Origin of the sequence: Microbacterium sp. MPKO10 (genome assembly GCF_026107415.2) — a bacterium.
Lineage (GTDB): Bacteria > Actinomycetota > Actinomycetes > Actinomycetales > Microbacteriaceae > Paramicrobacterium.
On sequence record NZ_JAPCHX010000004.1, the window covers coordinates 1 to 56,305 of the forward strand.

The following is a 56,305-nucleotide window of genomic DNA, read 5'->3' on the forward strand; positions in this document are numbered from 1 at the left end:
CTGACATTCGCTATCAATCAATCAAAGGAATCCCAACCCAGACAAAAAGCCCAGGCCGAGGTTCAAAAATTGGCATTTGACATGTGCACGCTATTGAGTTCTCAAGGACCAGACGCATCCAGATTCGGCAGCATCTTCCGATACTGATTCACTCTGGAGCAACCTTGCAATCATACCACCTCATCATGACCGCTACCGACGTAGCGTCGGCGCCATGTGAGGGGAAGATGTTTACCTATTGAGGCCCGTGAGCTTCTCGCTCTCCGGCGCCTTTGTGGCAACGAATGAATACTTTACGCAGAATTCACTAGAGCGGCAAATCCCGGCGAGCCCCCGGGCGTGTCGTGAGCGCCCGTCGCTTTTCACACGTCAATTGTGACGCCGGCGAGCGTCTTCTTTCCACGACGGAGGACGTGGAAGCGACCGTGGAGGGGCTGCGCTGGAACAGCATCCGCATCTGTCACTTTTTCGTTGTTGAGGTACACGCCGCCCTGGTCGACGGCGCGCCGTCCCTCCCCCAGACTCGTCGTGAGTCCCGTCTCGACGAGAAGCTGTGCCACCGTCGCATCGCCGCCAGCTGTGGCATTCGGGAGCTCGGCGACAGCAGCTTCGAGCGTCGCAGCATCAAGAGCCGACAGATCGCCGCGACCAAACAGGGCACTGGACGCGTCAATCGCTGCCTGCGTCGCGGCTTCCCCGTGCACGAGCGTGGTAACTTCCCAGGCCAAACGCTTCTGAGCTTCACGACGGAAGGGCTCGTTCGCAACCTTCTCGGCGTATTCATCGATTTCTGCGCGGCTGAGGAACGTAAATACCTTGAGGCGATCGATCACGTCGGCATCGGCCGCATTGAGCCAGAACTGGTAGAACGCGTACGGGGTCGTCATCTCAGGATTGAGCCAAATTGCGTTGCCCTCACTCTTGCCGAATTTGGTGCCATCCGAGTTGACGATGAGGGGGGTTCCGAATGCGTGGACGTTTGCCCCCTCAACACGGTGCACAAGATCGGTTCCGCCGACAAGGTTTCCCCATTGGTCGCTCCCGCCCGTCTGCAGCACGCAATCGTGTCGCCGGTACAGCTCGAGGAAGTCGAGGGCCTGGAGGAGCTGGTAGCTGAACTCAGTGAAGCTGATCCCGGCATCCGAGTTAAGGCGTGCCGAAACAGCATCCTTCTTGAGCATTGCACCGACTCTGAAGTGCTTGCCGATGTCGCGGAGGAAATCGATGGCCGAGAGGTCCGCCGTCCAATCGAGATTGTTCACCATGCGGGCGCGATTCTCGCCCTCGAAGCTCAGGTAGTTGGAGATCTGGTCGCCGAGGCTCCGCACCCACTCGGACACCGTTTCTTTGGTCTGGAGCGTCCGTTCGGCCGTGGGACGAGGATCCCCCACCAAACCGGTCGACCCTCCGACCAGGCCCAGTGGCTTATGTCCGGCAAGCTGCAGTCGCCGCAGCGTCAAAAGCTGAACGAGGTGGCCCAGGTGCAAACTCGCTGCCGTCGGATCGAAACCGCAGTAATAGGTGATCGGCTCCCCCGCGAGGAGTTCTTTCAGTGCCGCCTGGTCTGTGGACACGTGGACGAGACCTCGCCACACAAGTTCGTCCCAGACATCATCGAAGGCAGCATCGTTTTTTTGGTTGCTCAGTACGGGGTTCGACACCTTCATTACAGTACCAGCGTGCTCGCACCTCTCAGTTTACTGGTTTAGTGAATTCCCTCATGATCGCTAGCTTTTGTCTTTTACCTAAAGTATGCTGAGTTGACGATTCCCCCTGAACGGAGCCCCATGTACGTCATCACCGCGGACCAAGTCGACAGTCGGCATACCAGTGACGCGGTCGACGACACCCTGGCGTCCCTCAACGCTGCGCACACCAGCGCTCTGGAGCTGCCCGCCGAGCGGACGGCGGGAGACGAGATCCAGCTGCTGACAAGCGATCCGGCATCAGCATTATCGATCGTCCTCGAGCTCTTCCGCGAAGGACGCTGGAGCATCGGCCTCGGAATCGGCGACGTCGCTCTCCCCCTCGGGCAATCCACACGATCATCGACGGGAGAAGCGTACTTCTCGGCACGGACGGCCGTCGATCGCGCGAAGCCGCGGCCCGTCCGATTCGCGTGCGCGTCCGCAGAGTCGATCGATCAGACCCTGACCGAGGACTTCGACGCCCTCATCAGCATCCTCCTCCTTGTTCTCGACAGGCGCACGGACGGCGGCTGGGAAGTCTACGATCTGCTCGCCACGGGCATGACACAAGCGGACGCAGCAGACAGACTGGGAATCACCCCCGGTGCCGTAAGCCTTCGAGTACGCGCCGCGGGCATTCGGCAGGAAATGGCCGCAGTTCAGGCACTCGTGCGAATGCTGACAACGTTGGATGCGCCCGCGAACAGAAAGGCATGAACGCCATGGAATTACTCAGCACATTGTCGTGGGTGACGATTCTCATCTTCATGATCGCATCGACGGTGCTGGCCAGCGTCGCGCTGAGACGCCCCCGCCTCGCGCCGGTAATCATCGCGGGCGGATTCCTCGCGGCGGCCCTCGCACTCGCGGCCCTGCCGTTCGACTCGCCCCCGTTGCCGGTTGCCCTCGCTCTCGGATTGCTCGGGCTCGTACTGGCTGTCATTGGTGGCGGGCCCGCAGCGACCGTCGTCCTTGAGGCAGCTACACGCGGGAGCGTCCGCCAGGGAACGCATGGCGGGATCCTGCTGGCCCGCTCGGATGCACGTGTTCCCGATACCGGGTATCTCGCACCGCCGAAGACGGAGGAAGTGATGCGGGGCGGGCTCGTGATCGGACTTCTCGAGCGGCTCGCCGTTGCCGCAGCGCTGATGGCCGGCTACCTGGGCGCTTTCGCCGTCGTCGTCGCGGTGAAGGGCGTCGGCCGATTCACCGAGCTAGCCGAATCCGAGTCGCGAGAGCGCTTCATCATCGGAACGCTGACAAGCCTGGTCTGGGCCACGGCTGCTGCCGGCGTCTGGGTGCTCTCGGTCGGCTGAGGCGCACTCGCCTGAGCCTCAGTCAGAACGCGGATGCCGCTTGTACGGCGAGACCGTGCGGTCACCGTCGATCCAAAACCGCCAGGGGTACGCATCGCTGCCTCCTGCCCCGCTGATTCCGGTGCGCGGGCCGGACTTCACGGCATTCACCGGCTCGCCCCGCTGCAGCGAAAACGGCTCAGCGAGCAGATCTGCTCCGTTGTCGGCCAGCTGGATGCCCAGCGCTACGGCCAGACGCCCCGGGCCGCGCGCCAGATCGCGGTCCGACTTCGATGTGGTTCGACGTCGCCTCGCCAGGTCGAGGCCCTCGACGACTTCGCCCCCGCGCATCAACAGCCCGGATGGCTGATTCTCGGGCGCGCACACGATATTGCCGCACACGTGCATGCCGTAGGTGAAGTAGGCATACAGGTGCCCAGGTTCCCCAAACATCGCGGCATTGCGCTTTGTCTTGCCTCGATGAGCATGCGAACCAGGATCGACACCGTTCCCGACATAGGCTTCTAGCTCGGTCAGCCGGATGGATACGGTACCCTCAGCTGTCGTATGCGAGACCACGGCTCCGAGAAGCCGCGGACCAACATCCACAGCCGACGGCATCAGGAACTCACGGTCGAGCATCATCGAGCGTCGGGCTGCTCCAACTCGCGCCGAAGCACTGTGACTCTCTCGACCAGCTCTGCCCGCTGCTCCGCTACACGCTCGGGTGCCGTACCACCGGCTCCGAGACGACGACCAATGGATCCTTCCACCGTCAGCACCGAGCGGACCTCCGGGGTGAGAGACGGCGAAATGCTCGCGAGCGCGGCGTCGTCGGGCTCGTGCAGGTCGATGCCGCGCTGCTCGCAGTACTGCACCAACTGCCCACTGATCTCATGCGCATCACGGAACGCCACTCCCTGTGTGACGAGCCACTCGGCAACATCCGTCGCCAGGGAGAAGCCCTGGGGCGCCTGCTCAGCCATACGTTCCGTGTTGAAACGCAGCGTGGCCACCATTCCGGTGAAAGCTGGGAGAAGCACTTCAAGCGTGTCAACGGTATCGAAGACCGGCTCTTTGTCCTCCTGCAAGTCACGGTTGTAGGCCAGGGGCATCCCCTTGAGCGTGGTGAGGAGGCCCGTGAGGTTCCCCACGAGACGCCCGGACTTACCCCGGGCGAGCTCCGCGATGTCTGGGTTCTTCTTCTGCGGCATGATGCTGGAGCCCGTCGAGTAGCCATCATCGAGCGTGACGTAGTCGAACTCCCGTGAGTTCCAGAGAATGATCTCTTCCGAGAATCGCGACAGATTGATGCCGATCATCGCGGAGATGAATGAGAATTCGGCGACCACGTCTCTGCTCGCCGTGGCATCGAGCGAGTTCTCACTCGGCCGCGCAAGACCCAGCTCGCGCGCGACGAGACCAGCGTCGAGGCCGAGCGTGCTCCCTGCCAGGGCACCGGCGCCATACGGCGACACGGATGCTCGAACAAGCCAGTCCCTGAGACGCTCTAGGTCGCGCAGCAGCGGCCACGCGTGTGCCAGCAGGTGGTGAGCCAGCAGCACCGGCTGCGCATGCTGCAGGTGCGTCCGACCGGGCAGAGCGGCGTCGGGGTGAGCCTCGGCCTGCGCGACGAGCGCGTCAATCAGTTGCACAAGCTCGGTGCCGATCACTCGTGCATGGTCCCGGAGGTAGAGCCGCACGAGAGTCGCAATCTGATCGTTGCGGCTCCGGCCGGCCCGGAGCTTGCCTCCCAGCTCCTGCCCGGCGACGAGGATCAATCCGCGTTCCAGCGCACTGTGCACGTCTTCATCTGATTCCGCGGCGACAAACCGACCATCGGCAACCTGCTCGTCGAGCTCGGTGAGAGCCGAGAGCATCGCCGTCAGCTCATCGTCGGTGAGATAGCCGGCGTCTGCCAGAGCGCGCGCGTGCGCTTTCGATCCCTGGATGTCGTAATGCGCGAGCGCCCAGTCGAACTGTGTGGATCTACTGAGCCTGGCCAACTCAGGCGACGGTCCGCTCGCAAAGCGACCGCCCCACAGTGCTCCGGCTTCGCCGGCACGATTCGTCGTCATCTCGTCCTTTCGGTCACGCACGCGCGAGCAGCCAGACCATGAGGGCCTTCTGCGCATGGAGTCGGTTCTCGGCTTCGTCCCAGATGATGCTCTGCGGCCCGTCGATCACATCGGCCGAGACCTCGAACCCACGGTCAGCGGGCAGGCAGTGCATGAAGACAGCATCCGGCTTCGCCTGGCTCATCAAACGCTGGTCGACACGATACGACGACAGCGAGGCGAGACGAGCTGACTTCTCCTCTTCCTTCCCCATCGACACCCAGGTGTCGGTCACGAGGACGTCGGCTCCCGTGGCCGCATCGACCGGGTCGGTCAGGATGCTGATGGAGCCACCAGTCTGCGCAGCGCGTGCACGCGCGTCATCCACCACTGTGTCGGTGGGTGCGTAGCCCTCGGGAGAGGCAATGGTCACGTGCATCCCGGCTGTGGCACCCGCGAGAAGGTAGGACTGGGCCATGTTGCAGGCGCCGTCGCCGATGAAAGTCAGTCGGAGACCCGCGAGATCTCCCTTATGCTCGCGAATGGTCAGCAGATCAGCAAGCAGCTGGCACGGGTGGAAGTCATCGGAGAGCGCGTTGATCACGGGCACCGTGGTCTTCTCGGCCATCTCTTCGAGACCCGCCTGACCGTATGTGCGCCACACGATCGCGGACACCATGCGTTCAAGCACACGCGCGGTGTCAGCGGGCGTCTCTTTCCCACCGAGCTGACTGTTGGCCGTCGAGATAATCAGCGGCGCACCACCGAGATCCGCGATCCCGACGGCGAAAGATACGCGTGTGCGCGTCGACGACTTGTCGAAGATGACGGCGACCGTCTGCGGCCCCTCGAGCGGCTTCTGCGACCAGCGATCACGCTTGAGGTCGAGCGCGAGATTGAGAATCTCCGTCTGCTCGGCAGGCGTGATGTCGTCGTCACGAAGGAAGTGTCGGGTCATTGTGCTCTTTCGGGTATGTCGTCAGTTGATGGAGGTCAAGGCGCTGCGGAATCGTGTCTCGAAATCGGAGATCTCGGCATCGCCGATGATGAGCGGCGGCGCCAGTCTGATGGTGTCGGGGTTGGGGGCGTTCACGATGAGCCCCGCCGAGAGCGCTGCAGCGTGCAACTGAGAGGCGACGGGCCGGGCCAGTTCGATGCCGAGGAGGAGCCCCCTGCCTCGAACGCCAGCGATCAGCTGGGGATCCATCGTGCCGATCACCTCGCGGAGCTGCTCGCCGCGCCGCGCCGCATTCTCGACGAGCCTTGCCGTCTCGATCTCACCAAGCACCGCATTGGCCGTGGCCGTCGCGAGAGGATTACCGCCGAACGTGGTGCCATGCTGGCCGGGGTGAAAGAGGTCGCTCGCACGCCCGAAGGTGATGATCGCGCCCATCGGCACGCCGCCGGCGATGCCTTTGGCAACGGTCACGACATCGGGGGTGATGCCGTGTGCCTGGTACCCGAACCAGGTGCCTGTGCGTCCCACACCGGTCTGGATCTCGTCCATGATCAGCAGGGCGCCGACGTCGGCGGTGAGCTCGCGTGCGCGTTCGAGAAAGCCATTGGGAACCTCAACGACACCTGCTTCACCCTTGATGGGTTCGATGATCACCGCGGCGACACTGTCGTCCATGGCGTCTTCGAGGGCGTCGATCGTGGTGTCGATGTACTCGACTCCACCCGGCAGCGGTGCAAAGTCTGTGTGCATCGCCGGCTTCCCCGTCAACGCGAGCGCCCCCATCGTGCGGCCGTGGAAGGAGTTCTTCATGGACAGGATGCGTGTGCGCTTCCCGTCTGGACCGGCGTTGAGACGGGCGAGTTTGAAAGCGCCCTCGTTCGCCTCTGTCCCGGAATTCGAGAAGAAGACGCGACCGGAGTCCCCGGCGCCGCTGAGGCGTTTCAGGCGAGCGGCGAGTTCAAGCTGAGGTGGGGTCGAGAAGTAATTGGACACGTGGATGAGCATCGCAGCCTGCTGCGAAACAGCTTCGACGACGACGGGGTGCGCATGCCCAAGGACGTTCACGGCGATGCCGCCGAGAAAGTCAAGATACCGTGTGCCATCAACGTCCTCGACATAGCAGCCATCGCCGCGCACGAGCAGCGCCTGGGTGGGCCCGAACGTGTTCATCATGTCGCGCTCAACGCGCTCCTGCCAGGTGGTCATCTGGTCTCCTTCACAACTTCGGTTCCCACTCCCGGGCCGGTGAACAGCTCCAGAAGAATGGAGTGGTGGACGCGGCCATCGATAATCGACGCAGCGTCAACGCCTCCGTCGATCGCGGTCAGGCACGCTTCCATCTTCGGGATCATGCCGGCCTCAAGTTTGGGCATCAGCACACGAAGCTCGTCAGCGGTGATGCTTGTGACCAGTGAGCTGGTGTCGGGCCAATCGCTGTAGAGTCCCGCGACGTCCGTGAGCACGATGAGCTTCGAGGCTGTCATCGCCGCGGCGAGGGCACCCGCAGCGGCATCCGCGTTGACGTTCAGGGGGCGCGACAAGTCCCCATCTTCCGGCGCGATCGACGACACCACGGGGATCCGGCCGGCATCGATCGCGCTCTGGACAACAGACGGGTCGACGGCGGCGATATCGCCCACGCGACCGAGGTCCACGGCTTGACCATCGATCACCGTCGTACGTGTGGCGCCTGTGAAGAGGGCGGCGTCCTCCCCCGACAGCCCGATCGCGAGATCGCCGTGCACGTTGAGAGAATCGACGATCGCGCTGTTCACCTCGTCGCGGAGAACCTGGCGGACGACGTTCATGGCCTCGGGGGTCGTGACGCGATATCCGCCGCGGAACTCGCTGTGGATCCCGGCCTCAGCGAGAGCGCGGGAGATTTGTGGGCCGCCGCCGTGGACGACGGCTGGATGGAGGCCGACGTGGTGAAGGTAGGCAATGTCCTCGGCGAATGCTGCCGTGAGATCTTCCGAGACCATGGCGTTGCCACCGAACTTCACGACGACGACGGCACCGCGATACCGCGTCAGCCACGGAAGCGTGTCGATGAGTGTCGCGGCGCGCTCTTGTGCGACGTCACGAGAAAGCTGAGTTGCGTGTGTGGACATGATCAGCTCGAATACGCGCTGTTCTCATGCACGTAGTCGTGCGTGAGATCGTTGGTCAAGATTGTGGCCGATTCGGCACCCGCGTGCAGCTCGATGAGTACGGTGCAGTCCCTTCCCGTGAGGTCGACGCGCTCACGTGGCTCATCCGGGCCGCCCGCGTGGCACACCCGCACTCCGTTCATCGAGACATCGACACGGTATGGGTCGAAGTCCGCCGATGTCGTTCCGATCGCCGCCAGAACGCGGCCCCAATTGGGGTCGTTGCCGAAGATCGCAGCTTTGAAGAGGTTGTTGCGTGCGACTGATCGTGCAATCTCCAAGGCGTCGTCCTCGCTTGCCGCCTCCGTGACTTCGATTGCAATGTCATGACTCGCGCCCTCGGCATCGCGTTGCAGCTGACGGGCGAGATCGTGGCACAGATCGGTGAGCAGTGCCGTGAACGACGTTTCGTCTGGAGTCACGCCGGATGCGCCCGACGCGAGAAGCGTCACCTGATCGTTCGTCGACATGCACCCGTCGGAATCCACCCGATCGAATGTGACACGTGTCGCTGCGCGCAGTGCACGGTCAAGCGCACGAGATTCCAGGTCGGCATCTGTCGTGATCACCACAAGCATCGTGGCAAGCCCGGGAGCGAGCATGCCCGCGCCCTTCGCCATTCCGCCGATGGCGTATCCGTCTGCTGTGCGCACTGCGGTCTTCTGATGCGTGTCCGTCGTGAGAATTGCTTCAGCAGCGTGCGATCCGCCGTCCGGGTCCAGCTGGGATGCTGCTTCCGCAACGCCCGCCGCCACCGCTGAGACGTCGAGCTGTTCACCGATGAGCCCCGTCGAACAGACAAGAACGTCTCCCGATGACACTCCGAGTGCCTCGCCGACGGCCTCGGCCGTTGCGTGAGTTGTCTGGAAACCCTGCTCTCCCGTGAAGCAGTTCGCTCCGCCCGAGTTGAGGACAATCGCCGAGGCCGTGCCGTCGCGAATAACCTGTCGTGACCAGATAATTGGGTTTGCGACGGCGCGATTGCTCGTGAACACCGCTGCCGCAGACGATCTCGGGCCGGTGTTGACGATGAGCGCAAGGTCGCGCCCGCCGGAATCCTTCAGCCCCGCAGACACGCCAGCCGCTGAAAATCCTTGTGGTGTGGTGACGCTCACGGCGCTACTCCGTTCACTGTCAGGCCCGTCGTTTCGGGCAGTCCGAGTGCAATGTTGGCTGACTGGATCGCGGCGCCCGCGGTGCCCTTCGCCAGGTTGTCGACGGCGGTGACGACGACCACGCGGCCGGCGGCGGTGTCGATGGCGAGGCCCATCAGCGCCGTGTTCGCCCCGAGAACGTCCGCCGTGCGCGGCACCTCTCCCTCGGGCAGCAGCTGCACGAACGGTTCATCGGCGTAGGCGGACTCCCAGGCCTCACGAATCTGTGCTGCCGTGGCACCGGGTGCGATCCGCGCCGTCGACGTCGCGAGGATGCCGCGAGACATGGGGACGATCACCGGGGTGAACGAGAGGCTGACATCAGCAGCTCCCGCCCAGCGCAGCCCCTGGGTGATCTCGGGGATGTGCCGGTGCGTTCCACCGACGGCGTACGGGTTCGCCGTGCCGAGCACCTCTGCGGCCAACAGGTGCGGTTTCAGACTCTTGCCGGCTCCCGACGGCCCGACGGCGAGGACCGACACGATGTCGAGCGGCTCGATCACCCCGGCAGCGATTCCCGGCGCGAGCGAGAGCTCGACAGTGCTCGCGTTGCATCCCGGTGCGGCGATTCGGCGAGCGCCCGCAAGCGCCTCACGCTGTTTGTGCGAGCCGACGATGAGTTCGGGAACACCGTAGGACCATGCCCCGAAGTGCTCTCCCCCGTAAAACGCATCCCAGTCGTCCGGAGATGCCAGGCGATGATCGGCACCGCAGTCCACAACGAGGGTGCTTTCGGGAAGATGCGCTGTGAGCTCGCCTGACTTTCCGTGCGGAAGCGCGACGAAGACAATGTCGTGGCCCGACAGCTGTTCCGGTGTCGTCTCGGCGAGGGACAGGTGTCGGAGGGAGCGAAGATGCGGCTGCAGGGCAACGAGCGGCGCTCCTGCATTGGAGTGCGCTGTCACTGTGGTGATGTCGAACTCGGGATGATCGGCGAGCAGCCGGAGCAGCTCTCCCCCGGCATACCCTGAGGCGCCGGCGACGGCGACGGTGAATGTCATGCTTCTACCTTATTGAGTGGGCGGTCTGCACTGGTGGCGGCGGCGCCCACTCGTGCCCAGATCACAGGTGCACGACAGGCGTCGCCGAGGTTCGCACGGCACGCCGGCGTCGACGCAGTCCGCGCACCGCAATGGGGCGGGCGACAGGATGAGCGGCGGACGTCATGCGTCGAGAATACCCCGGAGACGCATGCGTTCGCCACTTGATGTCACAGCCTGCTGACGGAGTCAACGGTGACCTGTGCCTGCCCGGCCTCGTCTGATGCTGCGCAGTCGACGATCGCGTGGATCCGCCAGTCGTGGTGGCCGGCGGGGTCGTCGATCGTCTGCGTGACGCTCCACGTGGCCGAGCCTTCCTCAATGATCAGCAGCGCTGGCCCTCGAGCATTCGCCCCCGTCAGGATCTCGTCGTGCTCGTCGAAATAGGCATCGAGGCTGGCTCGCCAGTCGTCGGCGCTGAGCCCTTCGCCTGCGTCGAGAGCACGGAGCCCGTCGTAGTCTTCTCGAGCGGCGAGCTGCACCCGCCGGAACATCTCGTTCCGGACGAGGATGCGGAACGCCCGCGTCTGCGCGGTGAGTCGCGCTGGTGCTGGCGGGGCGACGTCTGCCTCATGCGCGCGGTGCGCAGCAGCATCCGGATTCACGAGCTCGTCCCACTCGTCGAACAGGCTGGAGTCGACCTGGCGCACAAGCTCGCCGAGCCACTCCACGATGTCCGTGAGCTCCTCGATCATGAGCGACTCGGGAACAAGCTGTCTGATGGTCCGGTAAGCGTCGCTGAGGTAGCGCAGCACCACACCCTCGGAGCGCATGAGCTGGTAGAACCGCACGAACTCTGCGAAGTTCATCGCGCGCTCGAACATGTCGCGTACAACGGACTTCGGGGCGAGTTCAAAATCGGCGATCCACGGCTGCGAGGCACGGAACGTCTCGAACGACTGCTCGAGCAGTTCAGCCAGCGGCTTCGGCCAGGTGATCTGCTCGAGACGCTCCATGCGCTCCTCGTACTCGATGCCGTCCGCCTTCATCGCTGCGACGGCTTCGCCCTTGGCCAGGAACTCCTGCTGATTCAGAACGGCGCGGGGGTTGTCGAGCGTGGCCTCGATGATCGAGATGATGTCGAGGGCGAACGCGGGCGACTCGGGGTCGAGCAGCTCGAATGCGGCGAGCGCGAACGGTGAGAGCGGCTGGTTCAGGGCGAAGTTCGCCGGCAGGTCGACGGTCAGGCGGATGCTGTCGTCGTGCACCTCGACGATCTCGGCGTCCTTCAGCGTGCGGAAGATGTTCAGCGCACGCCGGGCCAGGTCTCGCTGTCGCGCGAGCGGCTCGTGGTTGCCGAAGATAAGGTGACGGACGTGTGAGAACACATCACCTCCGCGGGCGATCACGTTGATGAGCATCGCGCTGGTCATCTGCATGTGACTGGTGAGCGTCTCGGGCTCGGCGGCGATCAGCCGGTCGAATGAGCCTCGCCCCCACGACACGAATCCATCCGGTGCTTTCTTGCGGATGATCTTGCGGCGTTTCTTGGGGTCGTCTCCCGCCTTTTCGAGCGCTTTGATGTTCTGTGTCTCGTGGTCCGGCGCTTGGGCGATCACGGTGCCCGCTGTATCGAATCCGGCGCGTCCGGCACGGCCGGCGATCTGGTGGAATTCGCGCGCGTTGAGCTGCCGCATGCGTGTGCCGTCGTATTTCGTGAGCGCGGTGAACAGCACGGTGCGAATCGGCACGTTGATGCCGACGCCGAGTGTGTCGGTTCCGCAGATCACCGGAAGGAGCCCGGCCTGCGCGAGCTGCTCGACGAGGCGGCGATACTTGGGCAGCATCCCGGCATGATGCACGCCGATTCCCGCGCGGACGAGTCGTGAGAGGGTCTTGCCGAACGCTGTCGTGAAGCGGAAGTCGCCGATGCGGTCGGCGATGCGCGCCTTCTGCTCTTTCGACACGATCTTCTGACTGGTCAGTGCCTGCGCGCGTTCCATCGCCTGCGCCTGCGAAAAGTGCACGATGTAGATCGGGGCGCGATCCGTGTGCAGCAGCTCATCGACGGTCTCGTGAATCGGGGACGTCTCGTAGTGGTAGCTGAGCGGAACGGGACGCTCGACTCCGGTCACTTGCCCGGTTCCGCGCCCGGTGCGGCGTGTGAGGTCGGCGGCCAACTCGGTGACGTCGCCGAGGGTCGCGGACATGAGCACGAACTGCACGTTGTGAAGGGTGAGGAGGGGAACCTGCCATGCCCAGCCGCGCTCTGGGTCGCCGTAGTAGTGGAATTCGTCCATCACGACCTGGTGGACGTCGATGTCGTCTCCCTGCCGCAGCGCGAGGTTCGCGAGGATCTCCGCGGTGCAGCAGAGAATCGGAGCATCAGCATTCACACTCGAGTCGCCCGTCATCATGCCGACGTTCGCGGCCCCGAAGATTTCGACAAGCGCGAAGAACTTCTCGCTCACGAGCGCCTTGATCGGTGCCGTGTAGACAGTGCGCTCCCCGCGTGCAAGGGCGAGCAGGTGCGCGCCGACTGCCACGAGAGACTTTCCCGTTCCCGTCGGTGTCGACAGAATCAGGTGCTGCCCGCCCATCACCTCAAGCAGGGCGTCTTCCTGCGCCGGATACAGCGTCATCCCCTGTTGTGAGCTCCACGCTGTAAATGCGTCAAGAACCTTCTCGGGGTCAGCCGATTCCGGCACGGTGATTCTCTGCGCGCCCGCCGCCGCCTCCTCTGTGCCGTCTGCCGGCCCGCTGTGCACGCTCAGTCCCGGATCGCCGCCCCGAAGAGCTCTCCCGCGCGTGCGGCACCGGCCAGCTTCGCCTCGGACGCCTCAGCGGCGGTGAGGGTGCGGTCGGGCGCGCGGAAACGCAGGGCAAACGTGAGGCTCTTCTCGCTGTCTCCGACACCGCTGCCGCGATAATCGTCGACGAGCCGGATCTCCTCGAGCAGGTCGCCCGCTCCCTCGCGCACGGCATCGAGCACGTCGCCCGCGGCGACGAACTCCGACACGATCAGCGACAGGTCCTGCGTCGCTGCGGGCTGGGTCAGGATGCTGTGAGTCGCGACGACCTCGGGAGCGGCGCTCAGCACCGTGTCGAGGTCGATCTCCGCGACGGCGACGACGCGCGGCAGGTCGTGCTCGTCCGCGATGTCCGGCAACAGCTCTCCCGCGAATCCGACGGGGGTGCCGTTGACTCTCAGCTCGGCAGTGCGGCCCGGATGCAACGCCTTGTGCGCGCCTTGCACGACGTCGATGTGTACTCCGACGGCGAGCCCAATCTGCGCAACGCTCGCGAGAACGTCGCCGATGCCGGCCGGAACAGCGGGTTGACCTGGCTGCTTCGCAATGGCGTTGCCCAAAGCGAGCACGGCCACATGCCGCGGCTGCGGTGGAATTCCCGCGTCTAGCGACGCGATGGTCTCGTCAGAGGGACGCTGCGTTCCGCTCGGCAGTTCGATCGTGCCGTAAACGGTGCCCGGCTCGGGCCGGAAGACCAGACCCATCTCGCTGAGAGCCTGATCGGTGATGCCGCGCGAGAGGTTGCGGTGCGCGATATCGATCAGCCCGGGCAGCAGCGAAGTGCGAAGCTGTGCGGCACGCGCGTCGAGCGCGTTGGCGAGCGTCACGGCGGGAACTGGCTCATCGGAAGGGCTGCCGAACAGCGCATTCGATTCGGCCGCGACGAACGGGTACGCCAACACCTCGGTGCTGCCGGCCGAGGCCAGCGCATCGGCGACGGCGCGACGCGCACGCTGCGCGCGTGTCAGCCCGCGACCGGGTGGGGCGACGGGGAGGATGCTCGGAATGCGGTCAAAGCCCACGATCCGCGCGATCTCCTCCACCAGGTCCGCCTTGTCGGTCAGATCCGGACGCCACGTCGGCGGCGTTACGGTGAGGCCACCGGTCGATGACTCCACACGACAGCCGATCTCTTCCAGGGCACTGCGCTCTTCAGCATCCGTGTAGTCGACCCCGATCAGCGACGACGAGAATCCGCTCGGCAGCGGGATGGACGGCACCTCTGTGCTCGTGTCGAGCTGCGAGCCACGGTCGTCGGCGGTTCCGCCGGCGAAGCGCACCATGAGCTCGACCACACGGTCCGCTGCGGCGGCGGCGATCGCCGGATCCACCCCGCGCTCGAACCGCTTTGACGCCTCGCTGGGGAGCTTGTGCCTGCGCGCGGTGCGGGCAATGGAGACCGGGTCGAAGTTCGCCGCCTCGACGAGAACGTTCGCCGTCGACTCCCCCATCTCGGTCGTGTCGCCGCCCATCACGCCAGCGAGGCCGATCGGCCCGCTGTCATCGGTGATGAGCAGGTCTTCCGGATTCAGCGTTCGCGTCGCATCGTCAAGTGTTGTAAGTGTCTCGCCGTCCCGCGCGCGGCGCACCACGATGCCCCCGGCCAGCGCATCGAGGTCGTACCCGTGAATGGGCTGCCCCAGCTCGAGCATCACATAGTTCGTGATGTCGACGAGGATCGACAGAGATCGGATGCCGGCGAGCCGCAGTCTCGAGGCCATCCACGTCGGCGTGGGGGCGTTCGCATCGACGTCGCGCACCACGCGCGTTGTGAAGACGGAGCATCCGATGCGGCCCCTGATCGGCGCCGCGTCGTCAACCCGGACATCCACACCGCTGAGACCGGACGGTACGTCGCGGATGGCCGGGTCGCGGAAGGCGGCTCCCGTGGAATGCGAGAACTCACGTGCGACACCGCGGATCGAGAAGGCATAGCCGCGATCGGGCGTCACGTTGATCTCAATCGCCGTGTCGTCAAGACCGAGCAGGGCAATGGCGTCCGTGCCGACCTCGGCGTCCAACCCCAACGACCCGAGGGTCAGGATGCCGTCATGGTCGTCGCCCAGCCCCAGCTCACGTGCGGACGCGATCATGCCGTCAGAGATGTGACCGTACGTCTTGCGCGCCGCGATCGGGAAGGGCCCGGGAAGGACGGCCCCGGGAAGCGTCACGATGACCTTGTCTCCGGGCGCAAAGTTGTGCGCGCCGCAGACGATGCCGTGCACAGCATCCCCGCCATCAGCGGCGGTCGCACCCTCTGGCGCCACCTGCACCTGGCACCAGCGGATGACTTTGCCGTTCTTCTGAGGCTCCTCGTCGAACGAGAGCACCTGCCCGACAACGAGGGGGCCGGTCACATCGACTCGGTGGACGTCCTCTTCCTCGAGGCCCACGCGGACGAGTGCCTCCTGAACGCTTTCGGGCGTCGACCCTTCCGGAAGATCAACGTACTCGGCGAGCCAGCTCAGTGGGACACGCATCACTACACCACCATTCCGAACTGCTGAGAGAAACGGATGTCTCCCTCGACGATCTCGCGCATGTCATGAATATCGTTGCGGAACATGAGTGTGCGCTCGATCCCCATGCCGAACGCGAAGCCGCTGTACTCGTCGGGGTCGATGCCCGCGGCGCGCAGCACGTTGGGGTTGACCATGCCGCAGCCGCCCCATTCGATCCAGCGCGCTCCCCCCGTGAATGTAGGGTGCCAGAGATCGAGCTCGGCGCTGGGCTCGGTGAAGGGGAAGTAGCTCGGGCGCAGGCGAATCTGCGCCTCGGGTCCGAACATCGTGCGGGCGAAGTGTTCGAGCGTGCCGCGCAGGTGAGCCATGGTGAGGTTCTTATCCACGGCGAGGCCCTCGAATTGGCTGAACACGGGCGTGTGCGTCGCGTCGATTTCATCCGTCCGGTAGGTGCGGCCAGGGGCAAGCACGTAGACGGGGAGGTCGCGCTCAAGGAGGGACCGGATCTGCACCGGTGAGGTGTGTGTGCGCAGCACCAGGTGGGCATCAACAGGGTCGACGAAGAAGGTGTCCTGCATCGCTCGGGCCGGGTGGTCGGCGTCGAAGTTCAGGGCATCGAAGTTGTACCACTCGCTCTCGACCTCGGGGCCTTCCGCGATCTCCCATCCCATGCCGACGAAGATGTCGGAGACACGATCTTGCAGCATGGTGAGCGGATGCCGGGCCCCGGGCGTATAGCGCGATGCCTGTGCCGTCACGTCAATGGTCTCCGCCTTGAGCTGCGCGGCCTTTTCGACGACCGTGATCTCTTGCTGCCGCGCGGCGAACTGAGCGTTCACGCGACCGCGCGCCTGCCCGACGAGTTTGCCGAGCGCGGCCTTCTGATCTTTCGGTACGTTACGCAGCTGCCCGTTGAGCCGAGCGAGAGCCGATGACTCTCCCATGTGCTCGGAGCGGACGGCTTTCAGGTCAGCAGAGCTCTCTGCCGCGTCAAGAGCGGTGAGCGCCGCGTCGACGGCAGCGTTCACTGCCTCTTCTGTGATGGGGATAGCGTCAGACACGATCCCTAAGTCTAGCGGTGACCCGAGAGCGGGATCTAACCCCGACCGACCTGATTGGCCTGCATCGCGATTGCCTTCGTTTCGGCGGCCGCCAGATCATCGCGTGCTCCTGGGTCACGCGGCAGCTTCTTGCTGTGCCGTGAGCGCACTTCAACCCATTTCGCGAGCGCCGCGAGCAGCAGACAGAGTCCGATGTAGATCGACCCGAAGATGATCGTCGACGGGATGATCGGACTGCCGTACGTGACCTGGCTCCCATAGAACTTGGCCAGGTACAGAAGCTCGTTGAAGGTGATGATGAATCCGAGCGCCGTGTCTTTCAGCACGACGACGAGCTGTGAGATGATCACCGGCAGCATCGCCCGAATCGCCTGGGGATAGAGGATGACCGACATCACGCCGGTCTTGCGCATCCCGATCGCGTAGCCGGCCTCGGCCTGCCCGCTCGGCAGAGATTCGATGCCCGAGCGGAAGACCTCGGCGAGCACCGATCCGTTGTACAGGATCAGGCCCGTGACGACGGCGGTGTACGGCGTGATGAAGTCAAGGCCAACCGTCGGAAGTCCGTAGTACATGATCAGCATGAGGATCAAGACCGGTATCGCGCGGAAGATCTCGGTGAAGACTGTGACCGGCACGCGCACCCACGCATGGTTCGATGCCCTGCCGACTGACAGGATCAGTCCGAGAAGCAGACTGCCGATCGCTGCGACGACGAATGCGGAAAGCGTCGACACCGTCGCACTGCCGATTTTGCGCCACACGGCCGTGTAACGGAACAGCTCCCATTTCGCAGCAGAGAACTGTCCGGATGCGAAGAGCTGATACACGATGAAGGCGACGATGCCGAGGACAACGAGCGTCGCGACAACCGCGAGAATCCTATTGCGCACCCGTGCGCGGGGCCCCGGTGCGTCGTACAGCACAGTGCTCATCGGGCCACCTTCCATCGCTTTTCGAGTCGTCGTTGAATGTACGCCAGGATCATCACCAGAACGATGAAGAAGAACGCCACCCACAGCAGCACGATCATGGCGGGCTCTCCGCGCTCCGATGCGTAGGCCCGAATCGCACCGGCCTCATGAACCGAGAACCCGGCGGCGATCGTCGTATTCTTCAGCAGGGCGATGAGAACGCTCATGAACGGCGGGATGACAGCGCGAAATGCCTGAGGCATCACGACGCGCGTCATCGTCGGAACAAAAGAAAGCCCGATCGCACGAGCTGCTTCGGCCTGCCCCAGGGGCACCGTGTTGAACCCCGAACGCAGCACCTCAGCGATGTATGTCGCCGTGTACAGGCTCAGAGCAATAATGGCGAGCCAGGTGTAGCTGAACTCGGGTAAGCCCAGCTTGGGATACCCGAAGGCGAAAAAGAAGAAGATCAGCGTCAGCGGTGTGTTTCGCACCAAGTTGACGTAGAACGTGCCGAACCCGCGCATGACGGGTACGGGTGAAACACGCATCATGCCGACGATCAGTCCCAGCACCGTTGAGAACAGTGCTGACCAGACGAACAGCACGAGCGTCGTTCGGAACCCCACGACGAAAATGTCGAGGTTGTTCAGCAGGACGTCCACGTGGCTCCTCTTCTTCGAGTGTGATCTCGATGCGGGCCGGGCACCGCGGCGGGTGCCCGGCCAATCATCGGCTTAGTAGTCGTCGACGGAGGGCTGCTCCGCCTCGACTCCGGCCTCGCCGAGTGTTGCATCGTAGATGCCCTGCCAGACATCGGATCCGTCCGTGAGCACCTGGTTCAGGTAGTGGCGAAGAGCGTCGTCGCCCTTCGGCAGGCCGATGCCGTAGTTCTCCGTGGTGAACGGCTCGCCGACCACCTTGAGCGTGTCGGGCTCCTGCGCGGCGTAGCCCAATAGAATCAGCTGGTCTGTCGTCACGACATCGACAGAGCCGTCCTTGAGCGCGTCAACACACTGCGAGTACACGTCAAACTCGACGGGCGTCGCGTCCGGATAGTTCTCGCGGATGTTCTGAATCGGCGTCGATCCCGTTGCCGAGCAGACCTTGGTGCCAGCGAGGTCATCTTCGCTCTTGATGTCCTCATTGTCGCTCAGTACGAGCAGGCCCTGCCCCGTGATGAAGTACGGCCCGGCGAAGTCGATCATCTCTTTGCGCTTGTCCGTGATCGAATACGTGCCGACATACAGATCGATGTCGCCGTTCACGAGCGCCTGCTCGCGGTTAGCACTCGGGATGTCCTCATACGTGATCTGATCCTCAGAGAATCCGAGCGATGCCGCCATCCAGCGCGCAATCTCGATGTCGAACCCGCTGCGGTCTCCGCTGACAGCATCCTTGTATCCCAGACCGGGCTGGTCCTGCTTGACGCCGATCTTTATTTTGCCTGCTTTGGTGGCGGCGTCGAAGGTCGGGCTGCCCTCCAGCTCAACGTTGTCGTTCACCTCGTACAGGTTCGACGTGTCCTCCCCGTCGCCTCCGCCTGGTGCGGGCGGTTCGTCGCCCGCACAACCGGAGAGCACGAGTGCCGCTGCCGCCGCAACGGCGAAGAGCGTCATTCCTTTGCGCATCTGCTTTCCTTTCGTCTCGAGGCGAGTGCCCCGTCTGTCCTTCTGTCGAAGCGGCTCAGTGCGTGAGCAGCTTCGACAGGAAGTCTTTAGCCCGGTCCGACTTCGGGTTCGTGAAGAACTCCTCGGGCTCGGCCTCTTCCACAATCTCACCCTCAGACATGAAGACGACGCGGTCGGCCGCCTTGCGAGCGAAGCCCATTTCGTGCGTCACAACGACCATTGTCATGCCCTCACTGGCCAGCTGAACCATGACGTCGAGGACTTCGTTGATCATCTCGGGGTCAAGCGCACTTGTCGGCTCATCGAACAGCATCACCTTGGGCTTCATTGCGAGGGCGCGCGCGATCGCAACACGCTGCTGCTGACCACCGGACAGCTGTGCGGGCATCTTGTCGGCCTGAACTCCGACTCCGACGCGCTCCAGGAGTGCCCGCGCCGCTTCCTCCGCCTCGGCCCGCTTCTGCCCGCGCACGCGGGTCGGCCCGAGCGTGACATTCTCCAGAATGGTCTTGTGCGCGAAGAGGTTGAACGATTGGAAGACCATTCCCACGTCCGCGCGCAGCGCGGCCAGCGCCTTGCCTTCCTCCGGGAGCTTCTTGCCATCAATGCGAATCTGACCCGCATTGATCGTCTCCAGGCGGTTGATCGTTCGGCAGAGAGTCGACTTCCCTGACCCACTTGGCCCGATGACGACGACGACCTCGCCCTTGTTCACCGTGAGATTGATGTTTTTCAGCGCATGGAAGTCCCCGTAATACTTCTCAACGTCCTCGACGATGACGAGGGGCTCACCCGTGGCCGCCGCGATGGGGTTGCTTGTCGTCTCGAAAGACGCGGGACCGCGTTTGTCCGCGGAGTCCCCCTGATCGTTGGATTCCATATCGCTTACGCTATGCGACCAAGCGTCATCTCAGGCACCGCGGATCGTCCCCGTTACGAAGTCGTAACTTAACGCGTCAGCTCTTATCGGATGCCCTCTGGGCAAAAGCTGATTCATACAGACAGACGGATGCTGCCGTCGAGAGGTTCATCGACTCCGCGCGACCGTAGATCGGCACTGAGATCGCGGCGTCTACACGCTGCAGAATCTCGTCTGCCAGGCCCCGCGCCTCATTGCCAAAAAGCCAGGCCGTCGGCTGGGCGAGATCTCCCGCGTCACGGCGGCTGAGCAGGTCGTCCCCTTTGATGTCCGCAGCCACGATCGTCAGTCCCGCGCTCCGCAGCTGCGGAAGCACCGTATCGAGTTCGCCGCCGACGGCGAATGGCAGGTGAAAGAGCGACCCCGTCGTCGAACGCACGACCTTGGAGTTGAACGGGTCGACGGTTCGCCCCGTCAGCACCACGGCGTCGGCCCCAGCAGCATCCGCCGCCCTGATGATGGTGCCCAGGTTTCCCGGGTCTCTGACTTCTTCGAGCACGGCGATCAGGCGCGGGGTTCTCGCCACGATGTCTTTGAGCGCGGTCGGATGCTGTCGGCACACTGCGGCGATGCCCTGCGGCGTGACCGTGTCAGTCATCGCGTCGAGGACGTCCTCGGTGACATACTCGAAATCGACATCTGCATCGCGCACCGCGGCCATGATTCCCGCGTGCTTCTCAGCCGCAGTCGGCGTCACGAAGAGCTCCTCGAGAAGCTCGGGGCGCCACGCAAGTGCTTCAGACACAGCCTGAGGACCCTCGAGGAGAAACAAACCGGTCTCCTGGCGCGTCTGTCGACGGGAGAGCTTGGCCACTGCTTTGACACGGCCCGAGCGGGGATTTTCAATCACCGTGCCAGTCTACGGGCCGTTAATAACCGGTGGCGGGGCCCCAAAGGGACCCCGCCACCGTGTGAAGACGAGAATACTACGCGGCTTCGTCAGACTTGGGAGCCGACGTGTCAGCGGGCAGTGCCTTCTTCGCCGTCTCGACGAGAGCGGTGAATGCGGAGGGCTCATTCACAGCAAGCTCGGCGAGCATGCGGCGGTCGACCTCAACACCCGCGAGGCCGAGGCCCTGGATGAAGCGGTTGTAGGTCAGGCCGTTCGCGCGCGATGCCGCGTTGATGCGCTGGATCCAGAGGCGACGGAAGTCGTTCTTGCGCTTGCGGCGGTCACCGTACGAGTAGACGAACGAGTGTGTGACCTGCTCCTTCGCCTTACGGTACAGGCGCGAACGCTGACCACGGTATCCCTCGGCACGCTCAAGGATGACCCGACGCTTCTTGTGGGCGTTGACAGCCCTCTTTACTCTTGCCATTTCTCTATTTTCCTAACCGGTCTCTGGCTCAGCGGCCGAGAAGCTTCTTCGCCATTGCTGTGTCGTGCGACGACAGGACCTGGTCCTTGTTCAGACGACGCTTGCGGTGGCTCGACTTCACCTCGAGGTTGTGGCGCATGCCCGCCTGCTGCTTCATGATCTTTCCGCTTCCGGTGACCTTGAAACGCTTCTTGGCCCCTGAATGGGTCTTCTGCTTAGGCATTCTTCTCCTCCTGCTTTGCCGCCTTCTTGGCGGCACGTTGTGCGTTGGCCTCGGCCTTGGCCTCTGACTTGTTCTTCAGCGGCCCGATGACCATGACCATATTTCTGCCATCAATCTTGGGGTTGGACTCAACAGTCCCGAACTCCCCGACATCTTCGGCAAACTTCTGGAGCAAGCGAACGCCCATCTCGGGCCGGGACTGCTCACGGCCACGGAACAGGATCATCGCTTTGACCTTGTCTCCGCCCTTGAGGAAGCCCTCGGCGCGCTTGCGCTTTGTTTCGTAGTCGTGTGAATCGATCTTGAGGCGGAACCGGACCTCTTTGAGCACGGTGTTCGCCTGGTTGCGCCGAGCCTCCTTGGCCTTCTGCGCAGCCTCGTACTTGAACTTGCCGTAATCCATGATCTTCGCCACGGGCGGCTTCGAATTGGGCGCCACCTCGACGAGGTCAAGGTCTGCCTCTTGGGCAAGGCGAAGAGCGACGTCGAGCTTGACGACGCCAACCTGCTCACCGCTCGGTCCGACGAGTCGAACCTCCGGAACCCGGATACGGTCATTGGTACGGGGATCGCTGATGCGGAACTCCTCTGATCTGATTTATCTAATCCATGTGCCGGCGGATACCGGACACATGACGAGAGAGGATTCACGCGTGTGCAACACAACTGCACCACACCCTGTCTACCGTGCCGCTCTGCGGCCCGGCGGAGTGCAACAACCCGGTAACCTGAATAACGGTCAAGCGCGGGTGGGAGATTCTCCTCTTTCGCCTTGGGACATGTCCCATGGACCGCAACAGTTTAGCAGAGGAATAGTGTGAACACGACCGAAAACGACAACCAGAACGTCAGTGATTTCGACGCGGCCCTGAACGAGGTGACTCGGGACATCGCCGATGTCGGTGCCGTCGAGGTGATCACGACGACGGCTGTCCATCTCATGAGCGCTGCCGCCGTCAAATGCGGGCTCGCCGACGACGCCGAGGGGCAGACCGACCTCGACGAAGCACGCAAGCTCATCAACGCTCTGGCGGGGCTCATCACGGCAGGTGCGCCCGAGATCAGCGACATGCATGCGCGGAGTCTCCGCGATGGTCTGCGCACGCTGCAGCTGGCGTTCCGTGAAGCATCGACAATGCCGGATGCTCCAGGATCGGGCCCGGGCGAGAAGTGGACGGGTCCGGTCGCTTAGGCGGCGTTCACCGACACGGTGAGCGAATCCACACGATTCGCGATCACGTCGTCTGCCGCCCACAGCGCGCTCAGACGGGATATGACTTCTGAAACTTCCTCGCGGGTGAGTCCCGGCGCCAGCGCAAGGGTCACAATCGTCTCGGGTGCCCGCAGGCGCGCAGTCGGGTCGCCGGCCGACAGCGACACCTCCGCAACACGGGCATCTGTCCCGCACGATCGGACGAACGCCTCGTTCACCTCGGGATCCGCGAAACTCGGGACCCAATCCTGCGACTGGGCGATCGCCCAGAGGGCTGGCCGGCGAATGACGAACTCAGTGTCTGACGTGGGATCGAGCACGACGAGATCTGTGTGCTCCTCTGCTGCCGCGAGAGCCACGCGGATACCCTCGGCCGGCACCGGACGAGCCTGAGAATTCCACGCCTGCATGGCGGTGACCGACGAGAAGACGGGCATGACGTCTCGCCCATCCGGCCCGCTGACGGTGATGATCGACAGTTCCTGCGTCTTGTCCACGACGAGACCCCCATCAGTGACACCGTGCTCACCCGCGTGCGCAACCAGCGGGATCAGCAGTCGAGCCGTCGCAAACTCCGCAATGACGCGTCGGCCATCATCGTCGCCGCGATGAAAGTCCTCGAGGGCGCTGATCAGGCGCGGAGGTGCGCTGCCATCGTCGGCCGCACGGTCATTGGCCTGGAAGCTTCGGCCTGCCCAGGGCTGGCCCGCAGAGTCTGCCGCGTTAGTCGGAGGCGACATCCAGAGCCTCCGCCAGCGTGAAGGCGCCCGAGTAGAGTGCCTTCCCCACAATTGCGCCCTCAAGCCCGAGCGAGACGAGTTCACGCAGGGCCGCGATATCGTCGAGGCTCGAGATTCCCCCTGAGGCCACGACGGGTCGCTCCGTGTGCTCCATGACGTCGCGCAGCAGCGAGATGTTTGGCCCCTTCAGCGTGCCGTCCTTCGTCACATCGGTGACGACGTAACGCGCGCAACCGGCGTCCTCCAGTCGGTCGAGGACATGCCAAAGATCTCCGCCGTCGCGCGTCCAGCCACGTGCGGCCAGTGTGGTCCCGCGAACGTCAAGCCCGACTGCGATCGCCTCCCCGTACTGCCCGATGACGTTCGCCGCCCACTCGGGGTTCTCGAGCGCAGCGGTCCCGAGATTGATGCGCTTCGCGCCGCTGTTCAGCGCTGCCTCCAGCGAAGCATCGTCGCGAATGCCTCCGGACAGCTCGACGTTGACGTCGCGCACATTCTTGATCACGCGACGGATCACCCCGGCATTGCTGCCGCGACCGAACGCCGCGTCGAGGTCGACGAGGTGAATCCACTCGGCTCCCGCATCAACCCACGCCTCCGCGGCATCGACGGGATCTCCGTAGTCTGTCTCGCTGCCGGCTTCGCCCTGGGTCAAACGCACTGCCTTGCCGTCAGCGACGTCGACCGCGGGCAGCAATTCGAGTGCCGGAGCCTGATTGAACTCGCGCATTCCCATCCTTTGTCAACCTCAGTATGTGCCCTGGTGGCACGAAAACCCTATGTTAGTGATCAGAGAAGCTATCCACCCAATTCGACAGCAGCCGTACGCCGGGCGCGCCCGACTTCTCGGGGTGAAACTGCGTTGCCCAGAGCGGGCCGTTCTCTACAGCCGCGACGAACCGGTCGCCGTGCGTCGCCCAGGTCACCTTCGGTGCGGCGAAGGGACCAGACGAATCGAGTGACCATGAGCGAGCGGCATACGAGTGCACAAAGTAGAAGCGTTCCTCCGAGACACCGGCGAAGAGCCTCGAGCCATCGGGGGCGTCGACCGTGTTCCACCCCATGTGAGGAAGCACGGGCGCCGTGAGCCTGTCGACCACGCCGGGCCATTCCCCGAGCCCTTCCACGGAACGACTCCCCTCGGTGCCCGACTCGAACATCACCTGCATTCCAACGCAGATCCCGAGAACAGGACGCCCTCCGGCGAGCCGCCGATCGATGACTTCGTCTGCGCCCGAGGCACGAAGCTGATCGATGACGGCGCCGTATGCACCGACACCGGGAACGATGAGCCCGTCTGCCTCGCGTGCTTCGCGGCGGCTGTCCGTCAGCCGAGCATCAGCGCCGGCCGCTTCGACGGCCTTGACAGCCGAGTGCACGTTGCCAGAGCCGTAGTCGAACACGACGACACGGCGACGGCTCACAGGGCACCCTTAGTCGATGGAATCCCGCTGACAAGAGGATCGTGGGCTTTAGCCTGTCGGAATGCCCGAGCGAACGCTTTGAACTCTGACTCAGCGATGTGGTGCGGGTCGCGCCCGCCTTTGACATCGACGTGGACGGTCATGGCCGAGTTGTACGCGATTGCCTCGAACACGTGGCGGACCATGGAGCCGGTGAAGTGTCCGCCGATGAGGTGGAACTCGAACCCGGCCGGCTCGCCGCTGTGGACGAGGTACGGGCGTCCGGAGATATCCACGACGGCCTGCGCGAGTGCCTCATCGAGCGGGACCAGAGCGTCGCCGTAACGGGCGATCCCCTCTTTCGAGCCAAGAGCCTCTTTGATAGCGGTACCGAGTGAGATGCCGATGTCCTCCACGGTGTGGTGCACATCGATATGTGTGTCGCCTGTCGCTCTCACCGTGAGATCGGTGAGCGAGTGTTTGGCGAATGCGGTCAACAGATGGTCAAAAAACGGCACGGATGTCGAGATGTCACTCGTTCCGGAGCCGTCGAGGTCGATACGAAGGTCGATCGACGACTCGCTTGTCTCGCGCTGAACTCGCGCGACGCGTGAAGAAGTCATACTCATGATCGTAGTGCGGACATGGCTTCGAGAAACGCCGTCGTCTCTGTCTCGGTTCCTGCCGTGACGCGCATGTGCCCGGGAATGCCGATATCGCGAATGAGAATGCCGCGCTCGAAGAGCTGACGAAAGACCGATGCGGTGTCGACGACACCGCCGAAGAAAACGAAGTTGCTCCCCGACCGATAGGGCGTATAACCGAGGTCGGCCAAGCCGTTCGCAATCCGCTTTCGCTGGCCCCGAATATCGTCGACGACGGCGAGCATCTCATCTGCGTGGCGGAGAGCAGCCCGGGCCGCGGCCTGCGTGAGCGCAGAGAGATGGTACGGAAGGCGCACGAGGCGCAAGGCGTCGGTGATGGCTGGATCGGCCGCCAGGTACCCCACACGTGCACCCGCGAAGGCAAAGGCCTTGCTCATCGTGCGCGAGACGATAAGCCGAGGACGGCCGTCGAGCAGTTCCAGCGCGCTCGGCTCTCCGGGCTCGGAGAACTCGGCGTATGCCTCATCCACGATCACAATGCCCGGCGCTGCGTCGTAAGCGGCAGAGATTGTCTCGAGATCCAGCGGTGTTCCCGTGGGGTTGTTTGGTGCGCACAGCACGACCACGTCGGGCTTTTCCTCGGCGATGACCGAGGCAACGTATTCCGGAGCGAGCTCGAAGTCGGCTTGGCGATCGCGTGCGATCCACCGTGTTCCCGTCCCGGACGCCAACAGCGGATACATCGAATACGTCGGAGCGAAACCAAGGAGAGAACGACCAGGACCACCGAACGCCTGAAGAATCTGCTGCAGAATCTCGTTGGAGCCGTTCGCCGCCCAGATATTCTGCTCAGTGAGATCCGAGCCCAGGTAGGCAGCAAAATCCCGGCGGAGCTCCGTGAACTCCCGATCAGGATAGCGGTTCAAACCAATAATGGAGGCGGCAACCGACCTCACGATGTCATGAGCCACATCCTCGGGAATACCGTGCGTGTTCTCATTGACGTTGAGTGCAACGGGCACAGGCTCCTGGGGAGCCCCGTACGGCGAGCGTCCGCGCAGATCAGCGCGAAGGGGAAGGTCGTCTAAAGAAGTCACCGTCCCATCGTATGGCGTCAGCCCTGCTCACTCTCGTACTGTGACGGGATCGCGATGCGCTCACCGGCGCCGACGGAGGACGTTCCCAGCTGGTTCAGGTCAACGATTTCTGCGACGACCTCACGAGGGTCGTGGTCTGGCGCGATGCGCTCTGCCAGTGCCCACAGTGACTCACCGCTGGACACGGTCACGTATTCGAACGTTTCTGTTGAGGAATCATCGGATGCCGCGGCCGAGCCCGCCTGAACGGCACCGAAAGCGATGCCCACGACGAGCGGGAGGGCGGCAAGCCCCGTCAGCACGGCGCGCCCCCGAGAGGTCAAGCGCAGTCGCGGCGTAGCGGCGGTCTGCTGAGTGATCATTCTTGTGCTCCTTCGTTGACGGGTTCGTTCCGAGCCCCAGGCCGGCGGCGCCCGGAACGAACCTGTGTTCCGAACTTATATTCGACTGTTCGAATTGTCAACCACTTTTTCGGACTTTTGCCGCCGAATCCGGCGACACACTCGAAGAGATGTTTGCCTCGGGCCGGTGAAGCGGATACAGTTTCGAACACAGGGAACACACCATCACGAGCCACCGACATTGCGGTTCGCACGGCGACAGGAGTACAGCGATGGCACAGGACACGACGAAGAAGGCGCGCACTCGTCGCCGCAAGAACTTGAGCGATAAGCAGCGGGCGATCCTGGAGTTCATCCAGCGCACGGTGGTGCAGAACGGCTATCCGCCGAGCATGCGAGAGATCGGCGACGCCGTCGGGCTCGCCTCTCTGTCGAGCGTTACCCATCAGCTCAATCAGCTTGAGCTGAGCGGCTATTTGCGGCGTGATCCCAATCGCCCGCGTGCGCTGGAGGTTCTGATCGACCTCCCCCAGACCGCGGACGTGGGCGAAACGTCACGACCGGTCGGCGACGCCACAATGGTTCCGCTGGTCGGCAACATCGCCGCGGGCGTTCCCATTACTGCGGAGCAGCAGATCGAAGAGGTGTTTCCGCTCCCCCGCCAGCTCGTCGGTAAGGGCGAGCTCTTCATGCTCCATGTTCAGGGCGAGTCCATGATCGACGCAGCGATCTGCGACGGAGACTGGGTTGTCGTCAGACAGCAGTCCACAGCAGAGAACGGCGATATCGTCGCGGCAATGCTCGACGAGGAGGCCACAGTGAAGGTGTTCCGTCAGCGTGACGGTCATACCTGGCTGCTTCCGCGAAACACTGCCTTCGAGCCGATCGTGGGCGATCACGCCGAGATCCTGGGGAAGGTTGTCGCGGTTCTGCGTTCTGTCTGAGGTCAGCCCTCGACGCCGAAGTCTCGCACCTGGGCAGCAATCTCCTCGGAGACTGACGCTTCGACGTACGTCCCGTCCTCGCGGTAGTCGATCGTCGTGACCTCGCCGCGGCGATGCAGCATCGAGATGATGTCTCCGCGGTCGTAGGGGACAACGAGGGCGACATCAACGGGCGGATGCGGCAGCATCCTGTTGATCGCATCCATGACGTCGCCAATACCCGCACCGGTGCGCGCGGAGGCAAAGACGGCGTCAGGTGCGAGCCCTCTGAGCATGAGCCGGTCATCGTCTCCGATCAGATCGGACTTGTTGAACACGATGAGCTCTGGCACATCGCGTGCGCCGACATCGCCGATGACGTCCCGTACCGTCGTGATCTGGGATGCGGGATCGGGGTGTGCCGCATCGACGACGTGGACAATGAGATCCGCATACGAAACCTCTTCGAGCGTGGTCCGGAATGCCTCGACAAGCTGGTGCGGAAGGTTGCGCACAAAGCCGACAGTATCCGACAACGTGAACTCGCGGCCGTCCTCGGTGCGCGTGCGGCGCGTCGTCGAGTCAAGAGTCGCGAAGAGGGCGTTCTCCACGAGGACACCCGCGTGGGTGATCCGATTCAGGATGCTGGACTTGCCGGCGTTCGTGTACCCCACGATCGCCACAGACGGCACAGCGAACCGAGAGCGATTTGCCCGCTTCGCCTCTCGCGCCGGACCGAAACCTTTGATCTGCTTGCGCAGACGCGCCATGCGACTGTGAATGCGGCGCCTGTCCAGCTCGATCTTCGTCTCACCGGGGCCACGTGACCCCATGCCGGCACCCGCGCCGCCGACTTGTCCGCCCGCCTGACGGCTCATCGACTCGCCCCAGCCGCGCAGCCGCGGAAGCAAGTACTCCAGCTGAGCCAACTCGACCTGTGCCTTGCCCTCTCGGCTCTGGGCATGCTGGCTGAAGATATCCAGAATCACGGCTGTCCGGTCGATCACTTTCACGCGCACAACATCTTCGAGGGCGCGCCTCTGGCTCGGAGCCAACTCTGTGTCTGCGATGACCGTGTCGGCGTTGAGAGATCGCACAACGTCGCGCAGCTCCTCGGCCTTGCCACGCCCGAGATACGTACTGGGATCCGGGTGTGGGCGGCGCTGCAGCAGTCCGTCGAGGACGACAGCACCCGCCGTCTCCGCCAAGGCAGACAGCTCGCGGAGCGAGTTCTCGGCGTCCTCCAGGTCCCCCTGGGGGTAGACGCCGATGAGCACAACGTTCTCGAGCCGCAACTGGCGATACTCGACCTCGGTGACGTCGTCGAGCTCTGTCGAGAGCCCAGCGACACGACGGAGCGCCCGCCGCTCGTCCCGGTCAAGCTGCTCCCCGTCGCTGTGGGAGTCGGATGCTTCGTCCTGCAGCGCCTGCGCGCGACCGAACACCGAGAACGCGCGTGCTTCGCCGCTCGCCAGAATGCGATCGACGGCGTCGTCGTCGTTCGTGTGCTTATCGTTGTCAGCCATGTCTTTCAACCCTAGTGTCGGTTGCCTGCGATAACGTACCTAACTATGACCGGCGATCATTATTTCTCGGGAACGCCCGGGAGCGAACTCAAGACGAAGATCATCACCGTTGATCTTGCGGGCGCCCCGCGTCGCCTGACGACGGCGAACGGAATCTTCAGCCCGGATCGCCTCGATCAGGGGACCCGAGTCCTGCTGGCCAACACTCCTCCGCCACCCGAGGAGGGGAATCTGCTCGATCTCGGCTGTGGCTGGGGTCCCATCGCTCTCTCCCTCGGGCTGCTCTCCCCGGCGGCCACGGTGTGGGCAGTCGATGTCAACGAGCGAGCCCTCGATGTTGCACGCCGCAATGCAACGTCCCTCGCCTGTGACAACATCCGTGCCGTGCTGCCTGACGATGTCCCCGACGATGTCCGCTTTGCCACGATCTGGTCAAACCCGCCGATCCGGGTGGGAAAGAATGAGCTGCATGGCATGCTCACGCGGTGGGTGCCGCGGCTGGAGCCCGGCGCCGACGGGTTTTTCGTGGTTCAGAGAAATCTCGGCGCCGACAGCCTGCAGCGGTGGCTGCACGACGAGTTAGAAAGCTCGTTTGGCGTGGCACGCGTCGCAACGGGCAAGGGCTATCGTGTGCTTCGCACGCGTCGACGCACCGGCGCCACGACCCCCATCGACGTCGTCCGCGCCCCGTAGCCGCCATCAGGCCAGGTCGATCGTTCCGGTGTAGACCAGCACTGCCGGACCGGAAAGGCCCACGTGCTCGCCATCCTCGGCTGCGAACATGCGGACGCCTAGCGTTCCGCCGGGAACATCGACGTGCCAGTTGTTCGGCGCGCTCGCTCCCGCCCAGTGACGCGTCGCGAGGGCTGACGCCGCAACCCCCGTGCCGCATGACAGCGTCTCTCCGACGCCGCGCTCATGGACGCGCATCGTGATGCGCCCGATGCCGTCAGTGACGAGCGGGTCGTGCGGCACGACGAGTTCGATGTTGGCGCCGTCCTGGGGCGCGGGATCCACCTGCGGAACATACGTGAGATCGGCATCGGCAAGCTCGTCGACGTCGGCGAGAGCGACGACAATGTGCGGGTTACCCACGTCGATCCCCTGCCCAGGCCGCGCTACCTTGAGCTCCTTGACGCGGACCAGCGGCTCACCCTCTTCCAGCGTCCATCGGCCCAGATCGACCTGAAAACCCGTCCCCGAACGCTGAACGTCACGCACGCCCGCGCGGGTGCCGATCGCTACGGTGTCGCCGGACTCGAGTGTGATCAGGCCGTTCTCGATGAGATATCTGACGTAGACCCGGATGCCGTTTCCGCACATCTCCGCCGTCGTACCGTCAGCATTGACGTAGTCCATAAACCACTCAGCGCCAGCATCTTCGTCAAGAGCCGCCTTCCCGTCGGGGAGAGCTTGGGAGCGTACGGTACGGATGACGCCGTCGGCGCCGATTCCCATATGCCGATCGCAGAGCGCCCGCACCTGTGCGGCGTCGAGGGGGTTCTCACCCGCGGGGTCAGCGTAGAGGATGAAGTCGTTGCCGGTTCCGTGGCCTTTGGTGAACTGGAGGGTCATCGCCATACGTCGAGTCTAGAGGTCGTCGAAGCGAGAGAGGACAGCACTCTCGGCCTCGCGCTGTAGGGTCGGGGCGTCCGAGTCGAGCCAGGCAACGTTCTCGTAGCGACGAAACCAGCTGACTTGCCGTCTGGCGTATCTCCGTGTGAGGCGCTGTGCATCGGCCACAGCCTCCGCTTCGGTGACCGCACCGTCGAGCTGCGCTCCTGCCTGCGCGTATCCGATGGCGCGGCCCGCTGTCGTCGACCGTTCCAGGCCTGCCTTGCGCAGCATCCGCGTCTCGTCGACGAGTCCAGCACGCCACATGCCGACAACCCTCGCGTCCAGTCGTTCTCTGAGGGTCTCTCGTTCGGTATGCACGCCGAGAAGCACGGAGGCGTATACCGGCTCGGGGGCATCGGGCAGCATGCCGCGTGCGGGATCTCCCGTCAGCTCCGCGATTTCGAGAGCGCGCACGATGCGACGAGCGTTCGTCCGGCCCACCCGGCGAGCGACATCAGCGTCGAGATCCGCCAGGCGCTGGGCGAGAGCATCCACGCCCTGCGCCTGCAGGTCGTTTTCGAGTCGTGCGCGAACGACCGGATCTGTCCCCGGAAACTCGAAGGGGTAGATGACACTGGAGACGTAGAGGCCCGATCCTCCAACGAGAATCGGGGTCACGCCCTCATCACGGAGTTCGTCGATGACGGCGCGGGCGCGGTGCTGGTAGTCGGCGACCGAGGCATCATCTGAGACCTCCAGCACATCGAGCATGTGGTGGCGGATGCCGCGCCGTGCCGAGAGCGGGAGCTTCGCCGTTCCGATGTCCATGCCGCGATACAGCTGCATGGCATCGGCGTTCACGACCTGCGCGTGCTGGCCCCGGCGCTCGAGCATTTCGGCCAGGTTGAGTGAGAGCGCGGACTTGCCGGTTCCTGTTGCTCCGACAATGACGATCAGGGGTGGAGCGTTCAGCGCTCACCGTCCTGCGGGTCGTAGATCGGTGTCGTCGCGACGGCCGGACGCAGTGTCGGCATGCCGAGCGATACAGAGCCGGCCGGTTCCGTACCGTGCGCGGGCACTCCGCAGGAGTCAGCCTGATCGCGTTCCCACGCGTCGCCCGCGCGTGTGCGGCGAATACGAAGCGGAGCCCCATCGATCGAGTCGGCAAGCAGATGGAACGGTGCGGCATTCGTCACGGTCACCGTGACCATGTCGCCGGGACGAGGTACCGCGCTCCCCTCCGGAACCTGGAAGTGCACGAGGCGCGAGTCACGAGCGCGACCGGTGAGACGGTGTGTCTCAGCATCCTTCTTGCCCTCTCCAACGGCAACGAGCAGCTCAACCTCAGTGCCGATCTGCGCCTGGTTCTCTTCCAGACTGATGCGCTCCTGCAGAGCGAGAAGCCGTTCGTAGCGCTCTTGAACGACCTCTTTGGGAATCTGATCGGGCATCGTGGCCGCGGGGGTCCCCGGGCGGATCGAGTACTGGAACGTGAATGCCGAGGCAAAACGTGACTCCTCGACGACGCGGAGTGTTTCGGCGAAGTCGTCCTCTGTCTCTCCGGGGAAGCCGACGATGATGTCTGTCGAGATCGCCGCGTGCGGGATCCGCTCACGCACGCGCTCCAGAATGCCCAAGAATTTCTTACTGCGATACGAGCGCCGCATAGCCTTGAGCACACGATCCGATCCGGATTGCAGGGGCATGTGCAACTGTGGCATAACGTTCGGGGTCTCAGCCATTGCGTCGATCACATCATCGGTGAAGGCCGCGGGGTGCGGACTTGTGAACCGGATGCGCTCGAGTCCGTCGATCTTTCCCGCCGCGCGGAGAAGCTTGCTGAACGCCTGCCGATCGCCGAACTCCACGCCATAGGAGTTCACATTCTGGCCGAGGAGGGTGACTTCGACGGCGCCATCCTCAACAAGTGCCTGGATTTCGGAGAGGATCTGTCCCGGGCGGCGATCCTTCTCTTTTCCGCGCAGCGACGGCACAATGCAGAACGTGCACGTGTTGTTGCATCCGACGGAGATCGACACCCAGCCGGAATAGCTCGAGTCACGCTTCGTCGGCAGCGTCGACGGGAAAGTCTCGAGGGCATCGAGGATTTCGATCTGTGCCTCGTCGTTGTGGCGTGCGCGTTCCAGAAGCTTGGGCAGCGAGCCCATATTGTGGGTGCCGAAAACCACGTCGACCCACGGCGCCTTCTCAAGAATGACGTTCTTGTCTTTCTGAGCGAGGCAGCCGCCCACCGCGATCTGCATGCCCTCGTGCTTGCGCTTCACGCCAGCGAGGTGGCCGAGGTTGCCGTAGAGCTTATTGTCGGCGTTCTCACGCACGGCACACGTGTTGATCACGACGATGTCCGCGTCGGTTCCGTCGGCGGCCTTCTGATAACCGGCAGCCTCAAGCGAGCCGCTGAGTCGCTCTGAGTCGTGCACGTTCATCTGGCAGCCGAAAGTGCGCACCTGGTACGTGCGCGCGCTTCCATCGGAACGGAGCGCAGCCTCGGAGCGCTGAATCTCTGTCGGTCGTTCGGTCAAGGTGCTCATGATGCCCACCAGTTTACGTTCGACGGCGGGATGCTGCAGAATCGGGCCATTCAGCGGAACCGAACACTGCTGCCGCGCTCGGCCCGCGCAGCCGCCACGGCCTCGCGCACTACAGCTCCCGCGTACCCTCGTCGCGCCAGATACCCCGTGAGACGGCGCTCGAAGACGGCGTCGTCGACGCCACGAAGCTGAGCACCCCTTTTGAGCGCGAGAGTGACTGCCTGGGACACCTCGTGCTCCGCGGAGATGTCTTCCAGCGCGGCGTCGATGATCTCTCTGTCGATTCCGCGTGCCGACATCTCACGTGCCACGACCGCGCGGCTCTTCCCACGCCCCTCAGAGAGCCGGTGGACCATCTCCTCGGCGATGCGCTCGTCATCGACGTAGCGCAGCTCACGCATACGCTCGAGAACGGCCTCAGCCTGCTCCGCGTCTCCGTCGCGACCGGTGACGCGGTCACGAACTTCCTTCTCGGTCAGTCCGCGTCGGCTGATCGCCCGAACGACGTCGGCCTCGAGCTCGCTGGTCGTCGGCCCCTCGGCGGGGGTTTCCTCCGCAGCAGGCGGCATGTCGCGGTCGACCTCGCGCCGGTGGCGGAAGAGCTCCGTCACCGGCGCGAGGTCGCGCGCGTCGTCGTCTGACGGGCGAAACGAGACCATCAGAGTCAGGCTCCGCGCCGCGCCGCGAGTTCGTCAGCGTCGCCCTCCGCCGAGCCCAGGCCGAGCTTGTCCTTGATCCGATTCTCGATCTCAAGGGCGATGTCCGGGTTGGTCCGCAGAAAGTTTCGCGAGTTCTCTTTGCCCTGGCCCAGTTGATCGCCCTCGTAGGTGTACCAGGCACCGGACTTCTTCACGATCTGGTGCTCGACCCCGAAGTCGATCAGACTGCCTTCGCGCGAGATGCCCGTGCCGTAGAGAATGTCAAACTCCGCCTGCTTGAACGGTGGAGCCATCTTGTTCTTGACGACCTTCACGCGGGTGCGGTTACCGACGGCATCGCCGCCGTCCTTCAGGGTTTCAATGCGTCGGATATCAAGACGCACCGACGAGTAGAACTTCAGCGCCTTGCCACCCGCTGTCGTCTCGGGGCTGCCGAAGAAGACGCCGATCTTCTCACGCAGCTGGTTGATGAAGATCATCGTGGTGCCGGTCTGGTTCAACCCACCGGTCAGCTTGCGAAGCGCCTGCGACATCAGCCGTGCTTGGAGGCCCACGTGTGAGTCTCCCATCTCTCCTTCGATCTCGGCTCGGGGTACGAGCGCAGCCACCGAGTCGATGACGACGAGATCGATGGCGCCCGAACGCACGAGCATGTCTGCGATCTCCAGCGCCTGCTCACCGGTGTCGGGCTGCGACACGAGGAGCGCGTCGATGTCGACGCCGAGCTTCTTCGCGTATTCGGGATCAAGAGCATGCTCGGCGTCCACGAACGCCGCAATGCCGCCCGCTGCCTGTACGTTCGCAATCGCATGCAGCGTGAGCGTCGTCTTACCGCTGGACTCCGGCCCGTAGATCTCCACGATGCGGCCACGCGGCAGGCCGCCGACGCCGAGTGCAACGTCAAGTGCGACAGAGCCGGTCGGAATCACCTCAACGGGCGCGCGTTCGTCGCTGCCGAGACGCATTACTGAGCCTTTTCCGAACTGACGGTCGATTTGCGCGAGAGCTGTCTCGAGAGATTTCTCGCGGTCTGCTGATGCTGCCATGAGCTGCGTCTCCTTCATTGTGGTGATCGGTGCGCCTGTAGGCTGTCGCGCCCGGCAACCCGGGACTCCGACAAGGCTGGAGCGACGTCCGCTGATGAATTCGACTGTACGAGCGACCTCCGACATTCGTGCGGCAGATCATCCATTCGGTGGAAAACTCGGCGACGACACCTCCTGTGGAGAGCGTAACACCGTTCGAAGCTGTGTTCGAGCGGTGACACGGCGTGTTTGTTCAGTCGCGCGGCTCGGGCAGCCCCACACCGGCCCGGCGTGCGCGCGGCACGTCAGTGGCCTCGCACAAGGCCACCCAGACGTCTCGGGGGCGTTCGCCGTCCTCAAGTGCCTGCTGGGCGGAACGCCCTCCCAGCGTGGGCAGAACCAGATCGCGCACGACGACGCGACCGTACGAGTCGCCGAATTCTGTGTCGACGGCGTAGCCGAACTCGCTCAGCTTCACGATTCTCCCTGTACAGACGAAAGGCGCCCCCGCTTTCCGGGGACGCCCTTCTCACGTTCTGCGCGTCAGCGCGTCACCAAGTCGGCATCCAACTCGGCGACGAGTGCGTCGGGAATCGTGTCGGGGATCGGATCGATTCCCTCAACGACCGCGAGGCGATCGCCCACTTCCCTCATGATCACCGAGATCGGTGTCTCGAGCGCCTCGGCGACCGATGCGAGAATCTCGCTCGACGCCTCTTTCTGCCCCCGCTCCACCTCGCTCAGGTAGCCAAGAGCGACACTTGCCTTACTCGCCACCTGCCGGAGCGTATGCCCCTTCTGCAGACGGAAGTCACGAAGAACGTCTCCGATTTCCTGTCGAACAAGAACCATGAGACCCTTCCTTTCTGCTCGTCGTCTCGAGCGGCGGCTCCGCTGCTGGATCGATAACACTACTACATACCAGCTTAGTGATTGCCGTTCGATTCACGCCTGATGTTTCCGTGTGAGTCTGTCATGTACAACCAGGGCACCACGGCTGCTATTCCCCATTCGGCCTCCTGCGAAGAACGACGTCGCTCAGCAGCTCGACAGCCGCGTCGACGGTAGCCGCTCGGATCTCATCACGGTCGCCGTGCAGCGAGAGCGCTCGAACCGCGCTTCCCCGTGTGCTGTCCACGGCGATGTACACAGTGCCCGGCAACTGTCCGCCCTGTGATCCGGGCCCCGCGACACCGGTTGTCGATACTCCGACGGAGGTGGCCTCTCCCCCGCTGCCGACGACGGAGCGAACGCCGGCGGCCATCTGAGCGGCCACGTCCGGATGCACGGGCCCCTGCGCCTCGAGCAGGCTCGCATCGACGCCGAGCACGCTCGCCTTCAGCGCGGTGGCGTACGCGACGACACCCCCGACCACAACGGCGGAGGCACCGGCTGGTCTGATCAGCTCGGCGCACAGCGCCCCGCCGGTCAGCGATTCGGCGACTCCGAGTGTCAGCCCTGCATCGGTGAACGCCTCAATCAACTCTGGGGTGCGTGTGCTCATGATCGCCGGGACCTGATCGCGGTGACGATGTAGTCAACACCGCTCGCGAGCGTCAGGATCACGGCGATCCACATCAGCGCGCCATTCACCCAGAAAATCCAGTCGCCCAGAAGAGTCCACAGCGGAACCAGCGCGAATGAGATGGCGATGCCTTGGAATACCGTCTTAAGTTTGCCCATCCACGCGGCGGCCACAACGCCTTCATGCCGGACAACCATCCGATGCACTGTGATGCCGACCTCGCGAACGAGCACGATGATTGTCACCCACCAGGGAAGCTCGGAGAGGATCGAGAGTCCGATGAGAGCGGCCCCGGTGAGAATCTTGTCGGCAATGGGGTCGAGGAGTTTCCCGAGATCAGTCACGAGTCCGCGTGACCGCGCAATGTGCCCGTCGACGCCATCTGTGGCGATCCCCACGATGAACAGGATGCCGGCAATCCAGCGCAGCGCAGCATCCGCCCCACCGTCGATCAGCAGAAGCGCGACGAAGACTGGAGCGAACACGATGCGGACGATCGTGATCGTGTTCGGCAGGTTGAAGGGACTGGGCACGGAAGAGGTCACACCACGATTATTCACGGTCGGTCAGCTGCCACGCATCTTCGGACTCATCGGCGTTGACAGTCTCGTATCCGTCGAACTGCGCGTCAATGGGATCCGCGGACGGCTGCGGCGCCGGAGCCTCGGGAGCCTCAGCCGCACCCGGTGGGTCCTCTCCTCGCAGCCGGGCCAGCACCGAAGGCAGCTGTTCTTTGCTGACGAGCACATCGCGCGCCTTCGATCCCTCGGATGGCCCCACGATGTCTCGGGATTCCATGAGGTCCATGAGCCGTCCGGCTTTGGCGAACCCCACACGCAGCTTGCGCTGCAGCATCGATGTCGAGCCGAACTGTGTGTTGACCACGAGCTCAACAGCCGACAGGAGAACATCGAGATCGTCTCCGATGTCGGCGTCGATCTCTTTCTTCTCGATCGTCTGCTGAACGTCCTTGCGATACTCCGGCCGCGCCTGCGCCGTGACGTGAGCGACGACCTTCTCAATCTCGCTCTCATTCACCCACGCACCCTGCACACGGATCGGCTTCGACGATCCCATCGGCTGGAACAGTGCGTCGCCCTGACCGATCAGCTTGTCGGCTCCTGACTGGTCGAGGATGACGCGGGAGTCCGTCACGCTCGTGACGGCAAACGCGAGTCGTGAAGGAACGTTTGCCTTGATGAGCCCCGTCACGACGTCAACGGATGGTCGCTGAGTTGCGAGAACCAAGTGAATGCCGGATGCTCGTGCAAGCTGCGTGATGCGGACGATCGAGGACTCCACATCGCGAGGCGCGACGAGCATGAGATCGGCAAGCTCGTCGACGACAACGAGAAGATACGGGTAGGGCTTGAGGACGCGCTCGCTCCCCGGGGGAAGCTCGATCTCGCCATTGCGAATCGCCTTGTTGAAGTCGTCAATGTGCCGGTACCCGAAGCTCGCCAGGTCGTCATACCGCATATCCATCTCTTTCACGACCCACTCCAGCGCTTCGGCTGCCTTTTTCGGGTTCGTGATGATGGGTGTGATCAGGTGCGGCACGCCCGCATACGGTGCCAGTTCGACCCGCTTCGGGTCCACGAGGACCATCCGCACGTCGCTCGGCTTTGCACGCATGAGCAGGCTCGTGATCATCGAGTTGACGAAGCTTGACTTCCCCGACCCCGTCGATCCCGCGACGAGGAGGTGCGGCATTTTCGCGAGGTTCGCCAAGACGAAGCCACCGCCGACGTCCTTTCCGACGCCGATCGTCATCGGATGCGTCGCCTTCATCGCCGCAGACGAGCGAAGCACGTCACCGAGCGCAACGATCTCCTTGTCGGCGTTGGGAATCTCAAGACCGATCGCGCTCTTGCCCGGTATCGGTGAGAGGATGCGGATCTCATTCGATGCGACGGCGTACGCAAGGTTCTTCGACAACGCGGTGACCCGCTCGACCTTCACGCCCGGCCCAAGCTCGATCTCGTACTGCGTCACTGTCGGTCCGCGCGAGAAGCCCGTCACCGTGGCATTGACTTTGAACTGTTCGAAGACACCGACGATCGCGGCGACCACCTGATCGTTCACGGCGGACCGAGCCTTCGCCGGAGCGCCCGCAGCCAGCGTCGACGTGGAGGGAAGCCGATACGGATGCTCGGACTCCGTAGCCTTCGCCGGAGCAGCCTCGTCGCCGCGCAGCGCAAGCGTCTGCATCTCGGGAATATCGTCCGTCGAGTTGTCGCCACCGTCGCCGTGAATGCCCCGGGAGTCATCGCCCGGGGAGAAATCCGAGACCGCTGATTCTGCCGCTGAAATGTCGTCCATGACCTCCGACGGCGCGAATGCCGGCTGCTCCGGCTCGCGCACGACCGGCGTGTCGAACGCGTTGTCGGGTTCGCTCGGAGTGAGCAGTTCCGTCATATCGTTGACGGGAGCGTCGCTGTCGACCTCGGTCTCGCGTCCGCTCTTGTTGCGGCGCCACCAGGGAAGCGACTCGTCAGCCACAGCATCCGTGTCTGGGGTCTCACCGCTCTTCGGCGCGGCAGTGTCGTCTGGATCCGTGCCGAACATCCATGCGGTGAACTGCCTGAAACGCTGTGGGATTTTCGTGGGCGGCGTCTTCGTGACGATGAAGAGGGCAAGGAGCCCGATCAGCCCCAGCACGATCGTCGCTCCGATGGAGGTGATCAGGAACACCAGAGGAGCACCGACCATCCAGCCCAGAAGGCCGCCGGCATTCGACAGCGCGGGAAGCCCGCCCGCACCGGGCGACGGATGGTCGCTGACGGCGTGGCAGATGCCGGTGATCGACAGCACGAGCAGACCAAGCCCGATGCCCACACGGCCGTTGTCGTTGACCGGGTTCGGGTTTCGGAACAGCCAGATGGCGAGCAGCAGCATCACAACGGGCAGCGCGAACGCGAGACGGCCGAAGATGCCGCCAAACGTCCACTGGTCAAGGGTGCGGGCTACCGGATCGTTGACGCCGAACCACTCGACGACCATGCCCGCGATCGCGAGGAGGAGGATGAAGAAGGGGATGCCGTCGCGGCGCTGTTCTTTCTCGATGCGCTCGGGGCCGAGGGCGCGAGCCGCGCCACCCGCGACATGGGCGAGGCCCAGCCAGGATTTGATGAGAATATTCGGCGTGTGGGCGACCGGTTCCGGCTCGATCTTCTTAGTCTTCTTCGTGGCCGTCGCAGTGCGCGCGCGCGAGGTACCGCCGTCGCTCGCTTTCTTGCGACTGCGGCCAGAGGACGTCGTGCCTGAAGCCATGCCTCAACGGTACCGGTGAGGCATGGCTTTACCCGGTAATGACGCGGGACTTCGGCAGAGTCGCCTACGCTTCGATGACGAGCGGAACGATCATTGGGCGACGTCGGTACGACGTGTTCACCCAGCGGCCGACCGTGCGCCGCACGACCTGCTGCAGCGCGTGCTGGTCGCGAACTCCGTTACCGACGGCCTCGGTGAGCGCTGCCTCGATCTTGGGGCGCACCTTCGTGAACACGGCGTCATCCTCGGCGAAGCCGCGCGCGTGGATCTCCGGGCCGGAGACAACACGCCCGGTCTGGGACTCGACGACGACGATGATTGAGATGAAGCCTTCCTCGCCCAGGATGCGGCGGTCTTTGAGGTCGGAATCGGTGATCTCGCCGACCGTCGCGCCATCGACGTAGACGAAGCCGATGTCTACCTGGCCGACAACATCGACGTGCCCGTCTCGCAGGTCGAGAACCGTGCCGTTCTCCGCAAGGAAGGTGTTCGCCTCGGGAATGCCGGTGTCCTGCGCGAGCTTCGCGTTCGCGATGAGGTGCCGGTACTCCCCGTGGATGGGGAGCACGTTCGCAGGCTGCAGGATGTTGTAGCAGTACAGCAGCTCTCCCGCGGCGGCGTGACCCGACACGTGCACTTTCGCATTTCCCTTGTGTACGACGCTCGCCCCAAGCTTGGTGAGCCCGTCGATAACGCGGTAGATGGCGCTCTCGTTGCCGGGGATCTGACTCGAGGCGAGAACAACTGTGTCGCCCTCCCCCGGCTCGATCGCGTGGTCGAGGTTCGCCATCCGGCTGAGGACAGCCATCGGTTCGCCCTGCGAGCCGGTCGACATGTAGACGATCTGATCGTCGGGGATGTCCTTCGCCTTCTTGTAGTCGATCAGGACGCCATCCGGCACCCGCAGGTACCCCAGTTCAGCAGCGATAGTCATGTTGCGCAGCATGGAGCGACCGAGCAGGGCCACTCGGCGCCCGTTCGCGTGAGCAGCATCCAGAACCTGCTGGACGCGGTGCACATGGCTGGAGAAGCTCGCGACGATCACACGTCGGGGAGCCTTCGCGATAACCTGCTCGAGCACGGGCCCGATCGACCGCTCGAGCGGCGTGAATCCGGGGACGTCGGCGTTCGTGGAGTCAACGAGGAACAGGTCGACTCCTTCATCACCGAGTCGAGCGAAGCTGCGCAGGTCGGTGATGCGCCCGTCGAGCGGAAGCTGATCCATCTTGAAGTCGCCCGTGGCGAGCACAGTTCCGGCATCGGTCTTGATTGCGACGGCGAGGGCGTCGGGGATCGAATGGTTGACGGCGATGAACTCGAGGTCGAAGGGGCCGAGAGACTCCTTCTGCCCCTCCTTCACGGTGAGGCTGTACGGCTTGATGCGGTGTTCCTTGAGCTTTGCCTCCGTGAGCGCGAGCGTCAGCCCCGACCCGATGATCGGGATGTCTGAGCGCAGTCGCAGCAGGTAGGGCACGGCGCCGATGTGGTCTTCGTGACCGTGTGTGAGAACGAGGCCGACGACGTCGTCAAGGCGGTCCTTGATGGGCGACATGTCGGGAAGAATGAGATCAACGCCGGGCTGGTATTCCTCAGGGAAGAGGACGCCGCAGTCGACGATGAGGATCTTGCCGTCGATCTCAAACGTGGTCATGTTGCGACCGACCTCGCCGAGTCCGCCTACCGGCATCACGCGCAGCGTGCCTCGTTCCAATTCAGGCGGATCGATTACGGCATTGGGCATAAGCCCTCCTGGGTTCTGTTGTCGTGTGTTGTGCGCGTCAGCGCGTGGTGCCGTGCACCTTGGGAAGTGCTCCGCCGGCCGCGGCATTGCGGTCGGGTCGGAAGTTTGTGAAATCGGCGCCGTCGATGTCGCTGATGAGCGCGAGGTCGTCCTCGATCCGGGCCGCTTCGGCCTCTTCGGGGCCGACGAGCGGCAGGCGCACGCGCGGGCTGTCGATGCGACCGAGCCCGTGCAGGATGTACTTTGCAGAGACCGTACCGGGTACGTGCGTCATGACGGCGCGAACGAGCGGCTCAAGCGTCTTGTGCGCTGCCGTCGCCGTCGCGAGGTCCCCGTTGTTCACCGCGTCGACCATCTCGCGATAGGGACGCGCTGTGATGTTCGCCGTTACCCCGATGAGTCCGGTCGCCCCGATCGACAGGTGCGGGAGCGCATTCGCGTCGTCACCGGAGAAATACATGAGGTCTGTTTGGTTCAGCACACGGCTGACCTCGGAGAAATTGCCCTTGGCATCCTTGACGGCCCGGATGTTCGGATGCTGAGCTGCACGAAGAATCGTCTCGTACCCGATGGGCACACCGGTGCGCCCGGGAATGTCGTACAGGATCACCGGCAGGTCCGTGGCGTCGGCGATCAAGCGGAAGTGAGTGAGGATGCCTGCCTGTGTCGGCTTGTTGTAGTACGGCGTGACGATCATGACGCCATCGGCTCCGGCACGTTCGCTCGCCTTGTACAGCTCGATTGCATGCGCTGTCTCGTTCGAGCCGCCGCCGGTGATGATCTTGGCGCGGCCGTTCGCTACCGACTTACCGACCTCCACAAGGCGGATCTTCTCGGGGTCGGTGAGCGTGGATGTCTCACCGGTCGTGCCGGTCACCACGATCCCGTCGGCTCCCTGCGTGATCACATCATCGATCTGCTTCTCGACTCCGGGCCAGTCGACTTCGCCGTCGGCGGTGAACGGCGTCACCAGCGCCACGAGGACCTGTCCGAAAGGATTCTCTGCGTTCGTCACGCTTCCAGGGTACCGGCTCGGCCCCGTATCGGTCACCGCCCCCGCGCGGCGATCATCTGGGCAAGTGGCGCCGGCACGAACTTCGATGCCGAGACGAACGCACGATAGCGAAGCGAGGGTATCGACACGGCTTTCCCGCGGCCCGCCGCGGACAGCGCTTCAGAAACGACGGCTCCGGGTTGAAGCCACATCCAGTCTCGGGTGTCGTCCAGCTCGGCGCCGAGTCGCTGATGAAACTCGGTGCGGACGAATCCGGGGCACACGGCCGTCACGTGAACGCCGTTGCGCCGATATCGGGTGTTCGCCCACCGCGACATCGACACCGTCCACGATTTCACAGCTCCGTATGTGCCGCGCGGTGTGAATGCCGCAACGCTCGCGACGTTGATGATGGTGCCATTGCCGCGCTCGAGCATCGAAGGGAGTGCTGCGTGCATCAGCCGCATCGGTGCGCGCACGTGGATATCGAGATGCTTTTCCTCAGCGTCGATGCTCGCGCTCTCGAACGGCTCCTTCAGCCCGAATCCCGCATTGTTCACGAGCACGTGAACGGGGCGCGCTTCGATGCGGCTCTCGACCACGCCGAGTCCCTCGGTTGTCGTGAGGTCGGCGGGGAGGATCTCGACCGGGAGCGCGTGGCGGGAGATGAGATCGGCCTGCACGTGCTTCAGCCGTGCACTGTCTCGGGCAACGAGTGCCAGCCCAAAGCCGCGTACCGCCAGTTGCTCGGCGAACTGCAGGCCCAGGCCTGATGTGGCACCCGTCACCAGTGCTGTCTTGTCGCCGCGTGCCATCGTGACCTCCCGGCCTCATGCTAACGAACTCATCGCTACGACGCCTGCAAGTCGATAGGCTCGAACCGAAGCGATTCATCACGCGGGTATCCGACGCCCGCAAGAACGGAGGAAGCATGGCTGTCACAAGCGAAGCCACAACAGTGTGGAACGGCACGCTTTTCGAAGGAAGCGGAACAGTTTCGCTCGATTCGTCGAAGAGCGCATCTCTGCCCGTCGACTGGAAGGCTCGTTCCGAGGGCTCAGAGTCCACGACGACCCCGGAAGAGCTTCTGGGAGCGTCGCACGCCGCCTGCTTCTCGATGGCGTTCTCGAATACGCTCGTCGATGCAGGATTCCCGCCGGAGAGCGTCCAGGCCACCGCGGCTGTCACGTTCGACCCGTCCGGTCCGAAGATCACCGGAAGCCATCTGCTGGTGAACGCCAAGGTCCCGAACATCTCGGACGATGAGTTCCAGCGACTCGCCGAAGCGGCGAAGGGCGGCTGCCCTGTGTCGCAGGCACTCGCCGGAATCAACATCACGATCGAGGCAAGCCTGGCCTGAGGCAGTCCTCAGAAAACGAGCCGACCGGTTACGACCGGTCGGCTCGTTTTCTGTCTGCATCGTGCAGCTGGATGGCCTGACGCACAGCACTGCGTGCTCGGCGGGTGTCTCCGGCTCCCTTGTACACGATTCCCAAGCGGAACCACGCCTGCCAGGAGTCGGGCTCCGCTTCGGCCTGTGCACGATACGCGGGGAATGCAGCATCCGCTGCCTCCCGTTCAATGCGGCCGCTCGGCAGAACAGGTAGGTCTGTCGGCTCCTCCCCCGCCGCAGCGAGTTCATCGGCGAGCCGCCCCGATTTGACCCCGAACTGCAGCTCTTTGTACAGCGCCCAAGCGCCGATGATCGGCAGCACGATCAGCGCGATGCCCATCACCACAGCGATCGGCTCACCCGTCAGCACAAACTGCACAGCCCGCTGGCCGATCAGCACGAGATACAGCGCAAGGACCACAGCCATGACAATGGCCCCGATGCGCGCGCTCATGACGAGGTAAGTCCGAGATCAATGACGTTCTCGAGCCCGACCACGACACCCGTGACATTGCGTGCTGCATCGATCGACAGGCGGATGCCGCGCTCATACGCGCTGGAGTCGATCGTGTCGTGCACAATGCTGAGCGTCTCGCCTGCGCCGCCCAGAAGCACCTCCTGGCGCGCAACAACGCCGTGCCGCCTCAGGCTGTGCACGGGGATCCCCGCGACCTCCTGACCGCGCGCACGCTGCTCGGTATGCGGTGCTTCGACCGGGCCGAGGCCCTCACGCGCCGCGGCCATGAGCTCTGCCGTGCGCACGGCTGTTCCGCTGGGCGAATCGGCCTTCGTCGCTCGGTGGCTCTCGATGATCTCGATCGACGAGTAGAACGTCGCGGCAAGTGCGGCGAACGTCGTTCCGAGTACGGAACCGAGCGAGAAGTTGGGGATGATCAGCACACCGGCACCGTCAGAGAGACTGCTGCGCAGACTGGTGATGCGCGACTCCGACCACCCGGATGTTCCGATCAGCACGTGGGCGCCCGTTCGTGTCGCATGCTCGACGATCCGCTGACTGGCGTCTGGATGCGTGACGTCCACGACGAGATCGGCGCCATCCATCTCGCTGAGGCTGCTGTCACGGCCGAGTCGGGCCACCACTTCCACGTCATCCATCTCAGCGAGGATGGCGTCGAACAGACGCCCCATCTTCCCGCGGGCTCCCGCGAGTGCAACGTGCGTGGTCATGGTCCTAATCTACCAAGCGGATGCTGCGGGCCGCGTCGCCCGCCAGCATCCTCACACCGGCAGCTGCTCCGGAAGCCCGGTTCTCAGCTCGAATGGCAGGTGCGCCAGATCGTTGTGCGTCAGCAGCGTCCACGGTCGTCCCGGCTTACGCTGAATGATCGTCAGGCCGCAATGCGCCTGGTCGAGTGTCATCCAGCGCCATTCCGGTGCCCCAAGAACCTCGCGGACGAACCAGGCGATGACGAAGTTGTGGGTGATCAGCAGGTCGTGAGTCTCGCCCTTTTGCGGAGCGAGGAATTCGGATACCGCGTCGGCCATCTGAGCACGGCCTGCCTCGATCTCCTCCTCCGTCACCGCACCGAAAAATGGATGGTAGGCGGACGGGGTCTCCTCGGCCTCTCCCGTGGGAATGCAGTCAAAGAGCAGCGATGACGGCTCGAGGTCAAGGGCGGGAAGCCGCTCACCGATGATCGATGCGGTCTCGGCAGCCCGCTGGAGCGGCGAATGCCGAGCGCTGGTGAACGGCACACCCCCGAGACGCTGGGAGAGAAAATCGGCTTGACGGCGTCCGCGCGGTGAGAGCGGACCGTCGGGAAGTCCGTGCTCGGCGTCCTGCTGTTCACCGTGCCTGACGAGATAGACATACTGCGACACGTACGAGTCACTCCTTGGGTGTATCGGCGTCGGAAAACAGGTCGTCATCGACCGCCCCGACTGCGACGAGAGATTGCGGTTGCGCCACGAGTCGCGCCGCCATGTCGGCGATGTCGGTCGCGGTGACGCTCGCGAGCCGACGAATGTTCTCGTCGAGGTCCATGTACTCGCCAAGCGTGATCTCGGCGCGCCCCAGCAGGGACATACGCACATCGGAGTCCTCGAGACCGAGCGCCGCTCTGCCCGAGAGCTGCCCGTACGCGCGTGAGAGCTCTTCGTCGGAGACGGGCGTCTCCGCAAGCTTGTGCAGCTCGTCGCGCATGAGGTCGGCGACCGCCGCAGCGTTGCGCGGGGCGCAGGCCGCATACATCCCCTGCATCCCGGCGTCCGAGTGCGCGCCGGCGAACGAATACACGGCGTAGGCGAGCCCGCGCTTCTCACGGATCTCGGTGAAGAGCCTGCTGGACATCCCGCCCCCCAGAACTGCGTTCAGCATGCTGAGCGTCACGCGATCGGGGTCGCTGGCGACCAGTGCCGGCATTCCGAGCATGAGGTGAACTTGCTCGATCGGCCGCGGAATCGTCTGCAGGGATCGCGTTCCTGTGAGAGTGGCCGGCGTGCTCGGTCGTCTGTCGACCGGGAGCGCACCGTCGTCACGTGTCCAGTCGGTGTGGTCGAGTGCGCGCGTGACGAGTGCGACGAGATCGTCGTGATCGACGGATCCGGCAACGGAGATCACGAGCTCGTTCGGGCGATAGTGCTGCCGGTAGTGATCCCACACGCCGTGCCGGGTCGCCTGTTCGATGGTGTATGGAGTTCCTCCAACGGGCCGGCCCAACGGGTGATCGCCGAAGACCGATTCGAAGAGCGCATTTCCGGCAACGTCTCCCGGGTCGTCGGCCGCGTGGCTCAGTTCCTCAAGGATCACGCCGCGCTCGGTCTCGAACTCTCCGCTGTCGATCGTCGAATTCGTGACCATGTCGGCGAGCACGCCGATCGCCATCGGCACATCGCTGTCGCGAACCTTCGCGTAGTAGCAGGTGAACTCTTTCGCCGTCATCGCATTACTGTCGCCACCGACGGAGTCGAACGCCACGGCGATGTCGAGAGCGCTTCTCGTGGGGGTGCCTTTGAACAGAAGGTGTTCGAGAAAGTGGGTGGATCCGTGACCGGATACCGCTGCAGTGGCGTGGTATTCGTCACGCGACCCGACGGCCACCCAGAAGCCGATCGTTGCGCTGCGTGCCCCCGGAACTGATTCGCTCAGAACCCGGATGCCGCCCGGAAGAATGCTCCGTCGGATTCGGGATCCTCCTGCGGCCTCGAAATCCAGCTCGGGCAGATCAAGGGGGAAAGGCACAGCAGCGTTCATCGACTCCAGCTTAGCGGTGCCGGGGACTGTGCCGTGTCGCTCATGTGCGCGACGCGCGATCCAGCTCAAGAAGCTGTGACCGGCTGAGCGCGATCTGAGGCGCTCTGACGAGTGACTCCACCTGCGTCGGTTCGGACGCGCTGACAACAGGTGCGCACACGGCGCGACGGGTCAGCAGCCAGGCGAGCGCGATCGTTGCTGGCCGCGCACCGTGTGCCGCAGCCACCGCATCGAGCGCCCGCAAAATGCGCAGCCCACGTCGGTTGAAGTGCGCCGACGCCCGCGTCGACCGCGTCGACCCACCGAAGTCGGATCGTGCCCGGTATTTGCCAGTGAGAAAGCCGCTCGCGAGAGCAAAATATGGCATGACGGCGAGCCCTTGCTGCGTGGCGACGAGCTGTCGATCTCCCTCGAAATCGGCGCGATTCGCAAGGCTGTATTCGGTTTCGAACGCTGCCAATGATGGGTAACCGGTCGATGCGAGGATACGTGCTTCGATCAGGGCATCGATGGGGAATCCGGATGCTCCAACCACACGAACTTTCCCGGCAGTGATGAGGTCGCGGACGGCTCCGAGTGTCTCTTCGAGGGGAACATCGGGGTCCTGCTCGTGCAGGTACAGCAGATCGATGTAGTCGGTGCCGAGGCGGTTCAGGCTGGCATCCACGGCAGCGGTGACTGTCCTCCGAGACAGTCCGGCGTAATCGGCATGTCTGCCTATTTTGGTCGCCACCACCATACCGTCGCGGTTGGCTCTGCTTCGCATCCAGCGTCCGATCTCAACTTCGCTGCGGCCCGATGCGTAGCTGTCTGCCGTATCAATGAAGTTCCCGCCGGCCGCGGCATAGCGATCGAGGATGGCATCGGTGTCGTCGGCGCTCGCCGTCCAGCCGAAGACGCTTCCGCCGATGGCGACGGGGAAGACAGCGAGGTCGGTGCCGGCGATGAGCCGCCGGACCGGCATCGCGACAGTCGCCGGCCCCGGGTCGGTCGTCTCGACGACGGGCGAGACGTGCACCTCATCCGTCCGCTGATCGACTCTGCGTGTGTGCTGTACCGCCATGAGCCCCTCCCGCTCCGGAACATCGGCATCCCCCGACGCCGCACTGTGACCCTATGTCACGACGAGCCCGACACCCGCGTCGGCGTGCCGAATACGTCGCGTTGTGATGCATTCGAGACCATCAGTTGGCCCCCGCGCGCCGCAGAATCTGCTCGGCATGCCGCAGCACAGGGCTGTCGACCATCTGCCCGCGAAAGCGAAAAGCTCCGGTCCTGCCGCGTGCCTCATCGAGGAGTTCCCGTGACCACGCCAGCTGCTCCGCGGTGGGCCGGTACCCATCGCGAATCACCGAGACTTGGCTGGGGTGGATGCAGGCTGTCGCCGCGAATCCGCATGCGACAGCATCCTCGACCTCGGTTTCCAGGCCCGCCCGGTCGTCGATATCCAGGTGAACGGCGTCGATCGCCGCCTTCCCCGCAGAACCCGCGGCCAGCAGCACCCGGGAACGGGCGTGTGCCGCGACGTCGCGATATCTGCCGTCCGGTCGCCTGCTGCCGCTGCCCCCGAGTGAGGCGATGAGGTCCTCGGCCCCCCACATGAGTGCGACGATCGTCGACATCTGGGCGAGCTTTTCAGCGATCATGATGCCACTGGCGGTCTCGCACAGTGCGATGACTTTGTAACCGATGAGCCTCTCGACGTGGTCGGTGCGCTCGGTCTTCGAGAGCATCACCGAGCGGTACTCGGTTGCACGCAGCGCCTCAAGATCGTGGAGGAAGTCCCCGGTGTCTGCGGGGTTCACCCTGACGATGGTGCGTGCGGGATCCAGTGTGCTCTCCCGCAGCGCGTCGCGCGCGGCCGCGCGTGAAGCAGGCTCGACGCCGTCCTCAAGGTCGAGAATGACAGCATCCGCTCGGTCTGCCGCCTTCTCGAACCTGTCTGGCCTGTCCGCCGGGCAGAACAGAAGAGATGGTCCCATCCTGAATGTCATGGTTGCGCTCCTTTGCACCAGACGAGTGTGCTCCGTACGGCCGTAGCGACGATGTCGTCGTTCTGATTGCGTCCCGTGTGCTCGAGCGTCACGATGCCCTGGCCCGGGCGCGACGCGGACAGCCGCTTCGCGGTGACGATTGTCTCGGCGTACAAGGTGTCTCCGTGATGCATCGGCGAGGGAAAGGCGATCTTCTCGAAGCCAAGATTGGCGACGATCGTTCCCTGAGTCAGCTGTGTGACGGAGAGACCGACGAGGGTGGCGAGCGTCAGCATCGAGTTGACGAGCCGCTCCCCGAAGGGCTGCTCGGCGCTCCACGCCGCATCAAGATGGAGTGACTGGGTGTTCATGCTCAGCGTGGTGAACAGGACGTTATCGGCCTCGGTGATAGTTCGGCCGGGCCGGTGGCGGTAGCACGCCTGTTCGTCGAACTCCTCAAAGAAGAGCCCGCGCTGCTGTTCGATCCGACGCTCCATTGCCGCCTCCGCTTCCTATTCTACGAGCCCCAGCTGGCGTGCGATGATCATGAGCTGAACTTCCGTTGTGCCCTCTCCGACCTCGAGAACCTTGGAGTCACGGTAGTGCCTGCCCACGGCGTTCTCGTTGAGGAATCCGTATCCACCCCAGATCTGGCTCGCATCGCGTGCGTTGGCCATCGCCGCTTCGCTTCCGGTGAGCTTGGCGATCGATGCCTCCTTCTTGAACGGTTTGCCGGCCATCAGCAGCGAGCACGCGTAGTAGTAGGCGAGACGCGCCGCCTGTGTGCGCTGCTCCATGCGAGCGATCATGAACGCGATGTGCTGGTTCGATCCGATCGCCGTGCCGAACACATTGCGCGTCTTCGCATACTGAACGGCCTGCTCGAGGCAGCCCTGAGCGGCGCCCGTGCAGAGCGCGGCGAACGCGACACGGCCCTCATCGAGGATGGAGAGGAAGTTTGCGAATCCGCGGCCGCGCTCGCCCAGCAGATTCTCCTCGGGCACACGGACGTCGTCGAAGGTGAGCGGGTGGGTGTCTGAGGTGTGCCAGCCCACCTTGTCGTATCCGGGGTGAACCGTCAGCCCCTCGGCGGGCGTCGGAACGAGGATCGACGACAGTTCGGGGACCGTGCCGCCGCGCGACGACGTGCGCTGCCCCGTCACCGCCGTAACCGTGATGAGCCGGGTGATCGGGGTTCCCGAGTTCGTAATGAACTGCTTCGTGCCGTTGATGACCCACTCGCCGTCGACGACCTCTGCCGTCGTCTTCGTCGCTCCGGCGTCGGAGCCTGCGTCAGCCTCGGTGAGGCCGAACGCGGCGAGCGCGGAGCCCGACGTGAGCTGTGGCAGAAATCGCTCGCGCTGAGCATCGGTGCCGAAACGGTAGAGAGGCATGGCGCCGAGGCCGATTCCCGCCTCGAGCGTCACGCCGATGGACTGGTCGACCCGCGAGAGCTGCTCAACGGCGAGGCACAACGAGAGGTAGTCCTTTCCCTGGCCACCGTATTCGGTGGGGAACGGCAGGCCGAAAAGTCCCATCTCACCCATCTGCGCGATGATCTCCATCGGCAGTCGTCGTTCGGTGTCGTAGCTGTATGCTGCGGGGGCGATCACGGTATCCGCGAAGTCGCGCACTGTCCGCGCAATCTCGAGGTGCTCCTCGTCGAGGTCGAAGTTCACGCGTTGTCTCCTTCATGTCTGGCGCCGGGGTGGGGCGCGTCTGAATCGGCCGCGGTGTCTGCGGGCGCGATTGTCGCGACGATGGCGTCTTTTGCCACCGCTTGGTTCAGGGATGCTGCGAGAGTCACGGTTCCGGGTGTCGGTGCCGTGATGTGGTGCTCCATCTTCATCGCCTCGATCACCATCACGGTGTCGCCGGCCTGCACGGTTTGCCCGTTCTCGACGGGGACGGCGACGACGGTCCCCGGCATCGGTGACCGCAGTTCCGGCTCACCGTTCTCGATCTCGCTCCGCGCGGCGCGCTCGCCGTCCCGGGAAAGAACCTCGAAAGCGAGAGTCGACTGTCCATCGTGGACCCAGAGCCGGGCACCATCGTTTCCGATGGTCACGGGCGTGTCGATCCCCTCAGCGATCAGGTGGCGCGCCGGGCCCGTGCCCGTGAGGGCTGCCTGCCGGCCGTCAACTGTGGCCGCGGCGGGTCGCCCCGAGACGGTAATCGTGCGTTCCTCGTCGCCGAGCCTCAGTCGTGTCAGAACGGGCAGGGCCGGAGCGCCGAGTCTCCACCCACTTGGTTCCTGCCAGGGGCCTCGCCCGGCAGCATCCCATCGTTCCTGATGCACGGCGAGGGCCGCCGCCGTCCACGCTCGATCATCCGCGTGGGCGCGAACGCAGTCGCTGAGCCGAACATCGATCGTCGTGGTATCCATCGTTCCCGCCCGGACCTCGGCGTCGGTGACCAGCCGATGCAGAAATGCCGCGTTTGTCGTCACCCCGAAGACGATGGTCGACTCCAGGGCACGCGCGAGTTTCTGCAGCGCCTCATCCCGTGTATCCGCGTGGGCGATGATCTTCGCCAGCATGGGGTCGTAGTCCGAGCCGACGACTGTCCCGTCCTTGATGCCGCTGTCGACGCGGACGTGATCGGGGAACTCCACGTGCTCGACGCGCCCCGCCTGGGGAAGGAACTGCTCGTCTTCGGCGTACAACCGTGCTTCGATCGCGTGCCCGGAGAACTGTACGTCGGCCTGGGCGATAGCAAGCGGCTCCCCCGCGGCGATACGCACCTGCTGCTCAACCAGATCGATGCCCGTGATGAGTTCCGTGACGGGATGCTCGACCTGCAGACGCGTATTCATCTCCATGAAGAAGAACTCGTCTGGAGCGTTCGCGGACACGAGGAATTCCACGGTTCCGGCGCCCGTATAGTTCACGCTTCGAGCCACGTCGCAGGCGGCTTGGCCAATGCGCTCGCGCGTCGCCGTGTCGAGCAGGGCGGACGGTGCCTCTTCGATGACCTTCTGGTGACGGCGCTGCAGAGAGCACTCGCGTTCGCCCAAATGAATCACTGTGCCGTGCGCGTCGGCAAGGATCTGCACCTCGATGTGGCGCGGAGACGTGACGAGACGCTCGATGAACAGCGTGTCGTCGCCGAACGCCGCTGTGGCGACGCGGCGCGCGGCGAGGAGTGCGTCGGGAAGGTCAGCCGCCTGGTGCACGGCGACCATGCCCTTGCCGCCGCCCCCAGCCGAGGGCTTCACGAGAACCGGATATCCGACGTCTGCAGCGGCCGCCTCGAGCTGTTCGTCCGTCATTCCCGCCACGGCACGGCCCGGGATGCCCTGCACACCATCGGACTCCACCTGCTGCTTCGCACGGATCTTGTCGCCCATGATCTCGGTGGCGTGTGCATCTGGGCCGATGTAGGTCAGCCCGTGTGCGGCGCAGGCCTCGGCGAATGCGGCGTTTTCGGAGAGGAAGCCATAACCGGGGTGCACGGCATCCGCGCCGCTGCGAACCGCCGCATCGATGACGGTGTCAATGTTGAGATAGCTGTCGGATGCTCGCGCCGGGCCGATCCTGACGGCAGTATCGGCAGCGCGAACATGCGGTGCCCCCGCATCGGCATCGCTGTACACGGCGACAGAGCGGATGCCGAGGCGGCGCAGCGTCCGGATGATGCGCACGGCGATCTCACCGCGGTTGGCGATCAAAACGGTCTGAAACATCGTCACATCCTGAACAGGCCGAAGCCGGAGTCGTCGAGAGGGCTGCGGGCGCAGACGTCGAGGGCGAGGCCCAGAACCGTACGGGTCTGCGCGGGGTCGATGATGCCGTCATCCCAGAGCCGCGCCGTCGAATAGTAGGGGCTGCCCTGGCGCTCGTACTGCTCGCGGATCGGCGCTCGAAAAGCCTGCTCGTCGTCGTCTGACCAGGTCTCACCGCGGGAGGTCATGCCGTCGCGCTTCACCGTGGCCAGAACCTCGGACGCCTGCTGCCCGCCCATCACCGAAATGCGGGCGGCCGGCCACATCCACAGGAAGCGCGGAGAGTACGCCCGCCCGCACATTGAGTAGTTTCCCGCGCCAAATGATCCGCCGATCACGACGGTGAGCTTCGGGACGCGCGTCGTCGCGACGGCGGTGACCATCTTTGCCCCGTGCTTCGCGATGCCGCCCGCCTCGTAGTCGCGCCCGACCATGAAGCCTGAAATGTTCTGCAGGAACAGAAGAGGGATGCCGCGCTGATCGCAGAGCTCGATGAAGTGTGCTCCTTTGAGCGCCGACTCTGAGAACAGGACTCCGTTGTTCGCAACGATCCCGACCGGGTGGCCGTGGATGCTGGCGAACCCCGTCACGAGCGTCTCTCCGTACTCGCGTTTGAACTCGTGGAATCCGCTGCCGTCGACGAGGCGCGCGATGACCTCGCGCACGTCATACGACTCGTGCAGATCGACGGGCACGACGTCGTAGATAGACGCGGGATCGAGGGCGGGAGGCGCAGCCTCGCCGATGGCCCAGGCCGGTTCCGGATTCTGTGGAAGCGTGGCCACGATGTCGCGCACGATTCTCAGCGCGTCGTCATCATCTTCGGCAAGGTGATCCGTCACTCCGCTCACGCGCGAATGGGTCTCGCCCCCACCGAGGTCTTCTGCCGAGACCACTTCGCCCGTTGCCGCTTTGACGAGCGGAGGACCGCCGAGGAAGATCGTGCCCTGATTGCGCACGATCACGGTCTCGTCGCTCATGGCGGGGACGTAGGCGCCACCAGCCGTGCACGAGCCGAGCACCGCGGCGATCTGTGGAATCCCCTCGGCGGACATGCGCGCCTGATTGTAGAAGATCCGGCCGAAGTGATCGCGATCGGGGAACACGTCGTCCTGCATCGGAAGGAAGGCTCCGCCCGAATCGACGAGGCTGATGCACGGCAGCTTGTTCTGTTGCGCGATCTCCTGTGCCCTGAGGTGCTTCTTCACCGTCATCGGGTAGTAGGTGCCGCCCGTCACCGTTGCGTCGTTGCAGATCACCATCACGTGCCTGCCGTGAACGAGGCCGATGCCTGCGACGACGCCCGCGCCCGGTGATGCCCCGTCGTACAGCTCGTGCGCGGCGAGCGGGGCGATCTCGAGAAAGGGGCTGCCCTCGTCGAGAAGCCGATCGACCCGGTCGCGCGGAAGGAGCTTTCCCCGGCCGAGGTGGCGCTCGCGCGCCCGATCGCTTCCGCCCCGTCTGCTCTGGGTGAGACGGGTCGTGAGCTCATCGACGAGCGCGTGCTGCGCCGTGGCATTGCGCCGCGCAGCATCCGATGCCGTGTCGATGGATGTGGTCAGAGTGTTCATAACTCCCCTGTGGTCGACGATGACCGATTTCAGTTAGTACGCATTAACTCACTACCGTTTAGGTTAGTATTCAATAACCCAACTGTCCAGCGGCCGCCCGCGGCCGAAGGAGGCCCGCATGGCCGAAAAGCCCCGTGCGCGCAGCGATGCGAAGAGCAGACGACGCCGTTCACTTCTGGATGCTGCCGCCACACTGTTCTCCGAGCACGGTTTCAACGGCGTCTCCATGGAGGATCTAGGCACAGCCGTCGGGATATCCGGGCCCGCCGTCTACCGCCACTTCCCCAGCAAACAGGCGGTGCTCGCGGAGCTGCTGATCGGTGTGACCACGGCGCTGCTTGACGGCGGAACTGCCGAGACCGAACGGGCTCCCCGCGGCGATCTCGCCCTGCGGGCGCTCATCGAGTTCCACGTCGATTTCGCCATTCGCAACACCGACGTCATCCGCGTGCATGACCGCGATCGCAGCGCGCTGCTTCCCGATGACGCACACCGTGTGCGCCTCCTTCAGCGTCGCTACGTCGAACTGTGGGTCTCGCTTCTCGCGCGGCTCTTCCCCGACTCCGAGGTGGCCGAGCTGCGCGTGCGCGCTCACGCGGCGTTCGGGCTCATGAACTCGACACCGTATACCGTGCGGCGTCGCGGCACCACAAGCGCTGAACGACTGCGGGCGCTCCTCGAGCGCATGACCTACGCCGCGCTCACGAGCTGACGCGCCCGCGAGGCACTCGACAGTGCCTCGCGGGAACCGCATCAGACGAGAGTGAGCGCTGTGCCCGGATCCTCGAGGACGCGCGCGACATCCACGAGAAAACGGGATGCCTGTTCGCCGTCCACGATCCGGTGATCGAACGACAGGCTGAGCGTCATCACGTCGCGGAGTGCGACCTGATCGTCGTACTCCCACGGCCGACGTCGCACGGCTCCCGCCGCGAGGATCGCTGACTGCCCGGGGGTCAGAATGGGAGTGCCGGCGTCGACACCGAATACCCCGACGTTCGTCAGTGTGATTGTGCCACCGGACATGTCGGCCGGCTGCGTCTTGCCCTCGCGCGCCGTCGTGACGAGTGCGGCGATCGCGTCGGCGAGCTGCAGCAGATCCATCGTGTCGGCGTTCTTCACCACGGGCACGACGAGACCGCGCTCCGTCGCCGCGGCGACACCGAGGTGAACGGAGCCGAACTCCACGATCTCCTGGGCCTCGTCATCCCAGTGCGCGTTCGCGGACGGGGTTCGCGGGATCGCGAGGATCATCGCCTTTGCGACGACGGTCATGATGGTCAGTCGGGCGTGCGGATGCTGCGCGCGCAGGCGAGCGACCAGCTCGCTCGTCCGTGTCACATCGATCGTGATGAACTCGCTTGCGTGTGGCGCGGTGAACGCCGAGTCGGTCATCGCTGCGGCCGTCGCCTTACGGACTCCCTTGATGGGCGTGCGCACATCCTCGCGGCCCGACACGGTAATGGCGCGCGGAGTCTCCGCCACCGGGACCATCGGCAACGCCTCGGATGCCTTCTGCACGTCGGCACGCGTAATGAGCCCGCCGTCACCCGTGCCCTCGACCTGTGTGAGGTCCACGCCGATCTCGCGTGCGAAGATGCGGACGGGCGGCGTCGTGCGCGGGCGTTCGGGCCG

At 64.2% G+C, this 56,305-nt stretch carries 57 protein-coding genes (1 of these 57 cut by a window edge); 7 read left to right on the forward strand and 50 right to left on the reverse strand.

The window, feature by feature from the left end:
- Nucleotides 1-362: 362 nt before the first annotated feature.
- Nucleotides 363-1,661, reverse strand: coding sequence for a tyrosine--tRNA ligase (gene tyrS / locus OK352_RS08165; protein ID WP_372338089.1), 1,299 nt, complete (start codon nt 1,659-1,661; stop codon nt 363-365).
- 126 nt (nt 1,662-1,787) lie between these two features.
- Here tyrS and OK352_RS08170 point away from each other — a divergent pair, with 126 nt between their 5' ends.
- Nucleotides 1,788-2,405: a SatD family protein gene (locus OK352_RS08170; protein ID WP_265140979.1), complete on the forward strand. Its 618-nt coding sequence runs from the start codon at nt 1,788-1,790 to the stop codon at nt 2,403-2,405.
- Between the two features lie 5 nt (nt 2,406-2,410).
- On the forward strand, nt 2,411-3,004 hold the full coding sequence (locus tag OK352_RS08175; RefSeq protein ID WP_265140980.1) for a hypothetical protein: 594 nt from the start codon (nt 2,411-2,413) through the stop codon (nt 3,002-3,004).
- An 18-nt stretch (nt 3,005-3,022) separates the two neighbouring features.
- Here OK352_RS08175 and OK352_RS08180 read toward each other — a convergent pair whose 3' ends face one another.
- The 18 genes from OK352_RS08180 to infC all read right to left on the reverse strand — a co-directional run bounded on the left by OK352_RS08180 (nt 3,023) and on the right by infC (nt 22,198).
- Nucleotides 3,023-3,625, reverse strand: coding sequence for a DNA-3-methyladenine glycosylase (locus tag OK352_RS08180; RefSeq protein WP_265141510.1), 603 nt, complete (start codon nt 3,623-3,625; stop codon nt 3,023-3,025).
- On the reverse strand, nt 3,625-5,061 hold the full coding sequence (gene argH, locus OK352_RS08185) for an argininosuccinate lyase (protein WP_265140981.1): 1,437 nt from the start codon (nt 5,059-5,061) through the stop codon (nt 3,625-3,627). Before argH ends, OK352_RS08180 begins: the two co-directional genes overlap by 1 nt.
- Nucleotides 5,062-5,074: 13 nt before the next feature.
- Nucleotides 5,075-5,998: an ornithine carbamoyltransferase gene (gene argF / locus OK352_RS08190; protein WP_265140982.1), complete on the reverse strand. Its 924-nt coding sequence runs from the start codon at nt 5,996-5,998 to the stop codon at nt 5,075-5,077.
- 21 nt (nt 5,999-6,019) lie between these two features.
- Nucleotides 6,020-7,204 carry an acetylornithine transaminase gene (locus OK352_RS08195; protein WP_265140983.1) on the reverse strand — a complete coding sequence of 395 codons (1,185 nt, stop codon included), beginning with the start codon at nt 7,202-7,204 and terminating at the stop codon, nt 6,020-6,022.
- Nucleotides 7,201-8,109: an acetylglutamate kinase gene (argB, locus tag OK352_RS08200; RefSeq protein WP_265140984.1), complete on the reverse strand. Its 909-nt coding sequence runs from the start codon at nt 8,107-8,109 to the stop codon at nt 7,201-7,203. The genes OK352_RS08195 and argB overlap by 4 nt, the downstream gene beginning before the upstream one ends.
- A 2-nt stretch (nt 8,110-8,111) precedes the next feature.
- The gene (argJ, locus tag OK352_RS08205; RefSeq protein WP_265140985.1) at nt 8,112-9,263 is read right to left on the reverse strand and encodes a bifunctional glutamate N-acetyltransferase/amino-acid acetyltransferase ArgJ; all 1,152 of its coding nucleotides are present in this window, start codon (nt 9,261-9,263) and stop codon (nt 8,112-8,114) included.
- Nucleotides 9,260-10,303, reverse strand: coding sequence for an N-acetyl-gamma-glutamyl-phosphate reductase (argC, locus tag OK352_RS08210; RefSeq protein ID WP_265140986.1), 1,044 nt, complete (start codon nt 10,301-10,303; stop codon nt 9,260-9,262). The genes argJ and argC overlap by 4 nt, the downstream gene beginning before the upstream one ends.
- Before the next feature lie 209 nt (nt 10,304-10,512).
- Nucleotides 10,513-13,050: a DEAD/DEAH box helicase gene (locus tag OK352_RS08215; protein ID WP_265140987.1), complete on the reverse strand. Its 2,538-nt coding sequence runs from the start codon at nt 13,048-13,050 to the stop codon at nt 10,513-10,515.
- Between the two features lie 2 nt (nt 13,051-13,052).
- Complete coding sequence (pheT, locus tag OK352_RS08220; RefSeq protein ID WP_265141511.1) at nt 13,053-15,572, reverse strand: phenylalanine--tRNA ligase subunit beta; 2,520 nt, start codon at nt 15,570-15,572, stop codon at nt 13,053-13,055.
- Nucleotides 15,573-15,574: 2 nt separating this feature from the next.
- Nucleotides 15,575-16,615: a phenylalanine--tRNA ligase subunit alpha gene (gene pheS, locus OK352_RS08225; RefSeq protein ID WP_265140988.1), complete on the reverse strand. Its 1,041-nt coding sequence runs from the start codon at nt 16,613-16,615 to the stop codon at nt 15,575-15,577.
- Nucleotides 16,616-16,650: 35 nt separating this feature from the next.
- Nucleotides 16,651-17,550 carry an amino acid ABC transporter permease gene (locus OK352_RS08230; protein ID WP_265140989.1) on the reverse strand — a complete coding sequence of 300 codons (900 nt, stop codon included), beginning with the start codon at nt 17,548-17,550 and terminating at the stop codon, nt 16,651-16,653.
- A complete protein-coding gene (locus OK352_RS08235) occupies nt 17,547-18,194 on the reverse strand; it encodes an amino acid ABC transporter permease (protein WP_265140990.1) in 648 nt (215 codons plus the stop codon). Before OK352_RS08235 ends, OK352_RS08230 begins: the two co-directional genes overlap by 4 nt.
- Before the next feature lie 72 nt (nt 18,195-18,266).
- Entirely contained in the window at nt 18,267-19,160 is an 894-nt protein-coding gene (locus tag OK352_RS08240) for a glutamate ABC transporter substrate-binding protein (protein ID WP_265140991.1), read from the reverse strand.
- Between the two features lie 55 nt (nt 19,161-19,215).
- Nucleotides 19,216-20,040 (reverse strand): amino acid ABC transporter ATP-binding protein, encoded by an 825-nt coding sequence (locus OK352_RS08245; RefSeq protein WP_265140992.1) that lies wholly within the window; start codon nt 20,038-20,040, stop codon nt 19,216-19,218.
- Nucleotides 20,041-20,116: 76 nt separating this feature from the next.
- Nucleotides 20,117-20,929, reverse strand: a complete 813-nt coding sequence (locus OK352_RS08250; RefSeq protein WP_265140993.1) for a TrmH family RNA methyltransferase — start codon at nt 20,927-20,929, stop codon at nt 20,117-20,119.
- Nucleotides 20,930-21,005: 76 nt separating this feature from the next.
- A complete protein-coding gene (gene rplT, locus OK352_RS08255; RefSeq protein WP_265140994.1) occupies nt 21,006-21,398 on the reverse strand; it encodes a 50S ribosomal protein L20 in 393 nt (130 codons plus the stop codon).
- Nucleotides 21,399-21,426: 28 nt separating this feature from the next.
- Complete coding sequence (gene rpmI / locus OK352_RS08260) at nt 21,427-21,621, reverse strand: 50S ribosomal protein L35 (protein WP_265140995.1); 195 nt, start codon at nt 21,619-21,621, stop codon at nt 21,427-21,429.
- Nucleotides 21,614-22,198, reverse strand: coding sequence for a translation initiation factor IF-3 (gene infC / locus OK352_RS08265; protein WP_306387793.1), 585 nt, complete (start codon nt 22,196-22,198; stop codon nt 21,614-21,616). The genes rpmI and infC overlap by 8 nt, the downstream gene beginning before the upstream one ends.
- A 291-nt stretch (nt 22,199-22,489) precedes the next feature.
- On the opposite strand from infC, the gene OK352_RS08270 reads away from it, so the two are divergent.
- Entirely contained in the window at nt 22,490-22,813 is a 324-nt protein-coding gene (locus OK352_RS08270; protein WP_265141513.1) for a DUF1844 domain-containing protein, read from the forward strand.
- Here OK352_RS08270 and OK352_RS08275 read toward each other — a convergent pair.
- From OK352_RS08275 to OK352_RS08300, 6 genes are read right to left on the reverse strand one after another with little or no spacing between them, the layout of a single operon-like run.
- Nucleotides 22,810-23,574 carry an SseB family protein gene (locus OK352_RS08275; RefSeq protein ID WP_265140996.1) on the reverse strand — a complete coding sequence of 255 codons (765 nt, stop codon included), beginning with the start codon at nt 23,572-23,574 and terminating at the stop codon, nt 22,810-22,812. The two genes, OK352_RS08270 and OK352_RS08275, sit on opposite strands and share 4 nt — an antisense overlap.
- Nucleotides 23,558-24,304 carry a bifunctional 1-(5-phosphoribosyl)-5-((5-phosphoribosylamino)methylideneamino)imidazole-4-carboxamide isomerase/phosphoribosylanthranilate isomerase PriA gene (priA, locus tag OK352_RS08280; RefSeq protein WP_265140997.1) on the reverse strand — a complete coding sequence of 249 codons (747 nt, stop codon included), beginning with the start codon at nt 24,302-24,304 and terminating at the stop codon, nt 23,558-23,560. Before priA ends, OK352_RS08275 begins: the two co-directional genes overlap by 17 nt.
- A gap of 52 nt (nt 24,305-24,356) precedes the next feature.
- Nucleotides 24,357-24,998 carry an imidazole glycerol phosphate synthase subunit HisH gene (gene hisH / locus OK352_RS08285; protein ID WP_265140998.1) on the reverse strand — a complete coding sequence of 214 codons (642 nt, stop codon included), beginning with the start codon at nt 24,996-24,998 and terminating at the stop codon, nt 24,357-24,359.
- The gene (hisB, locus tag OK352_RS08290; RefSeq protein WP_265140999.1) at nt 24,995-25,600 is read right to left on the reverse strand and encodes an imidazoleglycerol-phosphate dehydratase HisB; all 606 of its coding nucleotides are present in this window, start codon (nt 25,598-25,600) and stop codon (nt 24,995-24,997) included. The genes hisH and hisB overlap by 4 nt, the downstream gene beginning before the upstream one ends.
- 2 nt (nt 25,601-25,602) lie before the next feature.
- Entirely contained in the window at nt 25,603-26,679 is a 1,077-nt protein-coding gene (locus tag OK352_RS08295) for a histidinol-phosphate transaminase (RefSeq protein ID WP_265141000.1), read from the reverse strand.
- A 17-nt stretch (nt 26,680-26,696) separates the two neighbouring features.
- A complete protein-coding gene (locus OK352_RS08300) occupies nt 26,697-27,041 on the reverse strand; it encodes a hypothetical protein (protein ID WP_265141001.1) in 345 nt (114 codons plus the stop codon).
- Nucleotides 27,042-27,292: 251 nt separating this feature from the next.
- Between OK352_RS08300 and lexA the strand changes: the two genes are divergently transcribed.
- Nucleotides 27,293-27,964 carry a transcriptional repressor LexA gene (gene lexA / locus OK352_RS08305; RefSeq protein ID WP_265141002.1) on the forward strand — a complete coding sequence of 224 codons (672 nt, stop codon included), beginning with the start codon at nt 27,293-27,295 and terminating at the stop codon, nt 27,962-27,964.
- Between the two features lie 2 nt (nt 27,965-27,966).
- Here the strand turns inward: lexA and hflX are convergent, their stop codons facing one another.
- Nucleotides 27,967-29,469: a GTPase HflX gene (gene hflX, locus OK352_RS08310; RefSeq protein ID WP_265141003.1), complete on the reverse strand. Its 1,503-nt coding sequence runs from the start codon at nt 29,467-29,469 to the stop codon at nt 27,967-27,969.
- Nucleotides 29,470-29,514: 45 nt separating this feature from the next.
- On the opposite strand from hflX, the gene OK352_RS08315 reads away from it, so the two are divergent.
- Nucleotides 29,515-30,162 (forward strand): class I SAM-dependent methyltransferase, encoded by a 648-nt coding sequence (locus OK352_RS08315; protein ID WP_265141004.1) that lies wholly within the window; start codon nt 29,515-29,517, stop codon nt 30,160-30,162.
- Between the two features lie 6 nt (nt 30,163-30,168).
- Here OK352_RS08315 and dapF read toward each other — a convergent pair whose 3' ends face one another.
- The 13 genes from dapF to OK352_RS08380 all read right to left on the reverse strand — a co-directional run bounded on the left by dapF (nt 30,169) and on the right by OK352_RS08380 (nt 43,610).
- A complete protein-coding gene (gene dapF, locus OK352_RS08320) occupies nt 30,169-31,044 on the reverse strand; it encodes a diaminopimelate epimerase (protein ID WP_265141514.1) in 876 nt (291 codons plus the stop codon).
- Between the two features lie 15 nt (nt 31,045-31,059).
- Nucleotides 31,060-31,998 carry a tRNA (adenosine(37)-N6)-dimethylallyltransferase MiaA gene (miaA, locus tag OK352_RS08325; protein WP_265141515.1) on the reverse strand — a complete coding sequence of 313 codons (939 nt, stop codon included), beginning with the start codon at nt 31,996-31,998 and terminating at the stop codon, nt 31,060-31,062.
- Nucleotides 31,995-33,578, reverse strand: coding sequence for a tRNA (N6-isopentenyl adenosine(37)-C2)-methylthiotransferase MiaB (gene miaB / locus OK352_RS08330; protein WP_265141005.1), 1,584 nt, complete (start codon nt 33,576-33,578; stop codon nt 31,995-31,997). Before miaB ends, miaA begins: the two co-directional genes overlap by 4 nt.
- A gap of 50 nt (nt 33,579-33,628) precedes the next feature.
- A complete protein-coding gene (locus OK352_RS08335) occupies nt 33,629-34,237 on the reverse strand; it encodes a regulatory protein RecX (protein WP_265141006.1) in 609 nt (202 codons plus the stop codon).
- A gap of 5 nt (nt 34,238-34,242) precedes the next feature.
- Entirely contained in the window at nt 34,243-35,283 is a 1,041-nt protein-coding gene (gene recA / locus OK352_RS08340) for a recombinase RecA (protein WP_265141007.1), read from the reverse strand.
- 232 nt (nt 35,284-35,515) lie between these two features.
- On the reverse strand, nt 35,516-35,740 hold the full coding sequence (locus OK352_RS08345) for a DUF3046 domain-containing protein (RefSeq protein ID WP_265141008.1): 225 nt from the start codon (nt 35,738-35,740) through the stop codon (nt 35,516-35,518).
- Between the two features lie 65 nt (nt 35,741-35,805).
- Nucleotides 35,806-36,114, reverse strand: coding sequence for a helix-turn-helix domain-containing protein (locus OK352_RS08350; RefSeq protein WP_265141009.1), 309 nt, complete (start codon nt 36,112-36,114; stop codon nt 35,806-35,808).
- A 148-nt stretch (nt 36,115-36,262) separates the two neighbouring features.
- A complete protein-coding gene (locus tag OK352_RS08355) occupies nt 36,263-36,766 on the reverse strand; it encodes a CinA family protein (protein ID WP_265141010.1) in 504 nt (167 codons plus the stop codon).
- On the reverse strand, nt 36,763-37,332 hold the full coding sequence (gene pgsA / locus OK352_RS08360; RefSeq protein ID WP_265141011.1) for a CDP-diacylglycerol--glycerol-3-phosphate 3-phosphatidyltransferase: 570 nt from the start codon (nt 37,330-37,332) through the stop codon (nt 36,763-36,765). The genes OK352_RS08355 and pgsA overlap by 4 nt, the downstream gene beginning before the upstream one ends.
- 7 nt (nt 37,333-37,339) lie before the next feature.
- Nucleotides 37,340-40,060 carry a DNA translocase FtsK gene (locus OK352_RS08365; RefSeq protein WP_265141012.1) on the reverse strand — a complete coding sequence of 907 codons (2,721 nt, stop codon included), beginning with the start codon at nt 40,058-40,060 and terminating at the stop codon, nt 37,340-37,342.
- A gap of 64 nt (nt 40,061-40,124) precedes the next feature.
- On the reverse strand, nt 40,125-41,801 hold the full coding sequence (locus OK352_RS08370) for a ribonuclease J (RefSeq protein ID WP_265141013.1): 1,677 nt from the start codon (nt 41,799-41,801) through the stop codon (nt 40,125-40,127).
- A 37-nt stretch (nt 41,802-41,838) separates the two neighbouring features.
- Nucleotides 41,839-42,816, reverse strand: a complete 978-nt coding sequence (gene dapA / locus OK352_RS08375; protein WP_265141014.1) for a 4-hydroxy-tetrahydrodipicolinate synthase — start codon at nt 42,814-42,816, stop codon at nt 41,839-41,841.
- A gap of 32 nt (nt 42,817-42,848) precedes the next feature.
- Entirely contained in the window at nt 42,849-43,610 is a 762-nt protein-coding gene (locus OK352_RS08380; RefSeq protein ID WP_265141015.1) for an SDR family NAD(P)-dependent oxidoreductase, read from the reverse strand.
- A gap of 116 nt (nt 43,611-43,726) precedes the next feature.
- Here OK352_RS08380 and OK352_RS08385 point away from each other — a divergent pair, with 116 nt between their 5' ends.
- Nucleotides 43,727-44,155 (forward strand): OsmC family peroxiredoxin, encoded by a 429-nt coding sequence (locus tag OK352_RS08385; protein WP_265141016.1) that lies wholly within the window; start codon nt 43,727-43,729, stop codon nt 44,153-44,155.
- 28 nt (nt 44,156-44,183) lie between these two features.
- Here the strand turns inward: OK352_RS08385 and OK352_RS08390 are convergent, their stop codons facing one another.
- From OK352_RS08390 to OK352_RS08435, 10 genes are all read right to left on the reverse strand, one after another.
- Nucleotides 44,184-44,642 (reverse strand): hypothetical protein, encoded by a 459-nt coding sequence (locus OK352_RS08390; RefSeq protein ID WP_265141017.1) that lies wholly within the window; start codon nt 44,640-44,642, stop codon nt 44,184-44,186.
- A complete protein-coding gene (gene dapB / locus OK352_RS08395) occupies nt 44,639-45,376 on the reverse strand; it encodes a 4-hydroxy-tetrahydrodipicolinate reductase (protein WP_265141018.1) in 738 nt (245 codons plus the stop codon). The genes OK352_RS08390 and dapB overlap by 4 nt, the downstream gene beginning before the upstream one ends.
- Nucleotides 45,377-45,427: 51 nt before the next feature.
- Nucleotides 45,428-46,030 carry a histidine phosphatase family protein gene (locus tag OK352_RS08400; RefSeq protein ID WP_265141019.1) on the reverse strand — a complete coding sequence of 201 codons (603 nt, stop codon included), beginning with the start codon at nt 46,028-46,030 and terminating at the stop codon, nt 45,428-45,430.
- 7 nt (nt 46,031-46,037) lie between these two features.
- On the reverse strand, nt 46,038-47,402 hold the full coding sequence (locus OK352_RS08405; protein WP_265141020.1) for a M16 family metallopeptidase: 1,365 nt from the start codon (nt 47,400-47,402) through the stop codon (nt 46,038-46,040).
- Between the two features lie 40 nt (nt 47,403-47,442).
- Nucleotides 47,443-48,465, reverse strand: a complete 1,023-nt coding sequence (locus OK352_RS08410; RefSeq protein WP_265141021.1) for an aldo/keto reductase — start codon at nt 48,463-48,465, stop codon at nt 47,443-47,445.
- Between the two features lie 121 nt (nt 48,466-48,586).
- The gene (locus OK352_RS08415; protein ID WP_265141022.1) at nt 48,587-49,396 is read right to left on the reverse strand and encodes an HpcH/HpaI aldolase/citrate lyase family protein; all 810 of its coding nucleotides are present in this window, start codon (nt 49,394-49,396) and stop codon (nt 48,587-48,589) included.
- The gene (locus tag OK352_RS08420; protein WP_265141023.1) at nt 49,393-49,872 is read right to left on the reverse strand and encodes a MaoC family dehydratase; all 480 of its coding nucleotides are present in this window, start codon (nt 49,870-49,872) and stop codon (nt 49,393-49,395) included. Before OK352_RS08420 ends, OK352_RS08415 begins: the two co-directional genes overlap by 4 nt.
- Nucleotides 49,873-49,887: 15 nt before the next feature.
- Nucleotides 49,888-51,054 (reverse strand): acyl-CoA dehydrogenase family protein, encoded by a 1,167-nt coding sequence (locus OK352_RS08425; RefSeq protein WP_265141024.1) that lies wholly within the window; start codon nt 51,052-51,054, stop codon nt 49,888-49,890.
- The gene (locus tag OK352_RS08430; protein WP_265141025.1) at nt 51,051-53,060 is read right to left on the reverse strand and encodes an acetyl/propionyl/methylcrotonyl-CoA carboxylase subunit alpha; all 2,010 of its coding nucleotides are present in this window, start codon (nt 53,058-53,060) and stop codon (nt 51,051-51,053) included. Before OK352_RS08430 ends, OK352_RS08425 begins: the two co-directional genes overlap by 4 nt.
- 2 nt (nt 53,061-53,062) lie before the next feature.
- The gene (locus OK352_RS08435) at nt 53,063-54,670 is read right to left on the reverse strand and encodes a carboxyl transferase domain-containing protein (protein WP_265141026.1); all 1,608 of its coding nucleotides are present in this window, start codon (nt 54,668-54,670) and stop codon (nt 53,063-53,065) included.
- A 118-nt stretch (nt 54,671-54,788) separates the two neighbouring features.
- Here OK352_RS08435 and OK352_RS08440 point away from each other — a divergent pair, with 118 nt between their 5' ends.
- On the forward strand, nt 54,789-55,382 hold the full coding sequence (locus OK352_RS08440) for a TetR/AcrR family transcriptional regulator (RefSeq protein ID WP_265141027.1): 594 nt from the start codon (nt 54,789-54,791) through the stop codon (nt 55,380-55,382).
- Nucleotides 55,383-55,423: 41 nt separating this feature from the next.
- Here the strand turns inward: OK352_RS08440 and OK352_RS08445 are convergent, their stop codons facing one another.
- Nucleotides 55,424-56,305, reverse strand: partial view of a dihydrolipoamide acetyltransferase family protein gene (locus tag OK352_RS08445; protein ID WP_265141028.1) — the 3' portion only. The gene runs 450 nt beyond the window's last position; only the last 882 of its 1,332 coding nucleotides appear in the window; the start codon falls outside the window, past its right edge; it ends in the stop codon at nt 55,424-55,426.

Excerpts from the sequence above, each read along its gene's own strand:
- OK352_RS08170 (WP_265140979.1), top strand. The coding sequence starts at position 1,788 with ATGTACGTCATCACCGCGGACCAAGTCGACAGTCGGCATACCAGTGAC.
- OK352_RS08175 (WP_265140980.1), top strand. The coding sequence starts at position 2,411 with ATGGAATTACTCAGCACATTGTCGTGGGTGACGATTCTCATCTTCATG.
- OK352_RS08180 (WP_265141510.1), bottom strand. The coding sequence starts at position 3,625 with ATGCTCGACCGTGAGTTCCTGATGCCGTCGGCTGTGGATGTTGGTCCG.
- argH (WP_265140981.1), bottom strand. The coding sequence starts at position 5,061 with ATGACGACGAATCGTGCCGGCGAAGCCGGAGCACTGTGGGGCGGTCGC.
- argF (WP_265140982.1), bottom strand. The coding sequence starts at position 5,998 with ATGACCCGACACTTCCTTCGTGACGACGACATCACGCCTGCCGAGCAG.
- OK352_RS08195 (WP_265140983.1), bottom strand. The coding sequence starts at position 7,204 with ATGACCACCTGGCAGGAGCGCGTTGAGCGCGACATGATGAACACGTTC.
- argB (WP_265140984.1), bottom strand. The coding sequence starts at position 8,109 with ATGTCCACACACGCAACTCAGCTTTCTCGTGACGTCGCACAAGAGCGC.
- argC (WP_265140986.1), bottom strand. The coding sequence starts at position 10,303 with ATGACATTCACCGTCGCCGTCGCCGGCGCCTCAGGGTATGCCGGGGGA.
- pheT (WP_265141511.1), bottom strand. The coding sequence starts at position 15,572 with ATGCGTGTCCCACTGAGCTGGCTCGCCGAGTACGTTGATCTTCCGGAA.
- OK352_RS08230 (WP_265140989.1), bottom strand. The coding sequence starts at position 17,550 with ATGAGCACTGTGCTGTACGACGCACCGGGGCCCCGCGCACGGGTGCGC.
- OK352_RS08240 (WP_265140991.1), bottom strand. The coding sequence starts at position 19,160 with ATGCGCAAAGGAATGACGCTCTTCGCCGTTGCGGCGGCAGCGGCACTC.
- OK352_RS08245 (WP_265140992.1), bottom strand. The coding sequence starts at position 20,040 with ATGGAATCCAACGATCAGGGGGACTCCGCGGACAAACGCGGTCCCGCG.
- rplT (WP_265140994.1), bottom strand. The coding sequence starts at position 21,398 with ATGGCAAGAGTAAAGAGGGCTGTCAACGCCCACAAGAAGCGTCGGGTC.
- rpmI (WP_265140995.1), bottom strand. The coding sequence starts at position 21,621 with ATGCCTAAGCAGAAGACCCATTCAGGGGCCAAGAAGCGTTTCAAGGTC.
- OK352_RS08275 (WP_265140996.1), bottom strand. The coding sequence starts at position 23,574 with ATGTCGCCTCCGACTAACGCGGCAGACTCTGCGGGCCAGCCCTGGGCA.
- priA (WP_265140997.1), bottom strand. The coding sequence starts at position 24,304 with ATGCGCGAGTTCAATCAGGCTCCGGCACTCGAATTGCTGCCCGCGGTC.
- hisB (WP_265140999.1), bottom strand. The coding sequence starts at position 25,600 with ATGACTTCTTCACGCGTCGCGCGAGTTCAGCGCGAGACAAGCGAGTCG.
- OK352_RS08300 (WP_265141001.1), bottom strand. The coding sequence starts at position 27,041 with ATGATCACTCAGCAGACCGCCGCTACGCCGCGACTGCGCTTGACCTCT.
- lexA (WP_265141002.1), top strand. The coding sequence starts at position 27,293 with ATGGCACAGGACACGACGAAGAAGGCGCGCACTCGTCGCCGCAAGAAC.
- hflX (WP_265141003.1), bottom strand. The coding sequence starts at position 29,469 with ATGGCTGACAACGATAAGCACACGAACGACGACGACGCCGTCGATCGC.
- OK352_RS08315 (WP_265141004.1), top strand. The coding sequence starts at position 29,515 with ATGACCGGCGATCATTATTTCTCGGGAACGCCCGGGAGCGAACTCAAG.
- dapF (WP_265141514.1), bottom strand. The coding sequence starts at position 31,044 with ATGACCCTCCAGTTCACCAAAGGCCACGGAACCGGCAACGACTTCATC.
- miaB (WP_265141005.1), bottom strand. The coding sequence starts at position 33,578 with ATGAGCACCTTGACCGAACGACCGACAGAGATTCAGCGCTCCGAGGCT.
- OK352_RS08335 (WP_265141006.1), bottom strand. The coding sequence starts at position 34,237 with ATGGTCTCGTTTCGCCCGTCAGACGACGACGCGCGCGACCTCGCGCCG.
- recA (WP_265141007.1), bottom strand. The coding sequence starts at position 35,283 with ATGGCAGCATCAGCAGACCGCGAGAAATCTCTCGAGACAGCTCTCGCG.
- OK352_RS08350 (WP_265141009.1), bottom strand. The coding sequence starts at position 36,114 with ATGGTTCTTGTTCGACAGGAAATCGGAGACGTTCTTCGTGACTTCCGT.
- OK352_RS08355 (WP_265141010.1), bottom strand. The coding sequence starts at position 36,766 with ATGAGCACACGCACCCCAGAGTTGATTGAGGCGTTCACCGATGCAGGG.
- OK352_RS08365 (WP_265141012.1), bottom strand. The coding sequence starts at position 40,060 with ATGGCTTCAGGCACGACGTCCTCTGGCCGCAGTCGCAAGAAAGCGAGC.
- OK352_RS08370 (WP_265141013.1), bottom strand. The coding sequence starts at position 41,801 with ATGCCCAATGCCGTAATCGATCCGCCTGAATTGGAACGAGGCACGCTG.
- OK352_RS08380 (WP_265141015.1), bottom strand. The coding sequence starts at position 43,610 with ATGGCACGCGGCGACAAGACAGCACTGGTGACGGGTGCCACATCAGGC.
- OK352_RS08385 (WP_265141016.1), top strand. The coding sequence starts at position 43,727 with ATGGCTGTCACAAGCGAAGCCACAACAGTGTGGAACGGCACGCTTTTC.
- OK352_RS08390 (WP_265141017.1), bottom strand. The coding sequence starts at position 44,642 with ATGAGCGCGCGCATCGGGGCCATTGTCATGGCTGTGGTCCTTGCGCTG.
- dapB (WP_265141018.1), bottom strand. The coding sequence starts at position 45,376 with ATGACCACGCACGTTGCACTCGCGGGAGCCCGCGGGAAGATGGGGCGT.
- OK352_RS08405 (WP_265141020.1), bottom strand. The coding sequence starts at position 47,402 with ATGAACGCTGCTGTGCCTTTCCCCCTTGATCTGCCCGAGCTGGATTTC.
- OK352_RS08410 (WP_265141021.1), bottom strand. The coding sequence starts at position 48,465 with ATGGCGGTACAGCACACACGCAGAGTCGATCAGCGGACGGATGAGGTG.
- OK352_RS08415 (WP_265141022.1), bottom strand. The coding sequence starts at position 49,396 with ATGACATTCAGGATGGGACCATCTCTTCTGTTCTGCCCGGCGGACAGG.
- OK352_RS08420 (WP_265141023.1), bottom strand. The coding sequence starts at position 49,872 with ATGGAGCGTCGGATCGAACAGCAGCGCGGGCTCTTCTTTGAGGAGTTC.
- OK352_RS08430 (WP_265141025.1), bottom strand. The coding sequence starts at position 53,060 with ATGTTTCAGACCGTTTTGATCGCCAACCGCGGTGAGATCGCCGTGCGC.
- OK352_RS08435 (WP_265141026.1), bottom strand. The coding sequence starts at position 54,670 with ATGAACACTCTGACCACATCCATCGACACGGCATCGGATGCTGCGCGG.
- OK352_RS08440 (WP_265141027.1), top strand. The coding sequence starts at position 54,789 with ATGGCCGAAAAGCCCCGTGCGCGCAGCGATGCGAAGAGCAGACGACGC.